This is a genomic window from Paraburkholderia sp. GAS32, from assembly GCF_050434225.1.
Classification (GTDB): Bacteria; Pseudomonadota; Gammaproteobacteria; order Burkholderiales; family Burkholderiaceae; genus Paraburkholderia; species Paraburkholderia madseniana.
The window spans coordinates 1-55711 of sequence record NZ_JBNPVS010000035.1 but is presented as its reverse complement, the minus strand read 5'-3'; the positions used below and the strand labels follow the sequence as shown (position 1 = coordinate 55711).

55 protein-coding genes (1 of these 55 cut by a window edge) are annotated in these 55711 nt (G+C 62.0%); 25 read left to right on the top strand and 30 right to left on the bottom strand.

Annotated elements, in window-relative coordinates; all coding sequences use genetic code 11:
* On the top strand, positions 1–360 hold the 3' portion of the coding sequence (locus P3T25_RS33115; RefSeq protein WP_429361193.1) for a LysR family transcriptional regulator. Its footprint begins 570 nt before the window's first position; 360 of the gene's 930 nt are visible here — the last part of the coding sequence; the start codon falls outside the window, past its left edge; it ends in the stop codon at positions 358–360.
* A 57-nt stretch (positions 361–417) separates the two neighbouring features.
* On the top strand, positions 418–1263 hold the full coding sequence (locus tag P3T25_RS33110) for an oxidoreductase (protein ID WP_154563053.1): 846 nt from the start codon (positions 418–420) through the stop codon (positions 1261–1263).
* On the opposite strand, the gene P3T25_RS33105 is transcribed toward P3T25_RS33110, so the two are convergent.
* The 6 genes from P3T25_RS33105 to P3T25_RS33080 all read right to left on the bottom strand — a co-directional run bounded on the left by P3T25_RS33105 (position 1260) and on the right by P3T25_RS33080 (position 7342).
* Entirely contained in the window at positions 1260–1679 is a 420-nt protein-coding gene (locus P3T25_RS33105; RefSeq protein ID WP_429361191.1) for a rubredoxin, read from the bottom strand. The genes P3T25_RS33110 and P3T25_RS33105 overlap by 4 nt on opposite strands.
* A 446-nt stretch (positions 1680–2125) precedes the next feature.
* Complete coding sequence (locus tag P3T25_RS33100) at positions 2126–3364, bottom strand: Rieske 2Fe-2S domain-containing protein (RefSeq protein ID WP_429361189.1); 1239 nt, start codon at positions 3362–3364, stop codon at positions 2126–2128.
* Between the two features lie 191 nt (positions 3365–3555).
* The gene (locus P3T25_RS33095) at positions 3556–5007 is read right to left on the bottom strand and encodes a glycosyltransferase family 2 protein (protein WP_429361187.1); all 1452 of its coding nucleotides are present in this window, start codon (positions 5005–5007) and stop codon (positions 3556–3558) included.
* Between the two features lie 56 nt (positions 5008–5063).
* A complete protein-coding gene (locus tag P3T25_RS33090) occupies positions 5064–5663 on the bottom strand; it encodes a cytochrome b (protein WP_154563045.1) in 600 nt (199 codons plus the stop codon).
* Between the two features lie 179 nt (positions 5664–5842).
* Positions 5843–6442, bottom strand: coding sequence for a uracil-DNA glycosylase family protein (locus P3T25_RS33085; RefSeq protein WP_171927737.1), 600 nt, complete (start codon positions 6440–6442; stop codon positions 5843–5845).
* A 123-nt stretch (positions 6443–6565) separates the two neighbouring features.
* Positions 6566–7342: a DUF1295 domain-containing protein gene (locus P3T25_RS33080; protein ID WP_429361184.1), complete on the bottom strand. Its 777-nt coding sequence runs from the start codon at positions 7340–7342 to the stop codon at positions 6566–6568.
* 163 nt (positions 7343–7505) lie between these two features.
* Here P3T25_RS33080 and P3T25_RS33075 point away from each other — a divergent pair, with 163 nt between their 5' ends.
* The 3 genes from P3T25_RS33075 to P3T25_RS33065 all read left to right on the top strand — a co-directional run bounded on the left by P3T25_RS33075 (position 7506) and on the right by P3T25_RS33065 (position 10241).
* Positions 7506–8570: an EamA family transporter gene (locus P3T25_RS33075; protein ID WP_429361182.1), complete on the top strand. Its 1065-nt coding sequence runs from the start codon at positions 7506–7508 to the stop codon at positions 8568–8570.
* A 184-nt stretch (positions 8571–8754) separates the two neighbouring features.
* Positions 8755–8958 carry a DUF3562 domain-containing protein gene (locus tag P3T25_RS33070; protein ID WP_028195916.1) on the top strand — a complete coding sequence of 68 codons (204 nt, stop codon included), beginning with the start codon at positions 8755–8757 and terminating at the stop codon, positions 8956–8958.
* A gap of 179 nt (positions 8959–9137) precedes the next feature.
* A complete protein-coding gene (locus tag P3T25_RS33065; protein ID WP_429361180.1) occupies positions 9138–10241 on the top strand; it encodes an NAD(P)/FAD-dependent oxidoreductase in 1104 nt (367 codons plus the stop codon).
* A gap of 38 nt (positions 10242–10279) precedes the next feature.
* On the opposite strand, the gene P3T25_RS33060 is transcribed toward P3T25_RS33065, so the two are convergent.
* Positions 10280–11752, bottom strand: coding sequence for a PLP-dependent aminotransferase family protein (locus tag P3T25_RS33060; RefSeq protein WP_429361178.1), 1473 nt, complete (start codon positions 11750–11752; stop codon positions 10280–10282).
* Between the two features lie 157 nt (positions 11753–11909).
* Between P3T25_RS33060 and P3T25_RS33055 the strand changes: the two genes are divergently transcribed.
* The 3 genes from P3T25_RS33055 (at position 11910) to P3T25_RS33045 (ending at position 16089) form a co-directional block, all read left to right on the top strand.
* Complete coding sequence (locus P3T25_RS33055) at positions 11910–12371, top strand: N-acetyltransferase family protein (protein ID WP_429361176.1); 462 nt, start codon at positions 11910–11912, stop codon at positions 12369–12371.
* A 286-nt stretch (positions 12372–12657) separates the two neighbouring features.
* Complete coding sequence (locus P3T25_RS33050) at positions 12658–14367, top strand: molecular chaperone HscC (protein ID WP_429361174.1); 1710 nt, start codon at positions 12658–12660, stop codon at positions 14365–14367.
* Positions 14368–14379: 12 nt separating this feature from the next.
* Positions 14380–16089 (top strand): J domain-containing protein, encoded by a 1710-nt coding sequence (locus tag P3T25_RS33045; RefSeq protein WP_429361172.1) that lies wholly within the window; start codon positions 14380–14382, stop codon positions 16087–16089.
* A gap of 126 nt (positions 16090–16215) precedes the next feature.
* On the opposite strand, the gene P3T25_RS33040 is transcribed toward P3T25_RS33045, so the two are convergent.
* Genes P3T25_RS33040 through P3T25_RS32975 form a run of 14 tightly spaced genes read right to left on the bottom strand, consistent with a single transcriptional unit; the run spans position 16216 to position 29636 of the window.
* A complete protein-coding gene (locus P3T25_RS33040) occupies positions 16216–17619 on the bottom strand; it encodes an MFS transporter (protein ID WP_429361170.1) in 1404 nt (467 codons plus the stop codon).
* Between the two features lie 25 nt (positions 17620–17644).
* A complete protein-coding gene (locus P3T25_RS33035) occupies positions 17645–18910 on the bottom strand; it encodes an NAD(P)/FAD-dependent oxidoreductase (RefSeq protein ID WP_429361168.1) in 1266 nt (421 codons plus the stop codon).
* On the bottom strand, positions 18903–19868 hold the full coding sequence (locus P3T25_RS33030; protein ID WP_171927728.1) for a VOC family protein: 966 nt from the start codon (positions 19866–19868) through the stop codon (positions 18903–18905). Before P3T25_RS33030 ends, P3T25_RS33035 begins: the two co-directional genes overlap by 8 nt.
* 26 nt (positions 19869–19894) lie before the next feature.
* Positions 19895–21385, bottom strand: a complete 1491-nt coding sequence (locus tag P3T25_RS33025) for an aldehyde dehydrogenase (protein WP_429361165.1) — start codon at positions 21383–21385, stop codon at positions 19895–19897.
* Between the two features lie 40 nt (positions 21386–21425).
* A complete protein-coding gene (locus P3T25_RS33020) occupies positions 21426–22256 on the bottom strand; it encodes an aspartate dehydrogenase (protein WP_429361163.1) in 831 nt (276 codons plus the stop codon).
* A complete protein-coding gene (locus P3T25_RS33015) occupies positions 22249–23907 on the bottom strand; it encodes a thiamine pyrophosphate-binding protein (protein WP_408516906.1) in 1659 nt (552 codons plus the stop codon). The genes P3T25_RS33020 and P3T25_RS33015 overlap by 8 nt, the downstream gene beginning before the upstream one ends.
* Entirely contained in the window at positions 23900–24709 is an 810-nt protein-coding gene (locus P3T25_RS33010) for an SDR family oxidoreductase (protein ID WP_429361161.1), read from the bottom strand. Before P3T25_RS33010 ends, P3T25_RS33015 begins: the two co-directional genes overlap by 8 nt.
* Positions 24706–25587 (bottom strand): IclR family transcriptional regulator, encoded by an 882-nt coding sequence (locus P3T25_RS33005; RefSeq protein ID WP_429361269.1) that lies wholly within the window; start codon positions 25585–25587, stop codon positions 24706–24708. The genes P3T25_RS33010 and P3T25_RS33005 overlap by 4 nt, the downstream gene beginning before the upstream one ends.
* Positions 25588–25608: 21 nt before the next feature.
* On the bottom strand, positions 25609–26499 hold the full coding sequence (locus tag P3T25_RS33000; protein WP_429361159.1) for an alpha/beta fold hydrolase: 891 nt from the start codon (positions 26497–26499) through the stop codon (positions 25609–25611).
* Positions 26500–26538: 39 nt separating this feature from the next.
* Positions 26539–27066, bottom strand: a complete 528-nt coding sequence (locus P3T25_RS32995) for a cupin domain-containing protein (RefSeq protein WP_429361157.1) — start codon at positions 27064–27066, stop codon at positions 26539–26541.
* Between the two features lie 26 nt (positions 27067–27092).
* Entirely contained in the window at positions 27093–27869 is a 777-nt protein-coding gene (locus tag P3T25_RS32990; RefSeq protein WP_429361155.1) for an SDR family oxidoreductase, read from the bottom strand.
* The gene (locus P3T25_RS32985; RefSeq protein ID WP_429361153.1) at positions 27862–28959 is read right to left on the bottom strand and encodes a Rieske 2Fe-2S domain-containing protein; all 1098 of its coding nucleotides are present in this window, start codon (positions 28957–28959) and stop codon (positions 27862–27864) included. Before P3T25_RS32985 ends, P3T25_RS32990 begins: the two co-directional genes overlap by 8 nt.
* Before the next feature lie 49 nt (positions 28960–29008).
* A complete protein-coding gene (locus tag P3T25_RS32980) occupies positions 29009–29320 on the bottom strand; it encodes a recombinase-like helix-turn-helix domain-containing protein (RefSeq protein ID WP_429361151.1) in 312 nt (103 codons plus the stop codon).
* A 1-nt stretch (position 29321) separates the two neighbouring features.
* On the bottom strand, positions 29322–29636 hold the full coding sequence (locus P3T25_RS32975) for a non-heme iron oxygenase ferredoxin subunit (protein ID WP_020068683.1): 315 nt from the start codon (positions 29634–29636) through the stop codon (positions 29322–29324).
* 440 nt (positions 29637–30076) lie between these two features.
* Here P3T25_RS32975 and P3T25_RS32970 point away from each other — a divergent pair, with 440 nt between their 5' ends.
* On the top strand, positions 30077–31153 hold the full coding sequence (locus P3T25_RS32970; protein ID WP_429361149.1) for a porin: 1077 nt from the start codon (positions 30077–30079) through the stop codon (positions 31151–31153).
* Between the two features lie 2 nt (positions 31154–31155).
* On the opposite strand, the gene P3T25_RS32965 is transcribed toward P3T25_RS32970, so the two are convergent.
* Positions 31156–32127, bottom strand: a complete 972-nt coding sequence (locus P3T25_RS32965) for an IclR family transcriptional regulator (RefSeq protein ID WP_429361147.1) — start codon at positions 32125–32127, stop codon at positions 31156–31158.
* Positions 32128–32302: 175 nt separating this feature from the next.
* On the opposite strand from P3T25_RS32965, the gene P3T25_RS32960 reads away from it, so the two are divergent.
* Positions 32303–32590 (top strand): hypothetical protein, encoded by a 288-nt coding sequence (locus P3T25_RS32960; protein WP_097395004.1) that lies wholly within the window; start codon positions 32303–32305, stop codon positions 32588–32590.
* 116 nt (positions 32591–32706) lie between these two features.
* Positions 32707–34392 carry an acid phosphatase gene (locus tag P3T25_RS32955; protein WP_429361144.1) on the top strand — a complete coding sequence of 562 codons (1686 nt, stop codon included), beginning with the start codon at positions 32707–32709 and terminating at the stop codon, positions 34390–34392.
* A 54-nt stretch (positions 34393–34446) separates the two neighbouring features.
* Here P3T25_RS32955 and P3T25_RS32950 read toward each other — a convergent pair whose 3' ends face one another.
* Complete coding sequence (locus P3T25_RS32950; protein WP_429361142.1) at positions 34447–35121, bottom strand: DUF4410 domain-containing protein; 675 nt, start codon at positions 35119–35121, stop codon at positions 34447–34449.
* A gap of 162 nt (positions 35122–35283) precedes the next feature.
* On the opposite strand from P3T25_RS32950, the gene P3T25_RS32945 reads away from it, so the two are divergent.
* From P3T25_RS32945 to P3T25_RS32920, 6 genes are all read left to right on the top strand, one after another.
* On the top strand, positions 35284–35643 hold the full coding sequence (locus P3T25_RS32945; protein ID WP_154562976.1) for a DUF3564 domain-containing protein: 360 nt from the start codon (positions 35284–35286) through the stop codon (positions 35641–35643).
* A gap of 376 nt (positions 35644–36019) precedes the next feature.
* Entirely contained in the window at positions 36020–36769 is a 750-nt protein-coding gene (locus tag P3T25_RS32940) for a DNA/RNA non-specific endonuclease (RefSeq protein ID WP_154562974.1), read from the top strand.
* Positions 36762–37022: a hypothetical protein gene (locus P3T25_RS32935; protein ID WP_154562972.1), complete on the top strand. Its 261-nt coding sequence runs from the start codon at positions 36762–36764 to the stop codon at positions 37020–37022. Before P3T25_RS32940 ends, P3T25_RS32935 begins: the two co-directional genes overlap by 8 nt.
* A gap of 235 nt (positions 37023–37257) precedes the next feature.
* Positions 37258–37629, top strand: coding sequence for a hypothetical protein (locus P3T25_RS32930; protein ID WP_154562970.1), 372 nt, complete (start codon positions 37258–37260; stop codon positions 37627–37629).
* 292 nt (positions 37630–37921) lie between these two features.
* Positions 37922–38263: a hypothetical protein gene (locus P3T25_RS32925; RefSeq protein ID WP_154562968.1), complete on the top strand. Its 342-nt coding sequence runs from the start codon at positions 37922–37924 to the stop codon at positions 38261–38263.
* 2 nt (positions 38264–38265) lie between these two features.
* On the top strand, positions 38266–39150 hold the full coding sequence (locus tag P3T25_RS32920; RefSeq protein WP_429361139.1) for a 4-hydroxy-tetrahydrodipicolinate synthase family protein: 885 nt from the start codon (positions 38266–38268) through the stop codon (positions 39148–39150).
* A gap of 63 nt (positions 39151–39213) precedes the next feature.
* Here P3T25_RS32920 and P3T25_RS32915 read toward each other — a convergent pair whose 3' ends face one another.
* Positions 39214–39825, bottom strand: a complete 612-nt coding sequence (locus P3T25_RS32915; protein ID WP_429361137.1) for a lytic transglycosylase domain-containing protein — start codon at positions 39823–39825, stop codon at positions 39214–39216.
* A 159-nt stretch (positions 39826–39984) separates the two neighbouring features.
* A complete protein-coding gene (locus tag P3T25_RS32910; protein ID WP_429361135.1) occupies positions 39985–40695 on the bottom strand; it encodes a Crp/Fnr family transcriptional regulator in 711 nt (236 codons plus the stop codon).
* A 91-nt stretch (positions 40696–40786) separates the two neighbouring features.
* On the opposite strand from P3T25_RS32910, the gene P3T25_RS32905 reads away from it, so the two are divergent.
* Complete coding sequence (locus tag P3T25_RS32905) at positions 40787–41326, top strand: DUF962 domain-containing protein (protein WP_171927715.1); 540 nt, start codon at positions 40787–40789, stop codon at positions 41324–41326.
* 29 nt (positions 41327–41355) lie between these two features.
* Here P3T25_RS32905 and rarD read toward each other — a convergent pair whose 3' ends face one another.
* Positions 41356–42252 (bottom strand): EamA family transporter RarD, encoded by an 897-nt coding sequence (rarD, locus tag P3T25_RS32900; protein ID WP_429361133.1) that lies wholly within the window; start codon positions 42250–42252, stop codon positions 41356–41358.
* Between the two features lie 607 nt (positions 42253–42859).
* On the opposite strand from rarD, the gene egtD reads away from it, so the two are divergent.
* Positions 42860–43843 (top strand): L-histidine N(alpha)-methyltransferase, encoded by a 984-nt coding sequence (gene egtD / locus P3T25_RS32895; RefSeq protein ID WP_154562956.1) that lies wholly within the window; start codon positions 42860–42862, stop codon positions 43841–43843.
* A 111-nt stretch (positions 43844–43954) separates the two neighbouring features.
* Here the strand turns inward: egtD and P3T25_RS32890 are convergent, their stop codons facing one another.
* A complete protein-coding gene (locus tag P3T25_RS32890) occupies positions 43955–44248 on the bottom strand; it encodes an acylphosphatase (protein WP_120293712.1) in 294 nt (97 codons plus the stop codon).
* Between the two features lie 162 nt (positions 44249–44410).
* On the opposite strand from P3T25_RS32890, the gene hpnA reads away from it, so the two are divergent.
* Positions 44411–45421 (top strand): hopanoid-associated sugar epimerase, encoded by a 1011-nt coding sequence (gene hpnA, locus P3T25_RS32885; RefSeq protein ID WP_063500557.1) that lies wholly within the window; start codon positions 44411–44413, stop codon positions 45419–45421.
* Positions 45422–45656: 235 nt separating this feature from the next.
* On the top strand, positions 45657–46238 hold the full coding sequence (locus P3T25_RS32880; RefSeq protein WP_154562954.1) for a hypothetical protein: 582 nt from the start codon (positions 45657–45659) through the stop codon (positions 46236–46238).
* A 78-nt stretch (positions 46239–46316) separates the two neighbouring features.
* On the opposite strand, the gene P3T25_RS32875 is transcribed toward P3T25_RS32880, so the two are convergent.
* Together P3T25_RS32875 and hpnC are read right to left on the bottom strand one after the other, a co-directional pair.
* Positions 46317–47489, bottom strand: a complete 1173-nt coding sequence (locus P3T25_RS32875) for a glycosyltransferase (RefSeq protein ID WP_200620620.1) — start codon at positions 47487–47489, stop codon at positions 46317–46319.
* Positions 47489–48355: a squalene synthase HpnC gene (gene hpnC, locus P3T25_RS32870; protein ID WP_154562950.1), complete on the bottom strand. Its 867-nt coding sequence runs from the start codon at positions 48353–48355 to the stop codon at positions 47489–47491. The genes P3T25_RS32875 and hpnC overlap by 1 nt, the downstream gene beginning before the upstream one ends.
* A 333-nt stretch (positions 48356–48688) precedes the next feature.
* Between hpnC and ispH the strand changes: the two genes are divergently transcribed.
* On the top strand, positions 48689–49633 hold the full coding sequence (gene ispH, locus P3T25_RS32865) for a 4-hydroxy-3-methylbut-2-enyl diphosphate reductase (protein WP_054034174.1): 945 nt from the start codon (positions 48689–48691) through the stop codon (positions 49631–49633).
* A 10-nt stretch (positions 49634–49643) separates the two neighbouring features.
* Positions 49644–50804 carry an adenosyl-hopene transferase HpnH gene (gene hpnH / locus P3T25_RS32860; RefSeq protein ID WP_063500562.1) on the top strand — a complete coding sequence of 387 codons (1161 nt, stop codon included), beginning with the start codon at positions 49644–49646 and terminating at the stop codon, positions 50802–50804.
* Between the two features lie 105 nt (positions 50805–50909).
* Here the strand turns inward: hpnH and P3T25_RS32855 are convergent, their stop codons facing one another.
* Entirely contained in the window at positions 50910–51515 is a 606-nt protein-coding gene (locus P3T25_RS32855) for an MlaC/ttg2D family ABC transporter substrate-binding protein (RefSeq protein ID WP_154562948.1), read from the bottom strand.
* Between the two features lie 212 nt (positions 51516–51727).
* Between P3T25_RS32855 and P3T25_RS32850 the strand changes: the two genes are divergently transcribed.
* Entirely contained in the window at positions 51728–54349 is a 2622-nt protein-coding gene (locus P3T25_RS32850; protein WP_429361128.1) for an MMPL family transporter, read from the top strand.
* Positions 54346–55350, top strand: a complete 1005-nt coding sequence (locus P3T25_RS32845) for an MlaA family lipoprotein (RefSeq protein ID WP_429361126.1) — start codon at positions 54346–54348, stop codon at positions 55348–55350. The genes P3T25_RS32850 and P3T25_RS32845 overlap by 4 nt, the downstream gene beginning before the upstream one ends.
* The last annotated feature ends 361 nt before the right edge of the window (positions 55351–55711 follow it).

Below are 55711 nucleotides of genomic sequence, written 5' to 3'. Positions count from 1 at the left end.
CAACCCTTCATCAGTCTGTCGTCGAACGATCCGTACCGGATTCAGATCGACGAAGCCTTCACGCAAGCGGGCATCGCGCGCCGCCAGATGATCGAGACACCCACTGCCGTCTCCGTTTGCAGCTTCGTGCGGCAAGGTCTCGGCGTGGCCATCGTCAATCCGCTTACGGCGTTGGATTTCGCGGGCCGCAATCTGCATATCCGGCCGCTTGCCGTGTCGCTGCCGTTTCGCGTGAGCGTGGTTCATCCGGAGCATCGCCCAAGCCATCCGCTGGCCGTTGCGTTCGTCGACGCGCTGCAAAGCGAGGCCGACGCGTTGCGAATACAATTAAAAACCCACTCAAAACGCAAGCAGCAATAAGGGCGCTATTCGACTAACAAACCGCGCCACGTTCGCCCATCAACAGGAGTTTCCCAAATGATGAATCGAGACAATCCCGTCTGGCTGATTACAGGCTGTTCCACCGGCTTCGGCCGCGAGTTAGCGAAGTTGGTGCTGGAGCGCGGCTGGCGCGCGGTGGTCACCGCACGAGACCCGTCGAAAGTGAAAGACATCGCCGAAGCGCATGGCGATCGCGCGCTGGTTCTCCCGCTCGACGTGACGAACCGCAAGCAGATCGACGACGTGGTCGCGCAAGCCAAACAACGTTTCGGCCGCATCGACGCGCTCGTCAATAACGCGGGTTACGGCTATCTGGCCGCGATCGAAGAAGGCGAGGACGACGAAGTCCGCGCCATGTTTGAGACCAACGTGTTCGGTCTGGTCGACATAACGAAGGCCGTGTTGCCGATCATGCGTGAGCAGCACAGTGGCTTGATCGTGAATGTGTCGTCGATTGGCGGCATCACGAGTTTCGCCGCGACCGGTTATTACCACGCCACCAAATACGCGGTGGAAGGTTTGTCCGAATCGCTCGCGACGGAAGTGAAGCCGCTCGGCATCGACGTATTGATCGTCGAACCCGGCCCGTTCCGCACGAACTGGGCAGGTCCGTCGATCAAGCAATCGGCGACCGAGATCGACGACTATGCAGCCACGGCTGGCGAGCGCCGCAAGCAAACCGAGGCGCGCAGCGGCAAGCAGGCGGGCGATCCGGTGCGCGCCGCCCAGGCGATCATCGACGCCGCGCTGTCAGACAAGCCGCCGCTGCGTTTGCTGCTCGGCAAGATGGCGCTCGAACTGGCGCGCAAGAAGCTGGACTTCATGCGCGGCGACTTCGATGCGTGGGAGGCCACGACGGTCGGCGCGGATTATCCGGCTTAAAACTCGACCAACGCAAAATCTTCCTTGCCCACGTCGCACAGTGGGCAGCGCCAGTCGGCCGGGACATCTGCCCAGCGGGTGCCCGGCGCGATACCTTCTTCCGGCAAGCCGGCGGCTTCGTCGTAGATCCAGCCGCAAATCACGCAGACCCATTGTCTGAAGTCGTCCGCAAGCGCGGCGCTTTCTTCCGCCGCATGCGGGGCATCGACCGCCGCTCGCGACGCCGCCATCTCATCAAGGCTCACGACCAAAGGCGCGACCGTACCTGCACTATTTTCAGCCAGGCGTGCCTGCAGGCTTTCCAACAGCCGTTGCGCTTCGACCTGCGTCAAATCGATCCAGTACGGATCGCCAGCGCCGTCGTTGAGCCGTTCGGGAGAAAACTGGATTTCTACGGCGACGCCCTTCTTGTACATGGCAAATCGGAATATCGATGAAGCCGGCGGCGAGCGCCGGTATAGAGTCGAATGCTTGAAGCGAGGGCTTCGCGGCGGGATCAGACGAACTGGTTCAGCACGATCGCCGCAATCAGTCCAGCGGCGCCGATGAGGCCCAGCAGTTGCAGCAGAGTGAGGGATTTACGGGATGCGGTGGGGATGTGTTGCGTAGTCACGAGGCGTTCTTAAAGATCGGAAAAAGCGAAATAGTACACGGGTCGGAGGCGGGCGCATCTCGATTGGCGCAAACCTCGGCGTGTCAGATGCCATTATCGCTAGTCGATCGGCTTGAATTCCCTACCGGGTGGAGATGGATTCATTCTCCACCGGGCGGAAAGCGGCCTACGAAACAGCCACCTCGCCAGCATGCTCCGACACCGCCGCCACGATCGCGGCAACGGCCGAAGCCCCAAAAAGCTCGAATATCAGGTATTCGACAATGGATTGCCGTGACGCGAATCCCAGAAGCGGATCACCGCGGCGCCACCGGTACCAGCGCCCACCACGTGATCCGGCGCGCCGCTCTCGCGCAGCAAGGCGCGTAGTTCGTTGATAACCGGAAACACTTCGTGATTCCAGTCCGCGCCCTGCGAGTCGTGCGCACGCTGTTCTGCTTCGACGATCTCGCGGTCTTCCTTGAAAATGCGTTCGGTGAACCACACGAGCAGCGGCCACGCGAGATTCAGCACGCCTGGAATGCCCGGTTTGCGAATCGACAGCAGGCCAAAGGTGCGGTTCGTGCGCTGCTCACGATCGAGCGGCACGTAGACGATCCACAAATCCATCACCAGCGTCTGATCGGACGTGCGGATCTGCAGCGTCTGATACGGATACTCGGTGCGGATCGTCATCACGTCCTTGTCGTTGTCGCCGCCTGTCTTGCGGCTCTGGCCGAACACGATCGCTTCGCCGATCGGCTGCTGGCCAGCCATGCGCGCAAACGTGTAATCGACTTCGACCCAGCCCTCGCCACGCCGGCGACCCACCGACCGCGCGCGCATCTGCCCCATTTGCCGGCGATGCAGGAACTGATGGTTCATGTCCATCAGGTTCTCGTGCATGAACGAATAGTGGCAATTGACCGGACGGCCGAAACGGCGCGTCTTGTACTTCTTGTCGGATACGGAGCCGAACGCCGGTAGCGGCCGTTCTTCGGCCAACTCGGCATTGCCGGGAAACACGAAAATCAGGCCTTCGACTTCGCGGCACGGATAAGAACGCACGCCATTGGGCAGACGTTCGCGGCCCAGATACGGCACGTCGATGCAGGTGCCCGAACAGTCGTAGGTCCAACCGTGATACCCGCAGCGGATCGATTCGCCGTCCACCACGCCCTGATGCAACGGTACCTGGCGATGCGCGCAGCGATCTTCGAGCGCGAACACCTTGCCGGACTCCGTACGCGCCAGCACGATCGGCTCACCCGCGAACGTCACACCATGCGTCTTGCCCCGCTTCACCTCATGCGACCACGCGAGCGGATACCAGTAATCAGGGTGAATACCGACGCGGCGCAGATCGCGCACTGGGGCGTCGTTGGCGGCCTGATCCGGCGCGTGTGCATTCGCGCCTGTTGGCGCGTTGGTTTGCGCGGCCGCATGAGCAGAAGACGTATGGACCGGCGCATCGACGGTGTCTTGTTCGAGCGGGGGAACAGCATGCATAGGTGGAGCCTCCGTGCACGAGCGGATGGAAGGTGGTCGCCCTGCAATTCGCGGGCCGACATCGCCGTACAGTCTACTCGAAGCCGAAGCGGCATGGTTCCGCTGGTGGCATGCCATACCCCATTGCGCAGCCCATGGGCGCAATCGCGCCTGCCTGCGACCCTACGGTCGTCAAATGAGGCGATTGGCGGTTAGCTTTCGTCGCGCGCCACGAGCCCGGAGCGGCGTTGCCCGCCCCACGAGCGTCCGCCACGCAGGAAATGCAGCCAGCCGAGCAGTGCGCCGACGTGCCGCACCAACTGGAACGTGAACGGCTCGGCGATCGCTGCGAGTACCGCCATCCACAAACTGGAGCCGGTGCGCTCGCCGGTCCAGCGGCGGTACAGATGGATACACCAGAGATAAAACGCGAGGTCGATCGCCGTTTTGAGGCCGATCACGCTGAAAATCGACACGACGATCGCGCCGTGCCCGCCGAACAGAAAGCCGAGCAGCAGCGCGAAGGCGGTCAGCCCGTAGATCGGCTGCATCGTATCGATGGCCTTGACCGGCAGCATCAGCATGCCCATCGTGCCGTAGCGCGGGTTGCCGGTCATGTCGCGGTTCCAGTATTGCGTTTGCAGGAAACCCGCAAACCAGCGGCGGCGCTGCCGCAGGAAACTGCCGAGGTTGTCCGGCGCGTCGGTATGCGCATGCGCATCGCCGACCACGCGCACGTCCCAGCCGAGACCATGATCGACCGAATAGCGGCGCAGCCGATGAATCAGTTCGTAGTCTTCGACCAGGCACTGCGGATCGAAACCGCCCACGTCGACCAGCGAGTCGCGCCTGAACGACGCGAAGGCGCCGGAAATCAGCAGCAGACTGTCGGCGCGCATCCATGCAAAACGGGCGATGAAATTGCGCATGTACTCGTAGGTCTGGAACCACTGGAACACGCGGCCCGACACCGATTTGCCGCACACCGGCACCAGAATGCCGGCCGCCGCGACCAGCTTCGGCTCGCTCGCGAAGGCGGCGCGCATCGCGTAGGTGGCGTCGTCGTCGAGCAGCGTGTCGGCGTCGACGGTCATCACGGTCTCGGTGGTCATGACCATGATGGCGGCGTTCAGCGCACGCGCCTTGCCGCCGTGCGGCACGCGCAGCCAGTACAGATTCGGGTAGAGCGAACTCGGCGCGCTCAGCACGCCATTAGCGGCGGCAGTGAGGCCAAAGCGTTCGGTGAGCAGCGCATGGGTGGCATCGGTGGAACCGTCGTCGGCGATCACAATTTGCGCCGGGCCATGCGTCTGGCGCAGCAGCGCGGCGAGCGTCACCGGCAATACCGTCGCCTCGTTATGCGACGCGACGATCACACCCAGGCCCGGCAAGTTGCGCGCATCGAAGTCCGGCTCGAGCGGCGGCGTGGGCCGCATCAACGGTAGCGTTTTCCACGTGACGAAGGCGAGCAGCAAGGTGTCGTACACGACGTACGCAATGCCGGTCGACCACGCCACCACGCCTTGCAGGAAGAATGCGCGGGCGAACAGCAACAACCACAGCATGACGACGCTGAAATGAATCAGCGTGCTCAGCAGCGTAGTGGGACGCGGCAGAATGCGCGGCGATGCAAGGGCGAGTGCCTGTTCCAGAGTTTTCTTCAAAATGACTGCTGAGTCCGTCGTTGGTGGTTATTAGATAGAAAGCAGCGTGGCGGTGCTTACCGCACCATGCGTTTCAGAACCGACTTGCGATCGATCCATTGATGCTTCAACGCGCCGCCGATATGCATCGCCAGCAACGCATACAGCGCGTAGCCAAGCCACGTATGCAAGGCGCCGAAGCGGTCGTGCAAGGACTCCTTGAGCACCGGATCGAGATTCATCACGTAACCGATGCGCGGCCAGGGGAACAGATTGAACAGGCGCATCGGATGCGTGGCGGCATCTTTCCACGCGGAATCGTGCAGCCAGCCGGATAGCGGCAATGCGATCATCAGCAGATACAGCAGGAAGTGGGCAACGTGCGCGGCGATCTTTTCCCACGACGGAAACTCACGCGGCAACGGCGGCGGCTTGTGCGTCACGCGCCACAAAATGCGCATCAACGCGAGACCAAGCACCGTGATGCCGATCGACTTATGAGTGTCGACTACCGGACGCACCCAGTCGTCGGGCCATGATTCCGCGGTCAGGCCGAGTACGACATTGCCGATCATCAGCAGCGCGATCAGCCAGTGCAGCGTTATCGCCGTGCGGGTATAGCGCGACGCCAGCGGCGTGCCGGTCGAATCGGTCAGGGAGTCGGCGTGAGTATTCATCGGTCGTTCCGTCTACAAATGGTTTTCTGGCGAAAGCTGTTTGAAAATTCGGCCGTGCCGCAGCAGGTCTGATCACGCCGGCGGTATGAAGCAAACGCATCAGTTTGCCGTTTTATTCCGCCAGTTGCTTAATTGTGTGTTTCCGATTATTTCGACGTATTTCGACGGCGCGAGGCAAATCACGCCTGGAGCGCCGCACCAACCCGCGCCCGCAAAGTCGGCAATACATCCGCTTCGAACCACGGGTTGCGCTTGAACCAGGCAATATTGCGCGGCGAGGGGTGCGGGAGCGGTATCACGTGGGGGCCGTAATCTCGCCAGCGCAGCAGCGTATCGGTTAGCGTCGGCCCGAAGGCGTCGCCGAGGCCAAAACGCTGTGCGTATTGGCCAATCAGTAACGTGAGCCGCACCTCGCGCAACTGCGCGAGCAAGGCCTGATGCCAAAGCGCGGCGCATTCGGGCCGCGGCGGCAAATCGCCACTCGCCCCTCTGCCCGGAAAGCAGAAACCCATCGGCACGATGGCAAATTTCGAGGCGTCGTAAAAGGTCTCGTCGGAGACCTCGAGCCAGTTGCGCAAACGTGCGCCACTGGCGTCGCTCCATGGAATGCCCGAAGCATGCACGCGCGCACCGGGCGCCTGGCCGATGATCAGAATGCGCGAATCAGCCGACGCCACGACGACCGGTCGCGGTGCATGCGGCAGCACCGGCGCGCACACCGTACAGGCGCGAATGTCGTGCAACAACGTGTTCAGTGAAATGGGTTTCCTGGCGGTCATACCGAGGCGCGGATCAGGATTCGGTTTAGCGTTTTACAAACCGGTAGTGTCCCACGCCCCACTCATTCCCGTTCGCGTAGCCGAACATGAACATGAACACGCGCTCGCCGTGGCCGGCTCATCTCAATGCCGCGGCGGCCACGGAATCAGCGCGCTGGTGGTGCGCATGTAATCGGCGTAACCCGCGCGCCTTTTCGCCATGCTTTCTTCGAGCAGCGGAATGCCGGAGAGCTTCAGCAGCAGAAACACCATCAGCACCGGCGGCAACAAGGTGGCCCAACCCCAGGGCGGGCCGATCGACAGCGCGATGTAAGCAACCCAATGCACGCATTCAAAGAAGTAGTTCGGATGCCGTGAATAGCGCCACAGGCCAACGCGGCACACGCTGTTGTGATTGGCCGGGTCCTGTGTGAAGCGCTTGAGTTGACGGTCCGCGATGCCTTCGCCGACTACCGATGCGATCCACACCACAACCGCCAGCCCGATCCAGCCGATGGCCGGTGTGCTGCTCCGGTATGACGGCACCAGAAATGCAATCGACAGCAGCATCGAAATCACGACTTGCACCTGGAAAAACCAGAACATCTTGCTGGCTGCCTTGTTGCCCCACTCTTCACGGAAGCGGCGATAGCGCGCGTCTTCAGGCTTGTCGAAATTGCGTCTCCACAGATGCGTGCCGAGCCGCACGCCCCAAACCAGGCCACCCAGCGCGGCCAGTGCACGCGATCCCTGATCGCCGTTGCCGAGCACGGCATAGAGCACCGCGACCAGGCCGAGCGAATAAGCCCAGACCGGGTCGACCATGCCGGCATTCCCGGTCTTCAACTGCCATGCCCAGACGGCGCTGAAGATCACGATGAGCGCAATCAGGGCGATCACGGCGGCGGCAAGTGGCGACATGGGGGCCTCATTCGATGGCGATGCGGGTTATACGCTGTAAGTGCGCGATCGGATGCACGCGGGCGGGATTTCCGGCCCGATCATCTGTTCAACGGAGCTAGGCGTCCGCGGCCCGATAGCGGTATGGTGTCGGCAACGCCTGCCTCCACCGAATCTTCCGCTCATGCCGACTCGCTTCAACGCCGCTTTCACCGCTCTGCTCGCCGCCGCCTTGTTCGGCGCGACCACGCCGCTCGCCAAGGCGCTGCTCGGCTCGCTGTCGCCGTTTCTGCTGGCCGGACTGTTCTACCTCGGCAGCGGCACGGGCCTTGCCGCCGTGATTCTGGCGCGCCGCCTGAAAGGTCAGGCGGACGGGCAGCCGGTCAGTCACCACCGCTTCCCGGTGCGCGAAGTGCCGTGGCTCGCCGGCGCGATCGTGGCCGGTGGTGTCGCGGGGCCGGCACTGTTGATGCTGGGTCTGAAAACGACGCCAGCCGCCACCGGCTCGCTGTTGCTGAATCTCGAAGGCGTATTCACCGCGTTGATCGCGTGGATCGTGTTTCGCGAGAACGTCGACATTCAGGTGTTCCTGGGCATGGCCGCGATCGTCGCGGGCGGCGTGGCATTGTCGTGGCAGCCCGGCGCGGCCGGCTTGCCGCCCGGCACACTGCTGCTAATTGGCGCCTGCGCCTGCTGGGCGGTCGACAACAATCTCACGCGCAAGGTGTCGACTCACGATGCCATGTTCATTGCCTGCGTAAAAGGGCTCGTGGCCGGGTCGGTCAACGTGACGCTCGCGCTCACTTTTGGTGCAGCATGGCCCAAGGCCGCGACCGTCGCACTCGCCATGCTGACGGGTTTCGCAGGCTACGGCGTGAGTCTCGTGCTGTTCGTCGTCGCACTGCGCAATCTCGGCACCGCGCGCACCGGCGCCTATTTCTCGGTCGCGCCACTATTTGGTGTGACCTTATCGTGGCTGCTGTGGCCGGAGATGCCGCCGCCGCTGTTCTGGGTGGCCGCTGCCCTGATGATGCTGGGTGTCTGGCTGCACATCCGCGAACGTCACGAGCATCCGCACACTCACGCCCCGCTGGACCACACGCATCGTCATCGGCACGATGCGCATCACCAGCACGAGCACGATTTCGCATGGGACGGCGACGAGCCGCACACGCATCCGCATTCCCATGCGCCGATCACGCACGCGCACGCGCATTTCCCAGATATTCATCACCGGCATACACATTGATTTCTCGCTTCACCGCGTGGTGCGGGCGCTTGCTGCAGCGCAAGACAAAAATCTCTGTGGAGCGAGTCATTCGATAGACCAATTCAATTGGCATCGCGGCCAATCGCATCCTCTAATGAAACTCCTGTCGTGCGCCCGTTCCCGGCAACCCCGCCGGTCCACCCCGTTTGCCCCGGAGAGTTCCATGTCCCAACCCGAGCCTAATGTCGACGAAGTGGTGAGAAGCATCGCAGAGGAAACCGATACCCCCACGGAAACGGTCTCGAAGATGTATGCAGACACACTGGCCGACTACCGGCACGAAGCGCGTGTATTCGATTACGTGCCGCTGTTCGCCGCGAAGAAAGTACGCGACAAGCTGCGCCATACCTCGAAACACAAACACTGATTTGGCGGCGCGCGGAGACCACCGCCTGCCTGGTAGCACGCTGGATCGACCCCGCTGGCTCGTGCGGCGATTCGCTAGAACACATACCGATTTATTTTTCGCGTTACCAGAACGCGTACCGGTTTATTTTTCCCACTGCTAGACTCTGACCCGGATACATCGACTCGGGGGAAGATGGCATGCGGGTGACAATCGTAGGCGCGGGCATTGCCGGTTTGAGCACAGCGTGGTCGCTTGCGAAGCTGGGACACGACATCACTCTGATTGAGCAGGGCTCGATTCCGAACCCACTCGCCGCCTCGGGCGACCGAAGTCGCATGATCCGCCGCGCCTATGGCGATGCTGACGGCTACGCACGCACCATCGCCGAGGCATTCGATAGTTGGGATCTGCTGTGGAATGACCTGGGCGTGTCCCACTATGCGAACTGCGGTGTGCTCGGCATTTCGCAACACACAGGCGATGGCGCCGAGCAATTTCGCGCCGGCCTCGACCGGATGAAATTCGAGTATGAACAGCTCGACCCGCGCGAAGCGGCCGAGCGTTATCCGTTTCTCGACCCTGCCACGTTTCGCTACGCCTACCTCGATCAGGATGGCGGTGCGCTGTTTAGCGAACGCATCGCCCGCGACATGAAAGCCTGGCTCAAGATGCGCGGCGCCGAGATTCGCACCCATACCAAGGTACTCGCAGTCGATGCGCAAGCGGCCTCCGTGCGGATCGAAGACGACACGATCATTCGCGCCGACCGGCTCGTGGTCACCGCCGGCGCGTGGACGCTACAACTGTTCCCCGCGCTCGCCGAAAACCTGATGACTTATCGCAACGTGGTCGCCTATATGGAGCCACCCGCGGATCTGGCGGATGCATGGTCGAATGCGCCCGCTATCGTCGATATTGGCGGCGCAAGCAGCGGTTACGTGCTGCCGCCAATCGACGATGTCGGTCTGAAGTTCGGCGCCAGTGTGCACAAATCACGTGCGCCTGATCCTGATGCCAATCGCATCGCGGCGCCCGGAGAAGGCGACAGTCTGCGCCGGTTGTTTTCACCGCCGTTCAGCCGCATCGACGAATATACGGTCACCGAAGTAAAAACCTGCGCTTACACGTTCACTGCAGATGAACGCTTTTTTTCGAAGCGCATCGGCAACACGCTGGTGGTGTCGGCATGCTCGGGCCACGGCTATAAATTCGGCGCGGCAGTCGGGCGCCGGGTCGCGCAAGCGCTGGATACCGATGACGACGCCGGGCTCGCGCGTTGGCTCAGGGCGGAAGCGGTCTAGCGCTCTTTCGTCATAACAATACGACGTTCGTTCGTGATCTAGCGTAGCCCACGCACCACGGTGGCGAGTCGCGCCACCAATGCGTCCGCTTCGTGTGGTTTGACACCCGCGTAGCCAAGCATGAACCCGTTATAGCGCGCGGCGTCTTTAGCAGGCGGCTGACAAAACGCACTGAGCGCAGCGATATGCAAACCGTGCTCGCGTGTCACTGCGCTCACGTCCTGGTCGCGCAGCGGCACATCGAGCCGCATCGTCAGATGCATGCCGCCGCCGTCGGACGAGACGGTCACCAGGTCGCCCATATGCCGCTCGATCGCATTCACCAATGCGGTGCGGCGCTGCTGATACAGTCGCCGCATGCGCCGCAGATGCCGCGCATATTTCCCACTATCGATGAAATCCGCCAACGCGATCTGTTCAGCCACGCGGCCTTGCCGTGCGATCTCGCTGAGCGCCTCGTCGATATCGGCGACGAGGTGCGCCGGCACGACCATGAAGCCCATCCGCAGCGCCGGAAACATCGTCTTGCTGAAGGTGCCGAGGTAAATCACTGGCGTGTCGGCCGCGAGGCCCTGGATCGACGGCAACGGCGGACCGCTGTGGCGCAGTTCGCTGTCGTAGTCGTCCTCGATGATCCAGGCGCCGCGCGCAACCGCGTTCTCGATGATCGACCAGCGCCGCTCGAGGCTCAACACGCTGCCGAGCGGATATTGGTGCGAGGGTGTGATGTACATCAGACGCGGTGGCGTCTGTTCCCAGTGATCGGGCGTCGGCGCCATGCCGGCGGCGTCGACGGGAATCGGCACCAGTTGCAAGCCAGCGGCCTGGAATGCAGCTTTTGCACCGTGGTAGCCGGGGTCCTCAACCCAGACGCTGTCACCGGGGTCCGCCAGCATGCATGCGCATAGATCGAGACTCGCCTGCGTGCCCGAGGTGATAAACACCTGCTCCGCGGAGCACCGCACACCACGCGACACGCGTACGTATTCCGCAATCGAGCGGCGCAATGCGGGGTGCCCAGCGTTGTTGCCGTAGCCAAGTTCCCGCGGTTCAACCGAGCGCCATGCGCGCTCCATCGAGGCACGCCATTGCGCAAGCGGAAATTCATCGAGCGCGGGCACACCAGGACGAAACGGCGTGGGGTCGTCGGGATTGGTGCGCTCGCGCGGCAGATCGGCGACACGGCGTGACAGGTGGTTTTCAGGCGTCTGCACACTGCCGCTTGCTGCGGAGATCGAAGCACCTGAACCGCTCACCATGCTGACAATGGAACCATGCCGGCTCGCCGTGATGAAGCCCTCGTCGGTGAGCCGCTCGTACGCGTAAAGCACCGAGTTGCGCGCAATGCCCAATTGTTCGGCAAGCGCTCGCGTCGCAAGAAGACGGCTGCCGTGGCGGATATCGCCATCGAGAATCGCACGACGCAGACTCTCGTAGAGCAAGTCCTGCTGCGTGAGCTTGCGCCCACCCATTGCGCGCTCGACGTTCGACATCAACAGGCCGTAGTCCAATTCCGTGGCTCCAAATTCCGGTCGCATTGTGGAGCTAACAATGGTGCCACAAATTTCTTATGCTGACGGTTGGTGCAGCCTTCTACACCTGTTCGACCCAGCCATAGCGGCCGCGAGCCACTCGCCCTCAACCATCACCACACAAGGAGCCACACCCATGTCCGACGCGATTCAAATCCGCCCCGTCACGCCCGCCGACTTCGACGCCTGGCTGCCGCTGTGGGACGCCTACAACGCGTTCTACGGCCGCTCGGGTGAAACGGCATTGCCGCTCGATGTCACGCAAGTCACATGGGGGCGTTTCTTTGACGCCTACGAGCCGATGCACGCGATGGTCGCCGAACGCAACGGCCAGTTGCTTGGCCTCGTGCACTTCCTGTATCACCGTCACACGACCATGGTGGCGCCGACCTGCTATCTGCAAGATCTCTACACGCTGGACGCGGAGCGCGGCAAAGGTGTCGGCCGTGCGTTGATCGAAGCGGTGTATGCGCGCGCCAAGGCCGACGGCTTGCAACGGGTCTACTGGCAGACGCATGAGACGAATCACACGGCAATGAAGCTGTACGACAAGGTCGCGGACCACTCCGGTTTCGTGATCTACCGCAAGGCGTTGTGATACACCGCAGCAGGCCCGCCTAGCGGGGTTTGCGTCCCCGCTTTGCATACCCTTCTCGCGTCGCCATTCTTGCGCGACCAGGCACCGCATTCGCATACCCGGCGGCCGATCCTGCCGGCATGCGTAGCGCATCGCCCTCATCGACTCTCACCGCATTCGTTCCCCTTCACCGCTCAAGTTTGCAGGCAGCCTGCCGTTATCGCCATTGGACGGAGCGCCATCTGGCTCCCACGCGACCTTGGGCGATCTCCTCACGGAGGGGCGCAAAACGAATCGGAAACTGTACATGCCTTCGATCATCGGCATCGATCTTGGAACCACGCATAGTCTTGCGGCCGTCTGGCGCAATAACGAGGCTGCCCTCATCCCGAACGCACTGGGCGACGTGCTGACGCCGTCGTGCGTCTCGATCGACGACGACGGCTCCATCCTCGTCGGCCGGCCCGCCCATGACCGGCTGCATACGCATCCCGAACGCACCGCCGCCAACTTCAAACGCTACATGGGCACGAATCGCAACGTGTCGCTTGGCGTGCAGACACTGCGTCCGGAGGAACTGTCTTCGCTGGTGCTCAAGTCGCTGAAAGCCGATGCCAAAGCGTTCCTCGGCGAAACGGTAAGCGACGCCGTGATCGCCGTGCCAGCCTATTTCAGCGACGCGCAACGCAAAGCCACGCGCATCGCCGGCGAACTGGCCGGGCTCAATGTGCTGCGCCTCGTCAACGAACCGACCGCGGCCTCGCTCGCGTACGGCGTGCATCAGCGCGACAGTGAGCGCAAGTTCCTGATCTTCGATCTGGGCGGCGGCACGTTCGATGTATCGGTGCTCGATTTCTTCGAAGGCGTGATGGAAGTGCGCGCCAGCACGGGCGACAATTTTCTGGGTGGTGAAGATTTCACGGAGGCGCTTGTCGAGTTGTTCTGCCAGCGCAATCGCCTTCAAGTCAAATCGCTTACGCCGATTGCTGCACAACGTCTGCATCAACAGGCCGAACGTGCGAAGCGTCTGTTCACGCAGAGCGGCGCCGATAGCGTCACGCTCAAACTCACGGTTGGCGATGAAGAGCACAGTCTTGAACTCGATGCGGCGGCCGCGGAACGGACTTGCGAGCATCTGCTGCAACGACTGCGCAAACCGGTCGAACGTGCGTTGCGCGATTCGAAGATCGCCGTGGATGCGCTCGACGAAATCATCCTCGTCGGCGGCGCCTCGCGTATGCCGATGGTGCGCAAGCTGGTCTCGAAGATGTTCGGCCGTTTGCCCGCCGCGAATCTGAACCCGGATGAAGTCGTCGCGCTCGGCGCTGCTGTGCAGGCAGGGCTGGTCACGCGAGACGCAGGTCTTGACGAAATGGTCCTGACCGATGTCGCGCCGTATAGCCTTGGCATCGATACTGCGATGCAGGTCAGTGCCAATCAGTATGTGCCGGGGCATTTTCTGCCGATCATCGAGCGCAATACGATCGTGCCGGTTAGCCGCATGCAGCGCATTTTTACGGTCAGCGACCATCAGCAGAAGTTGAGCATCAAGGTGTTCCAGGGCGAAGCGCGTTTGACGGTCGACAACGTGCCGCTTGGCGAATTCACGCTCGATGTGCCGGTCAAGCCGGCTGGCCAGGCGGGTGCGGATGTGCGCTTCACCTACGACGTCAACGGCGTGCTGGAAGTGGAAGCCACTGCGTTTCCCGGTGGCGTGAAGCGCGCGATGGTGATCGAAGAAAACCCCGGCGTGCTGACGCCTGAAGAAATTGGCAAACGACTCGCGGCATTGGCTGCGCTGAAGATCCATCCGCGAGATCAGTTAGAGAATCGCACGCTGCTCACGCGCGCGGATCGTGTCTACGAGGAAACGCTGGGGGAGCATCGGCAATATCTGGCCGCGCATATCGCGCGCTTCCAGTCGCTGCTCGAGCGGCAGAACGCCGAGGAAATCGCCCATGCGCGCAGCGAACTGAGCGCGTTGCTGGATCGCTTCGATGTGCATGTGACGTACTGATCGGCTATGGATATGACTTCTGCCCACCACTGGCCGTGGGACGTGCTCGGCATTGCGGCAAACGCCGACGAGCGGACCGTGCGCCGCGCTTATGCGCGTCTTTTGAAACAGCAACGCCCGGATGAAGATGCTGAGGCGTTTCAGCGGCTTCGGTATGCGTATGAGTCGGCTTTGCAGATGGCGGCTGGCGCCGCTACGCTCATACGCGTGGAGATGGCTGGTGGTGAGCCCGTGATAGCGTCCACCATGAGCGTAACGCCTGCGTCGACGCCGCCAGCGTCTCCTGCGCCAATGCCTGAAACGCCCGAGCCATCCGCCGCAATGCGCGCGGCGCAATCGCGCCAAGACGCAACCGAGCTCTGGCATGCATTTCTGGCAAACCCCGACAAGGTATCGCTGCGCCGCTCGCTAGCCGATCTGTTCGAATCCGTCATCAGTTTCTCGATACTCGATGAACTCGAATGGCTGGCGCTTTGCCACTGCCTGAACGACGACACGCCGGCAGAACTAAGAACCGCGCTTTGCACTGCCCTTGGCTGGCGTGAAAACACGGCGCATCTGCTGCGACGCGATCGGGCCATAGCCACCCGCGCATTGGCGTGCGTCTACACCGACGAAGACTACCTGGCGCTGAGGGTTCGTTTTCCGCGCGCAATCGCTTTGATGGACGCGCCCGCGCCGGGTCTCACCCGTGGCTTGTGGGCGCTCCGTACAGATACCGTCCGTGACGAAATGGCAGAGCTCGTACCGGCACTGCGTAACTATTACCCGAACATCACGCAGGCGCGCGGCGAAGCAGCCAAGGTCGACTTCTGGGCACAATGTCTCGAGCTGCGCGCAGGCCTTTCTGGACTAATCGGCACCGCGCTGCTAATCGGCGCGTCGTGCGGCATGCTGCTCGTCGGCACGCTCGTACCGGCGGAAAAGCATCGTTCGATCGTCGCATGGGGGCCACGCGAATGGTTCGCGGCGCTGGCTATCATCGCGATCCCTCTCGGCATCGCCGCCGCACGCCTGTATAACCTCGCACCCGCACTAACCCGAAAAGTGCAGGTGCTACGCCTGTCGCCCTTTGTGCGCTACGGATGGGTTGTGCTATGGCTCGTGGTCGTGACGAGCGATCTGGCCACTGGACCCGATCCGTCGACGACACCCACGGCGATGGTTCTGCTCGCGCTATGTGTCGGGTGGGCGATCGTTGCACACGGGCCGTTTCGAAGCGCGACGAGGGTCGTTCTCCTTGCGGCGCAAGTGGCCTATTGTTGCGGCTATTACGGCCATTGGACGTCCGTCGATCCGGGCTCGTGGACCTTGCCGATTGCGCACGGCGTGCTAATTGCCTCGTTCTGTGAGTTTTCGCTGCCTGCACTGCGCGGGTTACTGCAACACCGACCCGCGTTGATCCGGCTTCTAGCTGCAGCCTGGTTCATCGGCGCCACCGTGTTCGTCGCGCTATTCATGTCGCCGGCACCGAACGCATCGCAGTTCGCTTGGTGCCTGTTTGCGGTGTTGCCGGTCGCCGGCAGCATAATCGGCAAAACGCCATGGCGGAAAACGCTTGCCGCAGTCAACCCGCTTGCCAAGCTCTATCTGTTTCTCGTCAGTCTGCTGGTTGCGATCGCCATGCCCAAAGTGCTCGCCGTAGCGTCGGTTGGTTTGATGGCGCTGTGGATCCTGGGCGAGTTGTGGAACATCTATTCTGCGAAGCAAGTTTCGCAGTAGCTGTCCCGCGTAGCACCGGCCCCCCGCCTAAAATGCAAAGGGCGCACCACCCAGTGCGCCCTTCGCCTTCCTGCCATTGCGGTACAACATCAACCGCCCACCAAACCCATCACACGCTAAAAGGCATCAAGCCTCGAGCTGCTCCAGCACCTTCCCCTTGGTCTCAATCCCAAGAAAGTGCACCGCGATGGCCGCAATGAACGGCACAGCAGCGAGAATATAAAACGCCACTTGCAGATTACCGCCGATCATCGTCTTAGACACGATGGCCGGCGCGAAGATCGCCGCTACCTTCAGCCACGCGCCGCCCACACCGCAGCCCATCGCTCGGATGCTCGTCGGATACAGTTCGGGCGTGTACACATAGGCCGTGATGAAGCCGCAAGCAAGGAACCCGAGCGAGAACGCGCAACACGTCGCCACCACATACACAGACGAGTTGTGGAACACACCCGCCAGCAACAGCGACAGCGCGCACGCCACGAACGACAAATTGATAATCGGCTTACGCCCCACCTTATCGACCAGCAGCGCACAGGTCAGCGAACCCACCACGCCCAGCACCGAAGCCGCCACCGCCAGATTCAACGCCAGTTGCAGCGGCGCGTGATAAACCGTGCGATAGATCGTCGGCAGCCAGGTCGACAGACCGTACTGAATGAAGCCGCAGGTAATCCATAGCATCGCGACGGCCATCGTGCGCTTCAGATAGGCCGGCCCGAACAGATCGCTCATACGGCGCTTCGGATGGCGATTGGCCATCGCGTCAAACTCAGCCGCATTGGCAACTGGCGGAAGCGGACCTTTCACAGCGCGTTCGAAAGCATGCACTGCGGTATCGGCATCGGCCATCCGTTCGCGTTCGGCCAGCCAGCGCGGCGATTCCGGCACCAGTTTGCGCAGCACGAAGAACAGGATCAACGGCATGCCGCCGATAAAATACATCGCTTGCCAACCGAAACGCGGCACGATCCACGCACCCAACGCGTTCGACGCAAGCAAACCAACCGGAAAAACGATTTCATACAAGAGCACGAAACGGCCACGGCCATGTGCACGGCTGATCTCGTTGATATAGGTCGCGGCCACCGGCAATTCGCCACCAAGCCCGAGCCCCTGAATCACGCGCAGCACGACAAATGCCGCAAAGGTCGGCGCAAAGCCGCACGCAATACTCGTAATGCCGATGATCCCCGAGCTCAACGCAATCGCCTTCACGCGGCCTTTGCGCTCCGCATACCACGGGAACACAAACGCGCCGATCAACTGCCCGACCGATCCAGAGCCGATCAGAAAACCGATCTCCCAAGGCGTCAGATGCCACTTCGCAATCAGGATCGGCAGCGTGGCCGCGATTGCGATCACGTCGAAACCGTCGAAGAACGTCGCGAGACCGATCAGTATGCGCGCGCGCACCTGCATCGCATTCTTCGGCAAGCGCTCGAGACGCGCGATGATCGAGCCCCGGGTCACGGGGCCTGAGACACCGGCGCTGCTGCGGTCCCCCATGGTGTTGTCGATGGTTCTCATGCCGTGGTGCCGTCCGTAGGTGTGGTTAGGCAAGCGCCGTTGAGGCGTCGGTCAGGGTGGCAAGGTCGATAGTCCGGCCCTGGTTCATCCATTTGCGCGACAGTTTCAGTTCGCGCGGCGTGTTGATGGCGATGACACCGCGAATCGTGCCGTCTTCCAGATGAAAGAGCGTGGCGTGTTTGCCTGGCAGATCGCCGCGTACGGCGAGTTGCGCATCTCCCGGAATGTCGCCGAGGATTTGCAGATTGACGTCGTATTGATCGGACCAGAACCACGGAATGTCCGCATACGGTTCGAAATTGCCGAGCAACGCCTTCGCCGTCGAGATCGCCTGGTTCTGCGCGTTGGCCCACGATTCGAGCCGCACGCGGCGCTTCAACCACGCGCTCGGATGATTCGCAACGTCGCCGCACGCGAAGATGCGCGAGTCGTCGGTCGCACCGAAATGATCGACGACGATGCCGTCTTCCACCCTGATACCCGCGGCTTCCGCGAGTGCCGTGTGCGGCGTGAGGCCGATGCCGGCGACCGCGAAATCGGCGTCCAATGTGGAACCGTTAGCGAACGTTGCGCGAATGCGGTTGGCGTCGTTTGGATGATCCGCAACCGACACGAGCGATGCGTTCAAACGCACGTCCACACCATTTTCACGATGCAGTTGCAGCAGGAAATCCGACACCATCGGCGGCAACGAGCGAGCGCACAGACGCCGCGCGCCTTCCACTACCGTCGCTTCCACGCCCAGCTTGCGCGCGGTCGCGGCAACTTCGAGGCCGATCCAGCCACCGCCAACGACGAGCACGCGTTTGCTTGCACGCAGGCGTTCGCCCAAAGCGACGGCTTCGTCGAGCGTACGCAGATAGGTGACGTGCGAGGTCTTCACCAGCGCGTCCGGCAAACGCCGCGCCGCGCCGCCGGTTGCAATCACAAGCCGGTCGTATTGCACTTCGCGGCCCGACTGCGTGCGAACAATGCGCTGTTCACGATCGATCGACGTCGCGCACTCCGGTTGCCATGTTTCGACGTTTAGCGCGTCGAAATCTTCGGGCTTCACGAGGCGCACGGTTTCGATATCGGCTTCACCTGAGAGCACGGCCTTCGACAACGGCGGACGCTCGTATGGCAGATGGATCTCATCGGCGATCATCACAAGGCGGCCATCGAAGCCCTCCTTGCGCAACGTCTTCACGACCCAACCCGCCGCCTGGCCGCCGCCGATCACGACGATCGTGCGCGGCGCTTCGAGTCCGGCGTGTGCAGCTTGAGCCTTTGCAGCAGCAGCGTCAGTCATTTTTTCGCTCCGTCATGAACTTGCCTTCCGGCGCCTTCGCGTTTTTCTGGCGACGCGTATTGCCGTCGATGCCACCGTCGATCGCCCATTCGGCAAATACGGTCGGGCCCGGTTCGAAATCTCGCGGCTGCCATTCGGGTGTGAGCTGGTCTTCGTCGGCGTAGTACTCGATCAGGCCGCCGGCCGGATTCTGGAAGTACCAGAAGTAAGCCGACGACACCGGATGACGTCCCGGACCGAGTTGCGTATCCCAACCGCAGCGGCTGATATGCATGCCGCCGCCGAACACTTCGTGGATATCGCGCACAGTGAACGCGACGTGATTCAGGCCGCGCTTACCGCCTGGCAAGGCCAGCAGGAAAATGTCGTGGTGGCCGCCGTGCGGCGCGCAGCGCATGAACGCGCCGCGGCCCGGATAACGGTCCGACATTTCGAAGCCGAGCAGTTCCTGGTAGAACTTCTCCTGTGCCGCGAGTTGGTTCGTAAAGAACACCACGTGGCCGACTTCAACCGGTTCAGCACGTTCGTAAATCGGCGACGGTTGATCGACGCGCAACGTCTGACCCCACACGTTCGACGGCGAACCGTGAATGTCGAGCGCACGCTTGCGGGTCACTTCAACGCGAATCGCCATACCGTTCGGATCGATACAACCTACAGCGTCTTCCGTTTCGAAGTGGCCCGGTTGACCCGCAAAGCGGCCGCGTAGTTCGTCGAGTTCGGCTTTCGTTGCCACACCCCACGTCACTTCACGCAGCGTCGGACCTTCTTCGAATGCGGGCGGCAGCGACGGGTCGCTCGCATCGATCACAAGAATCGTGCAGCCGTTCAACGTTTCGAAACGTGCCTGGGTTTCGTCGTGCGCGACTTCCTTCAAGCCCCAGTCCGCGAAAAAGCGGCGACAGGTGGCGAGATCCGTCACGCCGTAAATAATCTGTTCAATGCCGAGAATCGTCATAACGTGCCTCTTGCGTATTTCGCGTATTAGTTCGCCCACGCCAGCGGCGCGTCGTTCAAGCCCCAGTAGAGGCTCTTCTGCTGCATGTATTCGCGGATGCCGAGACGGCCCTTTTCGCGTCCCATGCCGCTCTCTTTCCAGCCGCTGAACGGCGTCGAGATCGAGAACAGCTTGTAGGTGTTGATCCACACGGTGCCGGTTTCGAGCGCACGGGCGATCCGGTAGGCGCGTTTGTAATCGAGCGTCCAGATGCCTGCGGCGAGGCCGAACACACTGTTGTTGGCTTCTTTCAGCAGCGAGGCTTCGTCGTCGAACGGCATCGCGACCAGCACCGGGCCGAAGATTTCTTCCTGACAGATACGGGCGTCGTTCGTGAGACCTTCGAGGATCGTCGGCTGGAAATAGGTACCCTGTTCGCGTCCATCGCCAACCGGACGTTCGCCGCCGCACAGAAGACGGCCGCCCTCTTCCAGACCCAACGCGACGTAGCGTTCGACGGTTTCGCGATGTGCCGCGGTAATCAGCGGACCCATCTGCGTTTCAGTACGCGACGGATCGCCGACGCGAAGCTTGCGTGCGCCTTCCGCGAGACGCTTCATGAACGCGTCGTAAATCGAGCGCTGCACGAACAGGCGCGAGCCCGCGATACACGCTTCGCCCGACGAACTGAAAATGCCGTACAACACACCGTTCACTGCATGATCCAGGTCGGCGTCATCGAACACGATGGTCGGCGACTTGCCGCCGAGTTCGAGCGAGACCGGCATCAGCTTGTCCGCAGCGATGCGCGCGATGCCACGGCCGACTTCGGTGCCGCCCGTGAACGACACTTTCTTCACCAACGGATGGCGCACTAGTACGTCGCCGATCACCGAGCCTTTGCCCGGTACAACGCTGAGGACACCCTTTGGCACGCCGGCTTCTTCACAGATACGGGCCAACGCAAGCGAGACCAAAGGCGTGACTTCAGCCGGCTTCAGTACCACAGCGTTGCCGCCTGCCAAGGCGGGAGCCAGCTTCTGCGCATCCGAAGCAATCGGCGAATTCCACGGCGTAATCGCCGCGATCACACCGATCGGCTCGTAGATGCTCATCGTCAGATAGTCGCCACGCGAGGGGGTCACTTCTTCATCGAGCGTTTCGAGGCAGGCCGCGAAATAGCGGAAGGTGTTCGCAGCGCTCGCCACCAGCACGCGCGTTTCGTTGATCGGCTTACCGTTGTCACGACGCTGCAGTTGCGCAAGCGCTTCGTGACGCGCCATGATCAGATCCGCGATGCGATACAGAATCAGCGCACGCTGATGCGGCTTCAGACCTGACCAATCCGCCTTACGCCATGCAATATCCGCGGCTTCCACGGCTTCGCGGGCGTCGTCGGCATTCGCCGTCGAGATTTCCATGTTGACCGACTGATCCGCCGGATACAGGCTTTTGTACGGGTTGCCACGCCCTTGCCGCCATTCGCCGCCGATGAAAATATCGCCGGTGGGCACGAGGCTGGTATCGAAGTGAGTCATGTCGGTCGTTCCGGTTTGCTTCAGCTAATCAGCGAATGTCTTAAATCACGCAGCGGGCCGCGCGATTGCGTAGCGCACGGATCGCGCTGTACGCGGTCAATGCGGACGTCTTGGGGTTGTCCGGCAGCGGCTTGCCGCACATTTCCAGCGACATCTCGCCGAACGCGCCGCGCGCCACGATACGGTGCACGTTGCGCGATACGTTCGGGTCCGCGATCAGGCGGACCATGGTGTGGTCCAGACCCAGGCCAGCCAGTGCGATCGTCGCGGCGACGTTGGCGTTCTTCGGATACAGGCGCGCCGCTTCGCGCGCGCTGCCTTCGAAAATCACCGTCTCTTCGCTCAGCGTGTGCAGATTGCAGAGCTGTTCCGCGGGCGTGCCGAGCCAGCCCGAAGGCGGTTTGCGGCCCGTGTACAGCACTTCGTCGAGGCCGCCGAGCTTGGCGGCAGACAATGCGTCCACGCCACCGATTGCACCCGACAACAGCGTCAACGTTGCGTCGCCTTCATCGGCCGCAGCCGAGAGCGCGTCCAGCAACATCATGTCGGACAGCGCGCCGATCGACGCCACCGCGCAATCCGTACCGGCTTTCAGCAAGGGCACCACGTGATCGACCAGTGCGCTGTGCCCAGCGCATTCCAGCGCGAAATGCGGCTGGCTGCTCAACGCGGACACGGAGGCCACCACATCGACCGATGCGCCCACCACTTCACGCACCGACGTCATATGACGTTCCGGCACGATCACATGCGACACGCGCACCGTCGGATCCGACTCGACCGAGCGATACACCGCCTGGCCGATCGCGCCGAAGCCGATCATCGCGACGTCGACGGGCGCGTGATGCCCTGCGTAGCCGGTCTCACGCATGTTCCGGCTCCTTTGCTTTAACCGGCGGGCCCGCGAACGCGGTGGCGAACGAGCCGACCGACAGCATGTCCACTTCAACCAGCACCGGGCCCGTCTTCGCCATACCCTCGCGGATGATCTCCTCGGCCTGGTCGAGCGACTTGATGCGGTAGTGCGTAAGTTTCAGGCTCTCGCAGAACTGCGCGAAATCCGGCTGGTGCAGATCGACGTAGCAGCGGCGACCGCCGTATTGCACGTCCTGAATGTTGCGGATCACGCCGTAGCACTGATCGTTCATCAGCACGATCATCACGTTGGCGTTTTCCTGCACGGCCGTTGCGAGTTCGCCGACGTTGACCATCAGGCCGCCGTCGCCAACCAGGCACACGGTCTTCGCGGCATTGCCGGCGAGTGCTGCGCCGATACCCATCTGCATGCCCTGGCCGATACCGCCGCCGAGTGCATGAACGCCCGCGCGCGGCGAGAAGATCTTCAGCATGCGGTTACCCCACGTGCTGTTCGAGATCGTGACGTCGCGCACCCAGTTGTAGTCGCGGCCCACGGCCTGCTGCAGCGCGTCGACGAGGCGCTTGTACGGGCCGAGCCCCTTGCCCACATCGGCGACGGCGCTTTCACGCGCGGCAGCCAGGTCTTGTGCGAACGTCGGATCGACCTTCAGACGGCCTTCGAGCAGCGTCGCGAGTTCTTCGAGAACGGCCGACGCATCGCCGTGAATGAACATGTCGTTGCGATAGCCGCGGTTGTCGGCGAGCGCGTCGGCGTCGATGCGATACAGCGGTTGCGGCAGCGCCAGCTTGTACTTCAGCGTTTCATTGCCACGCAGACGCGAACCGACCACCACCAGCGCGTCACACGTCTTGTAGAAGCTTTCGACTGCCGAGTGCACGTTGAACGCGCCGAGCGTCGCCGGATGATCTTCCGGCAGCACGCCACGACCCTGCACGCTGGTCACCACACCGAAGCCCAAGGCCACGAGACGTTCAACCGCAGCACGTGCATGACGCGTGCCGCCGCCGAGCCACAACAGCGGACGCTTCGCATTCGCCAGTTGATCCGCGAGTTGCACGACACGCTGGCTGCAATGTGTGAGCGTAGTGACGTGCGGCGCGGCCAGATCGGCGGGCCATTCGATTTCGGCGGCTTGAATGTCGATCGGAATTTCGACGCTGACCGGGCCGCTCGGCGCGGTTTGCGCGACACGTACGGCTTCGCGGATCGTCGGCAATGCGGTTTCGACCGAGCGCACGCGGAACGCGGCCTTCGAGATCGACGACAGCATCGACAATTGGTCCGGCGCTTCGTGGATATAGGCGAGGTCCTTGTCGAGGTATTCGGTTTCGATCTGGCCGGTGACGTGCAGCAACGCGGTGCCCGCGGTCAGTGCTTCGACCATCGCGCCGGCAGCATTACCCGCGGCAGTACCCGTGCTGGTGAATGCAACACCAAGGCCGCCGGACACACGCGCCAGGCCATCAGCCATGTTCACCGCGCCCGCTTCGCCACGTGCGCCGACGTAGCGAATCTTGCCGCGGTTGTGGATCGCGTCGAGGATCGGCATGTTGTGGATCGAGATCACGCCGAATGCGGTTTGAACGCCGCACTGCTCGAGAAAAGCGGCGATCAGTTCGCCAACGGTGGTTTTGTTAGACATGTCGTGCAACGCCTCCAGAAACATCGATGTGACTGCCCGTCGTATAGGACGACAGCGTCGTAGCCAGATAAAAGAGCGCTTGAGCGGCCTCTTCGGGTTTGCCGAAGCGGCCTAGCGGAATGTTTTTCTTGCGCGCCAGTTCGGCGGTCCAGTCTTCCCAGCTCTGGCCCGACTGCGCTTCTTTCGCGTAACGGCGGCGCCATTGACCCGATTCGACGATGCCGATCAGAATCGAATTCACGCGAATGCGTTGCGGCGCGAGTTCGACCGCAAGCGATTTGATGAGGCTCAGCACGCCGGCCCGCGCCGACGAAGTCGCTACCATGTGCGGCTCGGGTTGCAGGGCGAGCAGCGAGTTCACGCAGACCACGGCGGGGTTGTTGCCAGACCCGGCGGCGTCGCGCAGCATCGGCAGGAAGGCGCGGGTCGGGCGGATCACGCTGAAGTACTTCAGGTCGAGCTCTTCGCGCCAGGCGTCGTCGGTGGTGTTGGCGAACGTCGACACGCGGCCCTGGCCGGCGTTGTTCACCAGCATGTCGGTGCGGCCGAAACGCGCTTGCACAGCTTGCGCGAACGCTGCGACCTCGTCCGCGTCTAGCACGTCGCAGGTTTGCGCCAGCAATTGCGCTTGCGGAAACTGCGCCTTCAGCGATGCTTCCGCTTGCGCGAGACGTTCGCTGTCGCGCCCGCAGATCGCAACCGAAGCGCCTGCTCGCAGAAACAGTTCGGCAGTCGCAAGGCCGATGCCGGACGAACCGCCCGTCACCACCGCTACCTGTCCGGTCAAGTCGATTTGAATCATTTGAGCCCCAGTGCCTTAAAGTATTTCGCACCCGCGTTCGGGCTGCCCGTCGGCCGATAGTTGAGCCGCTGCGAGAGTTCGTCAGCCGCGCGGCGAACCTTGTCGATCAGGCCGCTGTCGAGCAGCGACGCATCGATCTCGTGGCGCGGAATCGTCGTCGTGATAACCGCGACGATCCGGCCCGTGTCGTTGCGCACCGGCGCGCTGACCACCGAAATGCCGCGTTCGAACGACGACTCGCTGATGGCATAGCCGCGCGTGGCGTCATCACGAATGCGTTCGTACAGATCGTCGATCGTGGCCGGCGTCTGTTTCGTGAAGCGTTCGAGTTCCGGCTCGGGATAGAGCTTTTTCAAGTCTTCGAGTGTCATGTCGCCCATCAGCACCTGCCCGTGCGTCGTCGCGTGAGCCGGCAGTCGTGTGCCGACATTCACCTTCACCGAGCTGAAAATCGGCGCATGGCTTTGCGCTTTGGCAACGAACACGACGTCACGTCCGTCGCGAATCACGATGTGGCTGGTGAGGCCGGTGTCGTTACGCAGCGCTTCGATGATCGGCAAACCGAGGTCGGTCAATTCGAGCGAGCTCAGGTATTCGAAACCGAGCCGCAGCACCGCGACGCCGAGGCGATAGTTGCGGTCCTTATCGGCGCGTTCGAGAAAGCGGAGCGATTCGAGCGTTTGCAGCAGACGGAACACCGTCGTGCGGGGAATCTTCAGGCGCTTCGATAATTCCGGTGCGCCGAGAACCGGTTCGCGTGGCGAGAACTCCGTCAGAATCTTCAGACCGCGTTCCAGACCCGGCACGCGATAGCTGATATCGCTGCTGGTGTCTGCGTCGTTGCGGTCGTCGTCCGCGTCGCGCTCGGCGCTAACCATGTCATGCGTGTCGGACGTCATTCATTGGCTCCGTTGTCCGTCGCTTGCGCGGCAGAACGTATCGATGATCGCGGTGTACGCGGCGGGTGCTTCGATGTAGCCGGCGTGCCCGGCGCGCGGCACGACTTGCAGTTTGGTGCCGGCGGCGAGAGCAAGTCGCTCGCAGGCTTCGGGGGGCGTAATGGTGTCTTCTGCGCCGACTGCGACGTTGATGCGGCCTCTGTAGCGTGAGAGGTCGCCGGCAAGATCGGCGTTGGCGAGCAGATGCGTCGCTTGTACATAGCCGTTCGGGATCACGCGCGACATGTTCCAGCGCACCCATGCGCGGGCTTCGTCGCTCGCGTGGGTGGACAACATATTGGTGCTGCGTTTTTTGGCGAGACCTTGCGGGCCGAGTTCTTTCAGCATGGCCAGACGCTGATCGCGTTTTGTTTCGCGCACTTCCGCCGCGGAAGCGCCATAACCGCCAGCAGGCGACAACAAGAGCAAACCGGCCACGCGCTGCGGATTCGCCACAGCAAATGCACCGGCGATGATCGCGCCAAGCGAATGACCCACTAGCACGCAGCGTTCAATGCCAAGCGCGTCCAGCCATTCCTTCAGTACAGTCGCGTAATCGCTTGCTACGGGCGAATCGGCTTCTACGGGTGTCGATGCGCCATACCCCGGCGCATCCCACGCCAGCACACGGCGCGTCTCACCCAGCACTTCAAACTGCTGCACCCACGAAGCCGCGCCCGACCCGATACCGTGAAGCAGCACCAAAGGCAGTGCTTCGCTCTCGGCGCCATCCACGTCGCGATAGCTCACCGCGCGTTGCGATGCCAGCCAGATCTGCTGCGCGGGAAAGCGTGCAAGGCGCGCTTCGAGCGTAGCGTTCTGATCGACGGTAGCGGACGGGACTGCGGACATGATTTCCTTCGTGGGTGTTTTTAAAGCGAACTTGAGGGCTTAGCGCTTGAGCGACGCCAAAGGAGAATCCGGTGGATAGGTCGGCGTAATCGGCTTGGCTGCGCCCAGCATCACGCACATCAACGCATCTTCTTCGCCGATATTCACTTCTGTGCGATACACGCCCGGCGGCACCGAAATCAGATCACGTTCACCGAGCACGGCTTCCCACGTTTCTCCGTCTTTCTCGCAGATCACTTTCATCTTGCCGCGCAGCACGAAGAAAATTTCTTCGACATCCATATGGATATGGCTCGGACCGATGTTGCCGGCCGGGATCACCATCGTCGAAAACGTGAAGCCGCCTGCGGGCACCGTGTTCATGTCCTTCGCGACGCCCGTGCCGCCCGTGCCCACATAGCGCATTTGCGCGCGGCGATATTTCGGGTCGTAGTCGGCCTGGAACTTCAGCGCGTCCCAGTCATAACGACGCGTTTCCAGACGCGCGACGCGGCTGTCCAACCATTGTGCAAAGCTCGCGTCCGCGGGTTGTTCCCACGATTTGCTTTCGAGTTCGGCGTCCGCCATCTCTTTCTCCTTTCGATTCGACAAGATCAATTCATCACGAAGCCGCCGTTGACCGGCAGCAACTGGCCAGTCACGAAGCGCGCGGCATCGGACAACAGGAACAGCACGGGCCCAGTGACGTCGTCGGGCACTTGTGCGCGCGTGAGCGCGCGGCCTTGCAGGTAATACTGATGACGTTCGGCGGGCACGTAGGCGGTGGCCTCGACTTCGGTGAGACCCGGTGCGATGGCGTTGACCGTCACTTGATGTGCGCCGAATTCGCGAGCCAGCGAGCGGGTCATCGAAATCACCGCGCCCTTGCTCGCGACATACGCGAGCAACTTCGGCGCACCCCACATCGCTGTATCCGAGGCGATGTTGACGATGCTGCCGCGACCCGAATCACGCAGATACGGCAGCGCGGCGGTGCTCATCAGCCACGTGCCGCGCACGTTGACGTTCATCACGGCGTCCCACGTATCGATCGACAACTCATCGGCGAACTTGCCGCCCGAGTTGGTGATCGCTGCGTTGTTGATCAGTGCGTCCAGCCCGCCGAGTTGAGCCGCGGCTCGATCGGCAAACTGCTTGATGCTGGCGGGGTCGGCGAGATCGAGCGGCAAATACGTCACTGCATGGCCTTGCTCGACAAGCGACGCCGCGAGCGCCCGGCCTTCGTCATGCAACACATCGCCGAACACGACTTGCGCACCGGCTTGCACCAGCGAGCGAACGAACGCCGCACCGAGGCCGCGCGCGCCGCCCGTCACGAGGACGCGCCTGCCGTGGAGTGCAGCCAATGCCGGGGACGCTTCGTTATGCATGGCTGTGGCCTGCTGCTTCGGTTTGCGCGGCGCCGGCCTGAACGGCTTGAGCGTGATAGGCATCCAGTTCAGCGAAATGCTGCTGCGCGCGCTGACGGAACATGCGGCGCACACGCGTCATGCCGACGTCATGCTGATAGAGGAATTCGTGCTCGCGTGCATTCGGCGCCATGCTTTCGAGAACATAGCGGTCCTGTTCCAGCACGGCCCAGTGCAGACCTTCCAGCCGATTGCGATACATGAAGCGCCATGCGTCGCGCTGCCAGCCCGACACCTTCCGCGTGCGCCAGAAGTAAACCTGGCAGTTGTTTTCGTCGACCGGCGTAGCAAAGCCGATGATCCCGAAGTTGCCGCCCGGGCCGAATTTCTTCTTGTACGGAATCGCGAGGCGCATCCACAACGCGCCGGTTTCGCCGAGCTCGACCCAGTCGAAATTCACGTCGCGCTGGCCGACCTTTTCGAACATCAGACCGGTTTCGGTCTTGCGCACGCGCATGTCGGCCTGCTTGTCGCCTTCGGCCATCGAGTGCGAGGTCGCGTGCAGATACGCGCCGTGCATCGGGTCCATCACGTTGTCGATCGCGTATTGGTAATTGCACTTCCAGTTCGACATGCACAGGAAGTTCGCGTACTCGTCGCCCACCAGTTCTTCCGGCAGCACGAGCGGCGTGGGTTCTTTATGGGCGTCGTCGCCGAACCACAGGAAGATCGCGCCGGCATGCTCTTCGACCGGATACGACTTCACGCACTTCTGGCCTTCCAGCGGGCAGTTCGAGACAGCCGGCACCTTCGTGACCGTGCCGCCGCCGTCGATTTCAATGCCGTGATACCAGCACGCGACGCTGCCGCCGAGGTTCCAGCCGAGCGACAGACGCGCGCCGCGGTGTGGGCAGCGGTCTTCGAGCGCGCGGACTTTGCCTTCCTTGTCGCGCCACAGCACGATCTGATCGCCGAGGCGCGTGACGCCGACCGGCGCGTCGCCGACTTGCCAGCTCGGTGCAACGGGATACCAGTAGTTGCGCAGGCCACGGTTCAGATAGGACTGAATCGGGTCGGCCGCGCCTTGAGTCGTTGTATTGGGGGACGTCATAAAGAGACTCCGGATGCGAAAGCGAAGAGACGTGTGCAGGAGAGCGCGCTTATTCAGCGAGCAGGCGGAATTCGGCGGCAAGGCGATCGGCGTCCCACGCATTGCCTTCCGGCGTGCGAAAGCCCACGCGGTTCAAACCGTCGACAATTTCCTGCAACTCGTTCGCGCCGGCTTCGAAAACTTTTTCCAACGCATCGCCGAAGTCGTTTTCATACTGGGTCGGCTCAGCCTTGCGCGTTTGCCAGATGAAGTTTTCGGTCTCGCCCGGCTTTTCGATCACGCCCTTGCCGGCAACGTTGTTCGGCTGCGGCGCGAGCCACGGCTTCAGGAAGGGATTGAAGTTCACGGTTTGTTCTCGCATGTCATTCCACCTTGATCTGGATTTCTTCGCCGGCGAGGCGTACCGAGTACATCTTCAGGTCGCGGCCACCCGGCTCTTTCAGGCATTTGCCGGTCGGGATATGGAACACGGCCTCGTGCAGCGGGCATTCGACGGTGTCACCGTCGACAAAGCCCTGCGTCAGCAGCGCGTACGCATGGGGGCAGACGTTTTCCAGCGCGTACAGCGCATCGCCCACCTTGTAGATGCCGATTTCGGTGCCGTCGAGTTTGAACTCGAGCGGCGCGTCTTCGGACAGGTCGCCGGCATGGCCGGCGCAGCGCCATTGTTCAGTCATTTCTCGCCTTCTCCTGAAGCCCTATGTTCCATATAAGGAACAGCAGTTCGTGTATGGATAATTATAGGAGTGGCTTTGGCTCGAGAAAATAAAAATCTGGGCTGGTAGGGGAAAACACCGACTGTCGCGTTCACAACACAGCTTTGCGTGAACTGCCGTGAGCGGCGGTTTCCGCTTGAGAACCTTTCTGGGCTTGGGTTTGCCCATAATTTTCAGACAAATGTCGCAGCCCTCATGCGGGTTTGTACGGGGTCCGAAAATTTATTTTGGCCACTTCTAGACTCATTATAATTTTCCATAGGCGATACAAAAGCCCATAGGTGGAACATAAAGCGGAGCAGTTTGGGCGCATAAACCCGAAGCTGCATTCAACCCAAAGCAAGGATCAGGGACGACGAAATCGGCGCGAGCTATCCGTCGTGTGATCAGGAGAACCAACGGTGAAGCACATCATTGCGGCGGCCGGCTTGACGGCAATCTGCGCAACGACTGGCGCCTGGGCGCAAAGCAGCGTGACGCTCTACGGCAGCCTGGATGCTGGCATTGCGTACATCAGCAATGCGGGTGGCCATTCGAAGTGGATCGAGGAGCAGGGCAACATGCAGCCGGACCGCTGGGGCCTGAAGGGCGTCGAGGATCTGGGCGGTGGCCTTAAGACGGTTTTCCAACTGGAAAACGGCTTCTATACCAACACGGGTGCATTCGCCAAAGCGGGCACGCTGTTCAATCGCCAGGCTTTTGTCGGATTGAGTTCGGACCAGTTCGGCACGGTGACACTCGGCCATCAGACGCCCTTCAGCTTCGACGTGCTGGGTCCGCTGAGCACGGCCTATCAGGCTGCGAGCTGGTACGCGTTCCACCCGGGCAACATCGACGAACTCGCCGACACCGGCGTGGTGCCGTTCGACAACTCGGTGAAGTTCCGCTCGGCGAGTTTCGCCGGTTTCTCCTTCGGCGCGATGATGGGTCTCGGCAACACGACCAACTTCTCGACCGGCAAGACACTGAGCTTTGCGCTTAGCTATGCGAACGGTCCGTTCAAGGCCGGCGCGACCTATGCGAATGAGCACGACCGTACGCCGTCGATCGTGACGACGGGCATCACCAGCTTCCAGGGTGTCGCGGCGGCTAACTACACGGCGGGCAAGGTCCAGAACATGGGCGCGGGCGCGTCATACCAGTTCGGCAAGCTGCTCGTGCATGGTTTGTACACGCGTGTGAAGCTGGAATCGTCCGGCCATTCGGACACGTATCAGAGCTACGACGTGGGCGCGAATTATCAGTTCACGCCGTTCAACAGCGTTGCCGGCGGTGCCGCGACCACGACGATGGCCGGCCATCGCTGGACGCAGTTCGAGATCGGCGATATCTACGCGCTGTCGAAATCGACGCAGTTGTATGTGAATGCGCTGTATGAGCGCGCGGGCTCGAATACGGACGCCGCGTTCTTTACGGCGGGTGTATCGAGCGGCCGGAACCAGACTATTTTCCTGACGGGCATCCACCACTCGTTCTGATATCAGTTCGCCGCAACCGATCTGCGGCGCGCTTGAGCCGCGGTCGGATCATCCGGCCGCGGACGATAACTGAGCCGCTCGGACAATTCGAGCGCCGCCTGGCAAACCGCGATGATGAGCGGTTCGCGTTCTTCCGCTTCGCCGATATCCGAACGGGGAATGGTGACCGTCAACGCGGCCGTAATCTTGCCGCTTTGGTCGCGCACCGGTGCGCTCACTACCGAAATCCCTCGTTCAAAAGACGCTTCGCTCAACGCGTAGCCGAGCGCCGCGCTTTCGCGCACTCTTCCGTACAGTTCTTCGACAGTCGCCGGCGTGCGTTCGGTGAACCGTTCGAGCTGCGGCTCGGGATACAACTGGCGCAATTCTTCGAAACTCAAATCGCCCATCAGCACCTGGCCGTGCACCGTGGCATGCGCGGGCAAGCGCGTGCCGACATGCACCTTCACCGAACTGAACATCGGCTCATGGGTTTGCGCTTTGGCGACGAACACCACATCACGCTGGTCGCGGATCAGCAGATGCGTGCTGAGGCCGGTTGCGTCGCGCAAGCGTTCGAGAATCGGCGTGCCGACGTCGGTCAGTTCGAGCGAGCTCAGATATTCGAAACCGAGCCGCAGCACCGCGACGCTCAAACGGAAATAGCGGTCGCCGTTCACCCGCTCGAGAAAGCCTAAAGCTTCGAGCGTTTGCAGCAGACGAAATGTAGTGGTGCGCGGAATGCCGATGCGCTTCGACAATTCGGGCGCGCCCAGAATCGGCTCGCGCGCGCTGAATTCGGCGAGGATGCGCAGGCCGCGCTCCAGCCCTGGCACGAGATAAGTCGATCCGCCGCTGCTCTCTTCATCGGTGGAATCGGGGGAATCGGCGCCGTCCGCCAAGGACCGCGCCGCGTCGTCTCGTGGAGTCGAAACTGTCGCGCCGCGTGGCCTCGCTTGCTTGCGTCCCGCTCCTGTCTGCTCTTCTTTTGCCATCTTGGCTGCCGTCTTTGCCGTTGTCTCTGCTGTTCATCGGATACAGATCAACATGATAGCGCGAAGCACACGGCGGTCATTTTCGTTTCGCGCGGTGCTATGCTTTGATGCGGTCCATCGCGCGAGGTCTCACTGCCGCGCTTTGGCTCGCGCCAGGCGTCCGGAGGCCACGTCCATGTCCGATTCCGTACAGATCCAGGTTGCCGACTCACATCTCTATCCGGGCTGCGCAGTGCAGATCGCGCACCTGCCCGAGCCGGCCCGCGCGGCGGCAGCGATAGTCGAATTCGCGGACGGCTCCGGCGCGCATGCCACTTGCCATCGGCGGACTTTCGATGAACTCGAATTGACCGTTGACGGTTACGCTACACAGCGGCGTCATCCAGTGGACGCCCGACATTGGCTTCTGCTCGCTGTCGACTCGACGCACATCAGTTGGCGCGTGAAGCGACGATTACCCTAGCCGTACCGGAACCTTCCGGCCACCTCGATTCTGAACCCGGTGCCGCGCGCACGCCGCCCCGAGCGGTAGCTTTCTGGCTGTGAAGCGCCCGTCACGCAAAACTCCGAGAGATACCGATGACAGACAACGACTCCACCCTGCCGCCGAACCCCGACGACACCCCCGACGATCCTGAACGCCGCCGTGTCCTGACCGGACTCGCGGCGGTCGGCATCGGGCTGGCACTAACCGGGTGCAAGACTGACCAAGGTATCGCGAGCGGCACGGTGCCGCACAGTGCCGCTGACATGCGGCTCGACGCCGCGTTACGCGACCAGGTCAAGCAGATCGTGGTGATCTACGCCGAGAACCGCAGCTTCGCGAATCTGTACGGCAACTTTCCCGGCGTCCAGTATCCGCTCGATGCGGTGAGCGCCGAGCGTTATCTGCAACTCGACCGCGACGGCAAGACGCCGCTGCCGCGCCTGCCGGCAATCTGGGGCGGCCTCGTGCCGCAAGCGCAGGAGGTGGACGGCAAACGCTACATGATCGGTCAGAAGGATATTGCCAACCTGCGCAACGGCCCGTTCCATATTACCGACGCGCAAGGCGCACCGTTGCCGAATGGTGTGATCACGCGCGATCTTGTGCATCGCTTCTATCAGAACCAGATGCAGATCAACGCCGGGCGCAACAATCAGTTCGCTGCATGGGGCGACGCCGGTGGCCTGGTGATGGGGCACTACCGCAATTCCGCCGACACGCTGTGTCTGTGGAACCTCGCGCAGCAATACACGCTGTGCGACAACTTCTTCATGGCGGCTTTCGGCGGCTCGTGGCTGAACCACATCTTCCTGATCTCCGCGCAGGCACCGTTCTATCCCGACATCCACAACAGTCCGGCGAAGAAGATGGTCTCGGTCGTCGAAGGCGATGATCCGACCGGCACACGGCTCAAGGTGGCGGCCGACTCGCCAGCGTCCGCGCTCGACGGTCCGCCGAAATTCGTCAACGACGGCGCGTTTACCGCCGACGGCTACGCGGTCAACACGATGGCGCCGCCCTACCAGCCGAGCAGCGTGCGGCCGGCCGAAGGCGGCAATCCCGCGCTCGCCGACCCGTCGAATCCGCGCGTGATGCCGCCGCAAAACTACGCGACGATCGGCGACCGTCTGACGGACAAGGGCGTCGACTGGGCGTGGTACAGCGGTGCGTGGCAGTACGCGTTGGAGCATCAGGACACGGGCGCGGTGCCCGACTTCCAGTACCACCATCAGCCGTTCAACTACTTCACCAATTACGCGCCGGGCACCGCCGCGCGGCGCAAGTATCTGCGCGATGCGGGCCTCGGCGACGACGCGTCCACCAATCGTCTGATTGACGATATCGATGCGGGGCGTTTGCCGGCGGTCACGTTCTACAAACCGCAGGGCGATCTGAACATGCACGCAGGGTACGCGGATGTCGCATCGGGGGATCGTCACGTCGCGAATGTGATCGAACATATTCAGCGCGGCCCGCAGTGGGCCAATACTGTCGTAGTCGTCACGGTCGATGAGAACGGCGGCTGGTGGGACCCGGTCTCGCCGCCGAAGGGCGATCGCTGGGGGCCGGGATCGCGGGTTCCGGCGTTAGTGATTTCGCCATTGGCGAAGAAGGGGTACGTCGATCATACGGTGTACGACACCAATTCGATTCTTCGCCTGATTAGCCGCGTGCATGGACTGGCGCCGCTCGATGGGGTCGTTCTGCGAGATCGGGCTTTTGCGGAGAATGGCCTGGCGCCGCTTGGCGATTTGACCGGCACGCTGGATTTGGCCTGAGCCGCTTGCATATCGCATTTGCCTATTACGTCGGGGTGGGCAGCAGTGCATCAATCACTGCGCCACCCCGTGCAGCTTGGCAATCACTGCATCTGAGATCTGCTGCGCGGTCTTCTTGATCGTCTTCTTCTCGTCACCGCTCGCCATCACGAACTTCGCCGCGATCACGTACGGATTGAGTTTGATCGCCGCGCCCGGCTTTCCCTTGCTGTCGGCTTCTTCGACGGCTTCGTAGAGCGGCGGCAAACTGGCCGTCGCCAGGCTGTCGCACGACACCGCCACTTGAATATTGTTCTGACCCGCACCAAAACCGACCATCGCACGTCTTAGACGATTGCCGTCGTCGACGCTCAGAAACACGCCTCGCACTTGCCAACCCGTTGCGGGTAATGGTTGGCCGGGCGCCATACGGCGCGCGTCGACACCGCCTTTTTTCAGGTCCGCAGTCAGCGCGTCCCCCATCTCGTTCACGATGTCCTTAGCGTGGTCCTGCGGATTCTTGTCCTTGCCCATCGGTCCTGGACCACTCGGCAACAGACCGCGCAGGCGGCGCACACGTTGCCCCGGTCCGCTGTCAGGTGTCACGTTGGCCACGTCGAGGTCGAAGTCGGACACATAGACGATCGGCGCGGGCGCGGCGAAGGGGGGACTGTCCGCGGCTGCACTGAGCGTCGATATCGCACCGAGGCATCCCGCCACCATCGTGAGTTGCAGCAATCGACGCAGCATGGCCCGCCTCCACGAAATGTCTTTCAGACGCGGCTATCGTACAGCCATGCCCGCTGGGCGTAAGTTTTTTTCGTGCCCGATCGCCGCGCCTTTTCGCCTTGCATAACACGCGTCGCGACATAGACTGATAAGGCATTACTTCGCAATTTGTACGGAACTGCCATGCGCCTGACCATCCTCATCAACGGTTCCGATCCCACCGTCAGCCACGACTACGCTGTGTTATGGCTCGACACCGACGAACATCGGTGGTCGAGGGAAGCGCATCAAGGGATCGATCTGCCCCCGTGGGGCGAGTTACACGACGACAATGGCGTGACGACCCTCTGTGCGCCGAGCACGGATGCGCCGCTGTGCACGCTGCGCGGATTGCACGTCGATCGCAAACAACGCGTGAGCGCGGCGCAAGGTGCCGCAGCGTGGACAGCCTTGCCGACACACGCGCCGACCAGCGGTTTCTGGCGTTTGCAAGCTGTCGATCGCCAGAATGTGCACGCCGAACACAGTGTTTTCGGCAATTAGGTTTCGGCGCCTTTTTCGTCGGTCGAAATTTCCACTCATCCAAACCGCGCCGCCTGCGCGCGGGTGAGTGGGGTTGTGTGCACGTTCGACCGTCGGCCCACATTTCCACGTTCCGCATTCCGCGCGCTTAAGTCCGTCTTAAGTTTGCGTACGTAGAGTTTGAATTCCACGCATTAGGGTCGCTGCAAAGCGGCCCGTTTTTTTGGTGCAGCGGTTTTCACCGTGTGTCGTGCGCTTCTTTCGCTCGCAGCATTTTCATCGCTGCGGGAACTGCGAAAAAGCCGCATCCTTCCCCCATGTTCTTCTGCGTTCCACGTCGCTCGACACCGGCTCGCGACGCTATACTTGCGCCCCCGATCAATCAACTGACTGACATATGAAGAAGTGGTTTGCCTGTCTGTTGTTCGCCGTTGCCGCTCACGCGAGCGCGGCACCCTCCTGCACCCAGTTCACCCCGAATGCGCAATGGCCGGTTCTGACCAATCAGAAGATGGCGCCGAAAACGCGCATGCTTTGCTATAGCGATTTCGCGGTGCTGCATTCGGGTATCACGCATGGTCCCTTGTGGTCCGCGGAGCATCTGACGCGCGACCATATCGAAGCCGCCAAGGACATGGTGCGCACCAACAAGTTCTTCGAAGACGCGCGCTTGCCCGACGGTGAAGGCGCGACGCTCGCGGACTATAAACGCAGCGGCTTCGATCGCGGTCATATGAGTCCGGCAGGCAATCGCTGGAATCAGGAAGCGATGGCACAATCGTTTTCGCTGGCGAACGTCGTGCCGCAAAATCGCGAGAACAATCAGCGCTTGTGGGCGCGTATCGAAACGTCGGTGCGCAAGATCGCAATGTCGTACAACGATACCTATGTCATCACCGGGCCGATTTTCAGCGGCCAGCAATTGCAGACCATTGGACCGACACGCGTCTTCGTGCCGACGCAATTGTTCAAGGTGGTCTACGTGCCGTCCCGGCAGATGGCGTTTGCGGTGGTGGTGGACAACGTCTCGACCAACCGCTATGACATCAGGACGATTCACGAACTCGAGACAGCATCAGGTATCCGTTTTCCGGGCATTCCGGAGAATCTCAAAGATCAGCGACCGGGAGGACTGAAAGGTGTTTAAACCCTATTCGAACGATGACGACGTGCTCAACATCCAGGGCGATGCACTCACCGTCAGCAACGGCACCACGCGCGTGGTGCTGAACGGCACGCTGGAGTTGACGCAGGACCAACGCGGGTTGAAGGCGGCACTGGCGCTGAAGGAAGCGATCGATGCGATAGTGGCCGCGCTGCAGGCACAGGCCAATCTGCCGGCGAAGGTGAAGGACGAGCCGGATGCGAAACCGGGCGTCGTGCAGAATCCGTTTCAATAGCGCATTCACGCATTCACGCAATTGCCCAGGCGCGAAGGTACGGGATTTCCGCGTCGCCTTCGCGGCTGGGAGGTGAAACCGCTTCAGGCTGATTCAGAACCCCGATATGTATCCGCCGTTACGTTTTGTCACCAGAGCGCCGTCAACTGCTGTCTTCCGGCCAACGTTAAACCGGCAGCGCTGAAACATTTCAGCCGCGACATAAAGAACAACCGGTTTAACCAGGAGTTACATCATGAAGACGCTTTTCGCTGCTCTCGCTTCCGCTCTCGTCGTGTCGACCGCATTCGCACAAACCGCAGCACCGGCGGCCGCGCAACCTGCGCAAACGCAACCCGCCGGTCAAGCGAATCTGAAGGCGAGCACCGCCGCGCAAACCAGCGCCACGGACGAAAGCACCGCCACGACCAAAGCGCCGACCAAGGCCGCAACGAAGTCGCAAGTGAAAAAGGCTTCCGCCAGCCACACGGCAAAGACCCATAAGGCCACCAAGAAGACTGCTGTAGATACAAGCGCAAGCAAGACAAAGACGGAGAGCGCGAAAGAGGCCAGCAATGCCCCGGCAAAAACCGACGGCGCAAAGACCGACACGACGAAAACGCAATAACACGTGATCGGCTTTCGGCACGCACCGGCCAGGCATCTGTAGTTAATCGAAGCCGAACTCTGCCGTTCAGGGAGGGCGAGTCTCACGACTCGCCTTTTTTTTATGGGCGCGTCGCATGGGCCCAGTTGAAGCTCACGCAACTTGCCGGCACGGCCCCCGGTTGAATTCGAGCAACTCGTCTAGTCCGCGCGATTTTTTCAGCGGACACACCAATTTTTGCACTGCGTTTACTCGTACACGTCTAATCTCGAACTGTCTTGATCAACCATGGCGTCAACGAACGCCGCATCAAATGGCACTCACGCAATCAATCGACAAATTCGAAACGCAGCCGCTTAGCGCGCCGCCGGTCCAGCGCAACAATGTCATCCCCTTCCCCGCGGCTCGCGCCCGCTTGCAGATCACCCTGCCTCATCCCCCGCACGATCTTCCCGGCAGCCAGCTCCGCACACTGCTTCATTCGCCGCTCGGCGTGTATGTGGTCAGCACGGAGGCCGTGCGCGAAGAAGTGCGCGTGCAACTCGACATTGCGCTCGACGACCTCGACTTCACCTTGCATACGCTGATCTCGACACTCCCAGCAGCACTCATCGGACCATTGAAGCGCCGCCATGCCGTCGCAAAGGCGCGCTAATCATGTTCTCAGGAATCTGGCTGCCCATCGTCACCCCGTTTCGCAACGGTGAAGTCGACGTCGACGCGTTGCAGCGCCTCGCGGACTATTACCTGCGCACGGAGATCAGCGGATTTGTCGCCTTGAGCACGACGGGCGAAGCCGCTTTATTACAGGAATCCGAACGCCTCACCGTCTTGCAGGCGCTGACCGATGTGATCGGCTCGCGTCTGCCGATGCTGATCGGCGTAGGCGGCGCCAATACGCGCGACGTTCTGCACGATATTCAGCGCTATGAGCGCTGGGACTGCGCGGGCTATCTGGTGTCTCCACCATCGTACGTATGTCCGGATCAGGCCGGCGTGCAATGGCATTTCGAACAGGCTGCACTCGCCACCGAACGCCCTATCGTTCTGTACGACGTGCCACATCGAACAGGTGTGGCGATCGCGCCTGAAACGGTTGCGCATTTGGTCGAGTACAGCAACATCGTCGCAATCAAGGAATGCGAAAAGGAACACTTCAGCAAGCTGCGTGGCCTGCCGATCAACGTGCTGTGCGGCACCGATGAAGCATTGGACGACTGTCTGCACAACGGCGGCACAGGTGGCATTCTGGCGAGCGCGCATGTTTGCGCGGACCTGCTGGTTGCCGTACAGGAATTGATCCGCGCCGATCGTGACCCGGACGAGCGCAATCTGTTCGCCAGTTTGCTGCCGGTATTGCGTCTGCTGTTCGCCGCACCCAATCCGTCCGCGATCAAGGCGATGCTGGCATTCGATCATTCAATGACCGACGAAACGCGTATGCCGATCACGCGCGCGTCGGCACAACTCGTCGAGCGCCTGGGCACCGCGCGCGACAGGTTGCAGGATCTGCGCGCCGAGTTTGCTGGAGCGATGAGCTAAAGCGCTAAAGAGCTGGAGCAACAACAAGAGGTCCCGAGGAGGAATGCGCCACGAATGAGTTCATCATTCGTGGCGCAAACTTGCGTCCAGGCGCTGCATCCGCAGCACGACGCGCTGCGCGTAACCGCGACCACCGCCGCTGTAGCGAACGAGCGCGGCGTCGAGATCGCCGCCGCTTTCATCGAGGTAGCCGCGCAAAATGGTCGAGCCGATCCGCACGTTGATTGCCGGATCGGATAAGTCGGTTGTGCCCGCAATCAATTGCGGATGCGCAGCGGGCAAGACCTGCATCAGCCCTCGCGCGCCTGCGATGCTGACCGCGTGGCGATCGAAACTCGACTCGACCGACATCACGGCAAGCAGCAATACCGGCGAGATGGCTTGACGTTCGGCTTCGATCAACACCGCGCGAGCGATCTTCATGGATTCCAATGGTGCAACGCGAAACTGCGCGCGCAGCATGGCGGTGATATCGCTGAGCGCCGGCAAGCCGGCGTCTAGTATTGCGTCGCTCGCGACAGTTGGAGCGGCCATCGGCAACGCCGACTGCGCGTCGGCGGCGTGCGATGCCGCGGCGAACGAGAAGACGATTGCCGCGAACATCACCTTCAGGCCGGCTTTGCGGTGAAGGTTTCGTTGTACCTGGACACCATCCAGAGCGCTATTTCCATGCATAGGTTCGCTTCCTGACCGGGGTACATCGACCTTACCGGGCTTGGTGTAGCGAATCGCCAAAGAAATAGGGGTGCGCCGTAAAATGCTTATAAAGATGCAGCGGCGTGTGAGTGGACGTATATGGGGGCAGCGGCGCGCTTTGCGTGTAGATCGAGGCGATCACGCGGCCGGATTCAGATCGGCCAGCGCCTTGAGCTTTTGCACGTCGGTGATTTCGATTTCCGCATAGCCCAGCTTCAACGCACCTTGCGTTTCGAACTGCTTGAGCACCTGATTGATCGTCTGCCGCGACAGAGCCAGCATCATCGCGAGGTCCTCCTGCGGTACTTTGAGTACGCGCCGCAATGCGCCGGGCTCGCCGTAGCCGCCTGCCATCAACAACAGGCGACGCGCCACGCGCGGTGCGGCGGGCAGCAAGGCGGCTTCTTCAATGGCGTCGAAAGCGAGGCGCAGCTTCTGCGTCAACAGCAAACCGAAGACATGCCAATACTCGGGCGTGCGTTCGAGCAGCGTTGCAAGCGCGGCGCGCGGCACATGAAACAGCTCGGAATCGCGTTCGGCATACGCGTCGTGGGTTCGCGGGCGATTATCGAACAGCGCGATCTCGCCGAACCAGTTGACCGGCTCGATGACCGCGAGCAACGCTTCCTTGCCTGCCGAGCTGGCCGCGCCGATTCTCACGAGACCATCGAGCACGCAATAGAGGCCGTCGTCGGAATCGCCGCGCGTGAAGAGCCGCTCACCGGCCGCGAGGCGCTCGACACGCCCCGCTTCGACAAGCTGCGCCCGCATGGCAGCGGGCGCCGAGCGAAACCACGCGCTGCGTTCAAGCCGCGCGGCAAGCTCATTGGATGAAAAACTCGCAGTCATAGAACGGTATCCGTGCCCGATTGTCGGCTACCCGATGGTTTCAAATTCCGCTGCCCGCGATTATGCTGGCTTTGATTGAGGAGCGGCATCCATGAGAACGCTGACGCAACAGCTTACGCAATACGCGGCCTACCATCGTGATCGACGCAATATCGCCACGCATTTCATCGGCATTCCGATGATCGTGCTGGCGCTGGCGGTATTGCTGAGCCGGCCTGCTTTCAGCTTCGGCGCGCTGCCATTTGCCTTATCGCCCGCCTGGGTGTTGTTCGCCGCAGCGACTGTCTATTACCTCGTGCTCGATGTGCCGCTCGGCGTGATGATGGCAGTCGTATCGGTACTGTGCGTCGCGTGCGGGGAGTGGCTCGCCGCGCAAACTACCCTCACCTGGCTCGCCGCCGGCATCGGACTCTTCGTGGTCGGCTGGGTGTTTCAGTTCATCGGCCACGTCGCCTACGAACATCGCAAGCCGGCATTCGTCGACGATGTGATCGGTCTGCTGATCGGCCCGCTATTCGTTCTCGCTGAAGCGTTGTTCGGCTTTGGCTGGCGGCCGGCGCTGCGCGAGGCGATCGAGGCACAGGTCGGCGCAACGCGTATCAATGCGGATCGTGCGGCAGCGCATCGCTGAACCGCGGCGTGTGATTCAGCGGCCGAGGCTCAGCACGGCGTAAACCGAATGAGCCGCACGCTATGCAAGGCCGTCAGCGCAACCGCCATCCAGATCGGAACATACGTGGCTAACTGTGCGGCGCTGAGCGTCTCGCCAAGCAGCGTGATCGAGACAAACACGAGCAACACCGGTTCGACATAGCCAAGAATGCCGAACAAGGCGACCGGCAATAAACGGCTCGCCTTTAGATACGAAGCCAGCGCAATAGTGCTGAGCGCGCCGAGTCCAGGCAACAACAAGCACCACATGTCGATACGGCCGCCGATCGTCGTCAACGAACCACCGATGATGATGAACACAGCCGCCGCGGGCAACAGCAGCGCCATTTCGACCGTGAACATGGCGAGCGAATCCTGGTTGATTTTGCGGCGCAGCACGAAATACGGCGGATAGCCGAGCGCGACGAGCAAGGTGGGCCACGAAAAGGCCCCCGTCATCCACAGTTCATGCACGACGCCCAACGCCGCGCAGATAACAGCAAGCCACTGCAGACGGTCGAGGCTCTCGCGATAGTAGAAGCGCCCCACCAGCACCATCACCAGCGGCAGCAGAAAATAGCCAAGCGAGACTTCGAGCATGCGCCCATGCAGCGGCGCCCATAGAAACACCCACAACTGCGCGCCCAGCAACGCCGCGCTGACGACCATCGCTGCGCCGAGCGTCGGCTCCGTCACCATGCGGTAAAGAAGTTGCCGGAGAATCGGCAGGCGTTTGCGCAACATGATCAGCAATAGCGCCCCGGGGACGGTCCACACAATACGCCACGCGAAAATGTCGAGACCGCTCAACGGCGCAAGCAGCCTAGCGTAAGCGGACAGTAAAGCAAACATCGCCGACGCGCCGACCGACAACGCGATACCGCGCTTTGGGTCATACTGGTTCATTGCGCGGCCCGTAGCGCAATCGCTTTGACATGCAGTGCAAGTGCGCGAATGGATGCAGATACAAGTGTGTGCGGCGCAGCATACGGCCGTGCGCCTCGAGTTGTTGTCATTAGGAGTGAAGTCTCACAAGCAGGCAGTGCGGCTGATGGTGCGTATCAAGCGCTGCATTTTTATCTTCGATATGCGATGCAAGCCGGCATTCTAGACGGGTTCCTGAACAACGTGCCCGTTCGTTCCTTGCAGTCAATAGCAATTTTTCCCGTGCGCATCGCGCGCCGATGCACTAGAACATAACTTCACGCGCGACAGGCGAATCCGCAGTTGCAACGCCGGCAACTTTCAGCACAGTTGCGCAAGCGCGAATCTTGCTACGAAGTCTAGCGGCACCGTTTGCAACGTCATCTGAGACATCTTGGATATCCGTCGCAACCGTCATTTTCAACTGTCATCACAGCATCAATGAGCCGGGCCGGCATAGGCAGTCCATACGGACCGAGCCCGCCCTTCTTTCCCGCGGCATACAGCAACTGCGAGCAACTGCGCTCCGTTGCACCTGCCGCCGCCCGGCCAGCAATCCCGCTCATCGAATGTGACTACTGGAGCCAGCATGACCCAGCCAGCCCTATCGCACGACGCATCGCCCGACCTGCTCCGCGCCACCTTCGCCGCCGAGGTGCGCGCCGGACTCACGCACACGCCGCAAAAAGAGTTGCCGTCGAAGTATCTGTATGACGAAGTGGGTTCTGCGTTGTTTGAAGTGATAACAGTATTGCCCGAATACGGCGTGACACGCGCCGAGGAGCGCCTGCTCGCGAAGCACGCAGCGGACATCGTCGCGCATCTGCCGCACGACGTGACCGTCGCTGAACTGGGCAGCGGCAGCGGCCGCAAAACGCGGCGCATTCTGGAAGCGCTGTGTAAAAAGCGCCCCACTTCTTACTTCCCGATTGAAATTTCGCGCAGCGCATTGCAGTTGTGCAGGCGCGAACTTGGCGACATCGAGCGGATTTCGATCGTCGGTTACGAACGCGATTACCTGGCCGGGCTCGCCGAGGTGAGCCAGGACCGCGCGGCGGACGAGCGCTTACTCGTCCTGTTTCTTGGCAGCACGATCGGCAATTTCGGCCGGCTCGCGGCCACGCGTTTTCTGCGCGATATCCGCAACATGCTTGCGCCTGGCGACGCGTTGCTCCTCGGCACAGATCTGATCAAGCCGATACCGGTGCTGGTGGCAGCCTACGACGATTCGGTCGGCGTGACCGCATCGTTCAATCTCAATCTGCTGGCGCGCGTCAATCGCGAACTCGACGGCGACTTTCCGCTCGATGCGTTCGAACACGTCGCGCGCTTCAATCCGGACGCGCGCAGCATCGAGATGCATTTGCGTGCGAAGCGCGATGTCACCGCGCATGTGGGCGCAGCGCAATTGACCGTCTCGCTCAAGGCAGGCGAAACGATCTGGACCGAGAGCAGCCACAAATATCGCGCGGACGAGGTGCCCGCGATCGCCGACGATGCGGGCTTCGTGTGCAGCCATCAATGGATCGAAGATGGATGGGGATTCGCTGAAAGTTTGCTGGTGGCGCGTTAGGCGCAAAGCGTTATCGGCTGACTAATCGGACAAACAGGACGCGCAAACTGCAAGGCGGCGCGCTATCTAGGTGATGGCGCGCCGCCTTTGTTTTGGGTGAAGCTCGCGTACTCAGTGCTGCTCGAACCGCTCGAAACGCTTTTCGGTTGCGCGTTCCTCGCCGGTCACTTCGGTGACGCGCGCCGCCGGCGGCCCGTGACGCAGCCACGACAGCATCCGGTCGACCTGGTTGGCCGAGCCCTGCAACATGGCTTCGACGGAACCGTCGTCGAGATTCGCCACCCATCCCTTGATACCGAGCGCGTGGGCCTGCCGCACAGTGGCGTGGCGAAAGCCCACGCCCTGCACGGTGCCGCGCACCCGTACGTAATATGTTTCGATCCGCTGGTCCAGATCCGGGGCCATGCCGTCCTCTCGTCACATTCTTTCAAGCCGGCATTCTAGACGTGTCGCGACGAGAATGCTCGGCCGCGTCTCAGTTCGCCTGCGCGCCTCGGTCCCCCGGCGCGACACGCGGCCCGCGCGACACGTACAATCCGTCGACTGTCACGCAGGGAATCAAACAGAATGACCGAACAGAATCGCGATCTCGTGCTCGTCACCGGCGCATCCGGCTTCGTCGGCTCGTCGGTGGCGCGCATCGCGCAACAGAAGGGTTTCAAGGTGCGCGTGCTGGTGCGCGCCACCAGTCCGCGCAAAAACGTCGAGGCGCTGGATGCGGAAATCGTCGTGGGCGATATGCGCGACGAAGCGTCAATGCGCAACGCGCTGCGCGGTGTGCGCTATCTGCTGCACGTCGCCGCCGACTATCGCCTGTGGGCGCCGGACCCGAGCGAAATCGAGCGCTCGAATCTCGAAGGCACCGAGGCGACCATGCGCGCGGCGTTGAAGGAAGGCGTCGAACGCATTGTCTACACGAGCAGTGTGGCCACGCTGAAAGTCACCAGTTCCGGCCAGTCCGCTGATGAAACCTCGCCGCTCAAAGCCGACCAGGCGATCGGCGTGTACAAGCGCAGCAAGGTGCTGGCCGAACGCGCGGTGGAGCGCATGATCGCCGAAGATGGCCTACCGGCCGTGATCGTCAATCCGTCCACGCCGATCGGTCCGCGCGACGTCAAGCCGACGCCGACCGGGCGCATCATCGTCGAAGCGGCGCTCGGCAAGATTCCCGCGTTCGTCGACACGGGGCTGAACCTCGTGCACGTGGACGACGTGGCCGCCGGCCATTTTCTCGCGCTCGAACGCGGCAAGATCGGCGAGCGCTACATTCTCGGCGGCGAAAATCTGCCGCTGCAACAGATGCTCGCGGATATCGCGGCGCTAACCGGCCGCAAGGCGCCGACGCTGAGCTTGCCGCGCTGGCCGCTTTATCCGCTCGCCGCGGGCGCAGAAGCCGTCGCCAAGATCACGAAACGTGAACCGTTCCTCACCGTCGACGGTCTGAAGATGTCGAAGAACAAGATGTACTTCACCTCGGCAAAGGCGGAACGCGAACTCGGCTATCGCGCGCGACCCTATCGCGAGGGTTTGAGCGATGCGATCGAATGGTTCAGGCAAGCCGGATATTTGAAGCCTTGATAAAAGCGCTGACGCGGGCGGCATAAGCGGCAGCGCCTGGCCCGCGCAGGGTGGCATGAGCCCAATCGCGCAGGCTACGACGCACCGACTCTCGAAAGCAGCATCACGCAGGTCACGCCGCCCCAAACAATCCGGCGTGGCCCGCACGCACTTTGTTACAACGTCACTGTGTTTGCGACAGGTAAAAGCCTACGCGCAGCAGTTAAAATCGTGGGTCTTACCAGAGAAAGCTCGCATGAATCTTCACGAACAGCTCGGCGCGCTGGAAATGGGCGTCGATCAGCTCATCCAGGCTGTCGTGGCCCCGCAGGCCGAAAACATCCCCGAGACAACCGCACACGCTGCAAACGCCGCAGAGGTGGCAGCGCAGGAAACGCCGGCGGCGAATCACGCCTCATCGGAATCAAAAGCGCAAAACGTTGCGTCTGAGGCAACGACGGCGGCAATAGCGGCAGAAGCAGCGGCGTCCGGCGAAGAGCCAGCCGCCCAGGTGCAGCCCACGCTCGAAATCAACCGCCCCGCGCAAAACGAAATCACGATGACGATCGGCGGCCAGACGGTCGCGCTGCGTGCCGAGCAGATCGGGCAGTTGATCGAGGAATTGTCGAACGCGCGCGCCTCGATGACGCCGGAACCGCCGCCGGGCATCCCGCCGGGCTGGCGTTTCGTGTCGACGAAGAATCCCGTCATGGCCGTGCAGAAACAGTCGAATGGCGACCGTCTGCTGGTCATGCGCCACACCGGTCACGGCTGGGTGCCATTCACGTTCTCGCCCGACATGGTGATCCAGATGTACATGATGCTCACCAAGGGCTGAAGCAAAGGTCGATGCAAAAATAACGGCGCCCGAGAGCGCCGTTATTTTCGTCTGATCAATCCCTGGGACAGCCGCGCCTCAGCGCTCCTGCACCGGCGCCTGCACCCGTGCCTTCCATTGCCCGCCCTTGCCGCGCCAGTAGCGCACCGCCGACGCAAACGTCGCGCCGACATAGAACAGCGCCACCAGCGGCAGAAACGGGGCCCACAGCGGCGAGCGACGATAGTAGCTGAGCATCGGCGCATACGCGCAGCACATGGCCGCCCAGGCGAGCCACGCGGGCGCGCCCTGAGGCCCGAGCACCAGCGCGGCCGCCGGCGGCACCAGGTAGATGATCGTCATGCCCAACAGCGTACCGGCCAGCAACAGCGGCGAGTAATGCAGCTGCGTAAAGGCCGTGCGCGCGATCATGTTCCAGATCTCACGCCAGCTATCGTAAGGACGCAGCGACACGCTGCGCGCCGCCACATCGAGACGGATCGGATGACGCCCTGTGCCGCGATGCTTGATCCGCGCAGCAAGGCTGCAATCGTCGATCAGCTCGGCGCGAATCGACTCGATGCCGCCCGCCTCTTCGAGCGCGCTGCGCCGCACCAGCATGCAGCCGCCCGCCGCCGCGGCCGTGCGGTTGCGCGGGTTGTTGACCCACGAAAACGGATACAGCTTGGCGAAGAAGAACACGAAGGCAGGAATCAGCGCCTTCTCCCAGAACGAATCGCAGCGCAGACGGACCATCAGCGAGACGAGGTCGCGCTTTTCCGCATCCGCACGGGCGACGAGTTGCGCGACGGCGTCGGCGGGATGGCCGATGTCGGCATCGGTAAGCAGCAGGAAATCGGCCGGCAGGCCGAGCGTGCGCACCGCCTCGATACCTTGCGACTGCGCCCACACCTTGCCGGACCAGCCCGGCGGCAGCGGCTTCGCGCTCAGCACCGTCAGACGATCGGGGCATTGCAGTTGCAACGCGGCCGCGCGAGCTGCGTCGGCGGTGCCGTCGGTGCTGTGGTCGTCGACCACGATCACGTGAAATTCGCCCGGATAGTCCTGCTCGAGCAGGGTGGTGACCGCCTGCGCGATCACGTCGACTTCATTGCGTGCCGGCACCACGGCGGCAACCGCCGGCCATGTTTCGCGCGGCTCAAGCGTGAGCGGCGCGGCGGGCCGCGCCCGCCAGAAACCGCCGCGCGCAAACAGCAACACACACCAGATCAGCAGGGAAAGACACGAAAGAAGAAACAGAACCACCGCCATTAAGCATTACCCTCGAGTGAACCCGCTTCTACGCCGACGCGCCGAGACAGGCGCATCACCACAGTGCGTACCGCGACGACGCACCAGTCAAATGTGTTGAGTACCGGCCGCTCGCGAAACACGTCGTAGCCGGTTTTTTCGATCCGCTCGAGGATCCGCAAACCGCCGTGGATAGCGCCGCACAGCTCGATCCCGAGGCGCCCGGGAATCCGCAACGCGAGCGGTGCGCCACGTACCAGCGTGGTCCGCACGAACGAAATTTCATAGGCCATCAGCTTCGTCCAGGCATCGTCGACGACACCTCTCGCGATCTGCGCCTCGGTCACGTTGAAGCGCCGCATATCCGCGAGTGGCAGATACACGCGGTCTTTTTCCCAGTCGGCCGCGACGTCCTGCCAGAAGCTGATCAGTTGCGAAGCCGTGCAGATCGCATCGGCGTCGGCGAGATTCTCCGGCGTGGCGGCGCCCACCAGATGCAGCATCAACTGCCCGATCGGGCTAGCCGAGTGGCGGCAATAGTCGAGCAAGGCGGACCGGTCCGCGTAACGGCGGGTGTCGATGTCCTGACCGCAGGCGTGGAGCAGATCGTAGAACGGCGCCAGCGGCAGTTTATACTGCGCGATCACGCCGGCGAGCTTGCCGAACAGGAGTGGGTGCACCGGCGCCGCGCGCCGCGCCGCTACCGCGTCGAGGCCGGCGCGGAAGTCGGCGAGGCGGGCATGCCGCTCGGCCGGGCTCCAGTCGCCCTCATCGGCGATGTCGGCGGCGGTGCGGACAACCTGATAGATAATGCCGATAGGCGCGCGCAGCGCCTTTGGCAGCAACACGCTCGCGACCGGAAAATTTTCGTATTGATCGACGTCCATCCAGCGAGCCTCGAAACCTTTCTGTAATGCGGCAGCCGATACGTGCCGCAGGACCACGTAGTTTAAGGGTTCCGCCAAACCAGTGCAGCGTGTAATCATTGCCACCTGCGCCACGCGGGCGGCGCCGGGCAGTGGCCCGCAGTGCGGCGCGGCCCCAACACCCTGGCGGGCAGGCCAAAGCAAAGCCGGCCTGATAGCGTTAGAATGCGCGTTTGGTTTTGCTGTACCGGCTGGTCGCCGGGGCTCAAGACGTCAACTAAATAGATGATCGCGGCGATAAAGTCATAATTACCGACTTCTTCGAAACCCGCGTCAGTCGGAGTTCGCCAATTTATGCGAGTCATCCTTGCTCAGCCCCGCGGCTTTTGTGCGGGTGTTGTACGTGCAATCGAGATCGTCGATCGCGCGTTACAGCAACACGGCGCGCCCGTGTATGTCCGCCACGAGATTGTTCACAATCGCCACGTGGTGGATAACCTGCGCCAGAAAGGCGCGCGCTTTGTCGAAGAACTCGATGAGGTACCGCACGGCGCCGTGGCGATTTTCAGCGCACACGGTGTCGCGCAGACCGTCGAGCGCGACGCGGAACAGCGCGGTCTTGACGTGCTCGACGCGACCTGCCCGCTCGTGACCAAGGTTCACGTGCAAGGGCGCCAATATGTGGCCGCGGGTCGTACCCTGATCCTGATCGGCCACGCGGGTCATCCGGAAGTGGAAGGCACGATCGGCCAGATTCCCGGCAAGGTGCTGCTGGTGCAGAGCGAGGCTGAAGTCGCGCATCTGGACCTGCCGCTCGATACGCCGCTGGCGTACGTCACGCAGACCACGCTATCGGTCGACGACACACGTGGCATCATCGATGCCCTGCTGCGCCGTTTCACCGACATCGTCGGTCCCGACACGCGCGACATCTGCTACGCCACGCAAAACCGTCAGGCGGCGGTGCGCGAACTAAGCAAAGAGGTCGAGGTGCTGCTGGTGGTGGGCGCAACCAACAGTTCGAACTCGAACCGGCTGCGCGAGATCGGCAGCGAAACCGGCGTGGCGAGCTATCTCGTCGCCGACGGTTCGGAAGTGAAGCCGGAGTGGTTTGCGAACGTGCAGACTGTCGGCATCACGGCTGGTGCTTCAGCACCGGAAGAGATGGTAATGAACGTAATCGATGCGCTGCGCGCATTGGGGCCCGTCGATGTCACGACGATGGCGGGCCGTGAAGAGAAAGTCGAATTCAAGTTGCCATCGAAACTGATGCAACCACTCGCTGCACGCGAAGTTTAAGGAGGACACCTTGTCTATTCCGCTGCTACAGAAAGTCCGGGTTGGCGCATACATCATGCGTCAGCATCTCTCTGGCAACAAACGCTACCCGCTCGCCTTGATGCTGGAGCCGCTGTTCCGCTGTAATCTTGCCTGCAATGGCTGCGGCAAGATCGACTATCCGGATCCCATCCTGAATCAGCGTCTGTCGCTCGAAGAATGCCTTGGCGCAGTCGACGAATGCGGCGCACCGGTCGTTTCGATTGCAGGCGGCGAGCCGCTCCTGCACAAGGAAATGCCACAGATCGTGAAGGGCATCATCGCGCGCAAGAAGTTCGTGTATCTCTGCACGAATGCGTTGCTGATGGAAAAGAAGATGGACGACTACGAGCCGAATCCGTACTTCGTCTGGTCGGTTCACCTGGACGGCGATCAGCAGGCGCACGATCACTCGGTGTCGCAGGAAGGCGTATACGACAAGGCTGTCGCCGCCATCAAGGAAGCGAAGCGCCGCGGTTTCCGCGTGAACATCAACTGCACGTTGTTCAACGACGCCGTGCCGGAACGCGTCGCTGCATTCTTCGACACGCTCGGCCCGATGGGCGTGGACGGCATCACCGTCTCGCCGGGTTATGCGTATGAACGCGCGCCGGATCAGCAACACTTCCTGAACCGCGACAAGACCAAGCAACTGTTCCGCGAGATTTTCAAGCGCGGCAACAATGGCAAGAACTGGTCGTTCAGCCAGTCGGGCATGTTCCTCGACTTCCTGGCCGGCAATCAGACGTACGAGTGCACGCCCTGGGGCAACCCGGCGCGTACGGTGTTCGGCTGGCAGAAGCCGTGCTACCTGGTCGGCGAAGGCTACGTGAAGACCTTCAAGGAATTGATGGAAACCACGGAGTGGGAAAAGTACGGCACGGGCAACTACGAGAAGTGCGCGGATTGCATGGTGCACTGCGGCTTTGAAGCGACTGCCGTGATGGATACGGTGGCGCACCCGTTGAAGGCGTTGAAGGTCAGCCTGCGCGGCCCGAAGACTTCGGGTGCCTTCACCAAGGATATTGCTTTGGATAAGCAGCGTCCGGCTGAGTACGTGTTCTCGCGACACGTCGAGATCAAGCTCGAGGAAATCGGGCGCGCTGGAAAGGGTAAGAAGGTGCAGACGGCGGCGTCTGCTTCCGCACACTAAGCGCTGCCTGGGGCGGTTTTGTCCGCCCCATGAAGTACATGTTCGGTAGAAAAAAAGCGCGGTGGCCTGATAGCCACCGCGCTTTTTCTTTTTTGCGTTGTTACGTCAGCCCGCGCTTCGTGCGTTATGCGCAGTCAGGAACTTGATCAGCCCATCCACGCCGCCCTTGGAAATCTGATCGGCGAACTGCGTCTGATACACCTGGATCAACCAGGCGCCCATCATGTTGATGTCGTAGATCTTCCAGCCGTTAGCGCCCTTGGTCAGCCGGTAATCGATGGCATCATCGCCGCCATTGCTGATCACGTGCGACTGCACCACCAGGTCCTTGGAGCCGGCCGCCACATTGACGGGCGAGAACTTGAACTTCACATCCTGATCCCGCAACTGCGACAGCGAGGCGGCGTAGGTGCGCACCAGCAGCAGCGTAAACTGGTCATAGAGCTGCTTCTGCTGCTCGGGGGTCGCCGTACTCCATGCCTTCCCTACCGCGATCCGCGTGGTTCGCTGAAAATCGGTAGCCGGTACGAAGCGCGTTTGAACCAACTCGGTGATTTTCGCCATATCGCCACCGCGCGCCTGCGGGTCGGCCTTCATCGCGGCCACCGTGCCTTCGACGGCACTCTTCACCACCGCATCGGGCGCGCTTTGCGCATAGGCCGCCGTGGACACCATGGCCGCGGCCAGAAAAGCAGACAGATAACGTTTCATACGCTCGCCAAAACCCCAAGAAGTAAGCGCCGGCAGGCTCGCAAGCCCTCAGCGAAAGCAGGATAGACCAGTATACCGATATTGCGTTCCCACCCCAGCCGCGCCGCCCGGGCGTCGTCCTTGCTAGCGAAGTGGAGCCGAGTCGCTCCGGCTCTGTATACTTGTGCACTTTCGTCAAAAACACCACTCGTGATAAGGCCACCTCCGCCTACATGCTGAAGTCATCTATCGTCCGTCTCGTCGCCTATTCGGTGCGCCATCCGTTTCGGATCATCGCTCTGTCGCTCGTGCTCGCCGTTTTGAGCGGCTTCTACGTTGCCCATAACTTCAAGATCAACACCGATATCAGCAAGCTGGTCGAGGCCGACAAGCAATGGTCGTCACTCGAAAATGCGATGGATGCGGCCTTCCCGGATCGCGGTCAAACCGTGTTGGTGGTGGTCGAAGCACGCGCCCCGGAGTTTGCCGACGCCGCCGCCAATGCCCTGAGCGCCGCGCTCAAAGCCGATCCGAAGGAATTCGTCGCCGTCTCGCAGCCCGCCGGCGGTCCGTTCTTCGAACACAATGGTCTGTTGTTCCCGTCGACCGATGAGGTGCTGTCCACCACCTCGCAGCTCGTCCAGTCCCGCCCGCTCGTCAATGCCCTCGCGCACGATCCGAGTCTGACCGGCCTCGCCGGCACGCTCACCACGAGCCTGTTGCTGCCGCTGCAACTGGGTCAGGTGAAGCTGGCCGACATGAGCCATTTGCTGTCGCAAAGCGCAACCACGCTCGATCGCGTGCTGGCCGGCCAGGCGGCGGCGTTCTCGTGGCGCGCGCTGGTCGATAAGGACGCCGCCACGGATCCGGCGCGCGCCTTCGTCACGGTGCAGCCGGTTGTGAACTACGACGCGCTGGAGCCGGGCGCGACCGCGTCGAAAGCGATCCGCGACACCGCCGCTTCGTTGCACCTCGATACGCGCTATGGCGCCACGGTCCGTCTGACCGGCGAACAGCCTCTCGCGGACGAAGAATTCGCGTCGGTCCAGGACGGCGCCGTGCTCAACGGCATCGGCACCTTCATCGTCGTGCTGGTCATTCTGTGGCTGGCGCTGCGTTCGGGCCGCATGATCCTCGCCGTGTTCATCACGCTGTTCGTCGGGCTAGCGATTACCGCGGCGCTCGGCCTGCTGATGGTCGGCGCGCTCAACATGATTTCGGTCGCCTTCATGGTGCTGTTCGTCGGGCTCGGCGTCGATTTCGGCGTGCAGTTCGGTGTCAAATATCGTGAGGAGCGCAATCGCGACAACCGTCTTTCCGCCGCCCTCATGCATACCGCACATAGCATCGGCGTGCCGCTGACGCTCGCGGCCGTGGCAGTCGCGCTGAGCTTCTTCTCGTTCCTGCCGACGGCTTATCGCGGCGTGTCAGAATTGGGCGAAATCGCCGGCGTCGGCATGTTCGTCGCGTACTTCACCAACATGACGCTGCTGCCGGCGCTGCTGAAAGTCTTCAGACCGCCGGGTGAGCCCGCTTCGCCTGGCTTCAAGCAACTCGCACCCGTTGACGATTTCCTGGATCGTCACCGCAAACCGGTGCTGATCGGAACGCTCATTGTCGTGATCGGCGGTATACCTTTGCTCACGCATTTGCGCTTCGACTTCAACCCGCTGCATCTGAAGGACCCGCATACGGAATCCATGGCAACGCTGCTGTCGCTAAAGGATTCGCCGGAAGCCGCGGTCAACAACGTGCATGTGCTGGCGCCCACGCTTGCCGATGCGGACCAGAAGGCCGCGCATTTGCGCACGCTGCCGGAAGTGGGTCGCGTGACCACGCTGAGCACCTTCATCCCGACCGAGCAACAGCAAAAGCTGATGCTGGTGGCAAGCGCCGCGCAGCAACTGCTGCCCGCCCTGCAGCAGCAGCCCGCGCCTCAAGCCACGGACACGGTGCGCGTTGCCGCGTTGAAGCGCGCGTCGAACCAGCTCTCGCTCGCCGCCGACGACCATCCGGGCCCGGGCGCCGCCGACGCCAAACACCTCTCCGCGACGCTGCAAAAGCTGGCTGCCGCCGACGCCGCCACGCGCGACCGCGCCGAAACCGCGATGTCCGAGCCGCTGCGCATCGCGCTGAAGCAACTGGCGGATCTGCTGCAGCCGACCGAGATTACGCGGGACAACCTGCCCAAGGAGATTTCCACGAGCTGGGTTTCGAAGGATGGCCGCGCGCTGGTCGACATCGCGCCGAACGTCAAACCCGGCACCGATCCGAACGACGACGCGATGCTCGCCCGCTTTGTCCACTCAGTGAAGAAGGCGGAGCCGAACGCGATCGGTGGCCCGATTTCGATCCTGAATTCCGCGGACACGATCATCAAGGCGTTCCTGCAGGCCGCCGGCTGGGCTTTGCTGTCGATTGCAATCCTGCTGTGGATTGCGCTGCGGCGGCTCAGCGATATGCTGCGGACCCTGGTTCCGCTGCTGGTGTCGGCGCTGGTAACGTTGGAGTTGTGCGTGGTGTTCGGCATGCCGCTGAACTTCGCGAACATCATTGCGTTACCCCTGATGCTGGGCGTCGGCGTAGCATTCAAGATTTACTTCGTCATGGCGTGGCGCCATGGCCAGACCAGCCTTTTACAGTCAAGCCTCACGCATGCCGTGCTGTTCAGCGCGGCGACTACGGCGACTGCGTTCGGCAGCCTCTGGCTGTCGCACCATCCGGGGACGTCGAGTATGGGACGCTTGCTGGCACTCTCGTTGTTTTGCACGCTGATTGGCGCGGTGGTGTTCCAACCCGTATTGATGGGCAAGCCGCGCCAACGTCGCGCGAAGCACAAAGGAATAAAAGTATGAAGCTGCAAACCACCGTGCTGGCGCTGGCCGCCACCGGTCTGATCTCAGGCTGCGCGACCGGCCCCGACCGCAAGCCTGGCGACCCGTTCGAGCCGGCGAACCGCGTGATTTTCAATTTCAACGACGGCGTGGACCGCTTTGTCGCTGTCCCGGTTGCCAAGGGTTACCAGAAGGTGACACCGCAGCCGTTGCGTACGGCGGTGAGCAACTTCTTCTCGAATCTGGGCGACCTGACCAACGCCGCCAACAACCTGTTGCAACTGAAGATCACCGACGCGACCGAAGACCTCGTGCGTTTCGCGTTCAACTCGACCTTTGGACTTGGCGGCCTGCTCGACTGGGCGACGCCGGCTGGTCTGCCGAAGCACCACCAGGACTTCGGTTTGACGCTGGGCCACTGGGGCGTTCCGTCGGGCCCGTACCTTGTCTTGCCGCTATTCGGCCCGAGCACGGTGCGTGACAGCATGGGCCTCGTGGTGGACGTGAAGTTCAACCCGTTGAACTACATTGAGCCGGCGGTTCGCAATCCGCTGTACGTACTGCAGTTCGTGAGCGTGCGTTCCGATCTGCTGGGCGCATCCAGCCTGCTGCAACAGGCCGCGCTCGACAAGTATTCGTTCGTTCGCGACGCCTACACGCAGCAACGTAAGGCGCGCCTGCGCGGCACCGGCGACAACGCCGCGCCGCTCCCGAACTACGACGACCAGGACGACTCCGGCGCCGCCGCACCCGCCAAGGGTGCTTCGGGGGCCGCTGCTGGGGCCCCGGCGGGTCTACCGAACTACGCGGACCCAGGCGACGCAGCGGAAGCCCCGAACGCGGCCTCGGGAAGCGCCACAGGCGCCCCGGCAGGCGTACCGAACTACACCGAGCCAGGCGACACGTCGAACGCCCCAGCGGCGGCGCCTGCTGCCGCGTCGGGCGCAATGACGCCGATGCCGGCACCACAAACGGCGCCGACGGACAAGAATCCGCAGGAAGCAGCGCCAGCAGTCCAATAAGGGATGTGAGTCAGGCGCCCGGCGCGCGCAAAGTGCGCCGGGGGCAGCCCTGAAGAGCGGGCGGATGGTGTGCCCAATCGAAGCAGGCGGTTTTATGAATTACGCTTCGGCGCGCGGAGCGCCGCCGGAGGTATGACGCCCTTGTCACTGGCGTACGCAGGTGCACGAACACAGATTCCAGATGCACCACTACCCTGTGCAAACTACGGGACCCGCTTAGCAGGAGTGGTTTGAGCCGCTTTCTTTGCTTATCTTTCTTTGCGGCGGCGTAACTATTCAGCGCTTGTAAACTGCCACCAGGCTGTGCATAGTGAAGGACATGACGAAGATGCCCGATTTCAAGGACCTGACGCACGAACAG

What these genes read in the sequence shown, in the direction of transcription:
- P3T25_RS33110 (WP_154563053.1), top strand. Translation starts at nt 418, where the DNA reads ATGATGAATCGAGACAATCCCGTCTGGCTGATTACAGGCTGTTCCACC.
- P3T25_RS33105 (WP_429361191.1), bottom strand. Translation starts at nt 1,679, where the DNA reads ATGTACAAGAAGGGCGTCGCCGTAGAAATCCAGTTTTCTCCCGAACGG.
- P3T25_RS33100 (WP_429361189.1), bottom strand. Translation starts at nt 3,364, where the DNA reads ATGCATGCTGTTCCCCCGCTCGAACAAGACACCGTCGATGCGCCGGTC.
- P3T25_RS33090 (WP_154563045.1), bottom strand. Translation starts at nt 5,663, where the DNA reads ATGAATACTCACGCCGACTCCCTGACCGATTCGACCGGCACGCCGCTG.
- P3T25_RS33085 (WP_171927737.1), bottom strand. Translation starts at nt 6,442, where the DNA reads ATGACCGCCAGGAAACCCATTTCACTGAACACGTTGTTGCACGACATT.
- P3T25_RS33080 (WP_429361184.1), bottom strand. Translation starts at nt 7,342, where the DNA reads ATGTCGCCACTTGCCGCCGCCGTGATCGCCCTGATTGCGCTCATCGTG.
- P3T25_RS33075 (WP_429361182.1), top strand. Translation starts at nt 7,506, where the DNA reads ATGCCGACTCGCTTCAACGCCGCTTTCACCGCTCTGCTCGCCGCCGCC.
- P3T25_RS33070 (WP_028195916.1), top strand. Translation starts at nt 8,755, where the DNA reads ATGTCCCAACCCGAGCCTAATGTCGACGAAGTGGTGAGAAGCATCGCA.
- P3T25_RS33065 (WP_429361180.1), top strand. Translation starts at nt 9,138, where the DNA reads ATGCGGGTGACAATCGTAGGCGCGGGCATTGCCGGTTTGAGCACAGCG.
- P3T25_RS33055 (WP_429361176.1), top strand. Translation starts at nt 11,910, where the DNA reads ATGTCCGACGCGATTCAAATCCGCCCCGTCACGCCCGCCGACTTCGAC.
- P3T25_RS33050 (WP_429361174.1), top strand. Translation starts at nt 12,658, where the DNA reads ATGCCTTCGATCATCGGCATCGATCTTGGAACCACGCATAGTCTTGCG.
- P3T25_RS33045 (WP_429361172.1), top strand. Translation starts at nt 14,380, where the DNA reads ATGACTTCTGCCCACCACTGGCCGTGGGACGTGCTCGGCATTGCGGCA.
- P3T25_RS33040 (WP_429361170.1), bottom strand. Translation starts at nt 17,619, where the DNA reads ATGAGAACCATCGACAACACCATGGGGGACCGCAGCAGCGCCGGTGTC.
- P3T25_RS33035 (WP_429361168.1), bottom strand. Translation starts at nt 18,910, where the DNA reads ATGACTGACGCTGCTGCTGCAAAGGCTCAAGCTGCACACGCCGGACTC.
- P3T25_RS33030 (WP_171927728.1), bottom strand. Translation starts at nt 19,868, where the DNA reads ATGACGATTCTCGGCATTGAACAGATTATTTACGGCGTGACGGATCTC.
- P3T25_RS33025 (WP_429361165.1), bottom strand. Translation starts at nt 21,385, where the DNA reads ATGACTCACTTCGATACCAGCCTCGTGCCCACCGGCGATATTTTCATC.
- P3T25_RS33020 (WP_429361163.1), bottom strand. Translation starts at nt 22,256, where the DNA reads ATGCGTGAGACCGGCTACGCAGGGCATCACGCGCCCGTCGACGTCGCG.
- P3T25_RS33015 (WP_408516906.1), bottom strand. Translation starts at nt 23,907, where the DNA reads ATGTCTAACAAAACCACCGTTGGCGAACTGATCGCCGCTTTTCTCGAG.
- P3T25_RS33010 (WP_429361161.1), bottom strand. Translation starts at nt 24,709, where the DNA reads ATGATTCAAATCGACTTGACCGGACAGGTAGCGGTGGTGACGGGCGGT.
- P3T25_RS33005 (WP_429361269.1), bottom strand. Translation starts at nt 25,587, where the DNA reads ATGGTTAGCGCCGAGCGCGACGCGGACGACGACCGCAACGACGCAGAC.
- P3T25_RS33000 (WP_429361159.1), bottom strand. Translation starts at nt 26,499, where the DNA reads ATGTCCGCAGTCCCGTCCGCTACCGTCGATCAGAACGCTACGCTCGAA.
- P3T25_RS32995 (WP_429361157.1), bottom strand. Translation starts at nt 27,066, where the DNA reads ATGGCGGACGCCGAACTCGAAAGCAAATCGTGGGAACAACCCGCGGAC.
- P3T25_RS32990 (WP_429361155.1), bottom strand. Translation starts at nt 27,869, where the DNA reads ATGCATAACGAAGCGTCCCCGGCATTGGCTGCACTCCACGGCAGGCGC.
- P3T25_RS32985 (WP_429361153.1), bottom strand. Translation starts at nt 28,959, where the DNA reads ATGACGTCCCCCAATACAACGACTCAAGGCGCGGCCGACCCGATTCAG.
- P3T25_RS32980 (WP_429361151.1), bottom strand. Translation starts at nt 29,320, where the DNA reads ATGCGAGAACAAACCGTGAACTTCAATCCCTTCCTGAAGCCGTGGCTC.
- P3T25_RS32975 (WP_020068683.1), bottom strand. Translation starts at nt 29,636, where the DNA reads ATGACTGAACAATGGCGCTGCGCCGGCCATGCCGGCGACCTGTCCGAA.
- P3T25_RS32965 (WP_429361147.1), bottom strand. Translation starts at nt 32,127, where the DNA reads ATGGCAAAAGAAGAGCAGACAGGAGCGGGACGCAAGCAAGCGAGGCCA.
- P3T25_RS32960 (WP_097395004.1), top strand. Translation starts at nt 32,303, where the DNA reads ATGTCCGATTCCGTACAGATCCAGGTTGCCGACTCACATCTCTATCCG.
- P3T25_RS32955 (WP_429361144.1), top strand. Translation starts at nt 32,707, where the DNA reads ATGACAGACAACGACTCCACCCTGCCGCCGAACCCCGACGACACCCCC.
- P3T25_RS32950 (WP_429361142.1), bottom strand. Translation starts at nt 35,121, where the DNA reads ATGCTGCGTCGATTGCTGCAACTCACGATGGTGGCGGGATGCCTCGGT.
- P3T25_RS32945 (WP_154562976.1), top strand. Translation starts at nt 35,284, where the DNA reads ATGCGCCTGACCATCCTCATCAACGGTTCCGATCCCACCGTCAGCCAC.
- P3T25_RS32940 (WP_154562974.1), top strand. Translation starts at nt 36,020, where the DNA reads ATGAAGAAGTGGTTTGCCTGTCTGTTGTTCGCCGTTGCCGCTCACGCG.
- P3T25_RS32930 (WP_154562970.1), top strand. Translation starts at nt 37,258, where the DNA reads ATGAAGACGCTTTTCGCTGCTCTCGCTTCCGCTCTCGTCGTGTCGACC.
- P3T25_RS32925 (WP_154562968.1), top strand. Translation starts at nt 37,922, where the DNA reads ATGGCACTCACGCAATCAATCGACAAATTCGAAACGCAGCCGCTTAGC.
- P3T25_RS32920 (WP_429361139.1), top strand. Translation starts at nt 38,266, where the DNA reads ATGTTCTCAGGAATCTGGCTGCCCATCGTCACCCCGTTTCGCAACGGT.
- P3T25_RS32915 (WP_429361137.1), bottom strand. Translation starts at nt 39,825, where the DNA reads ATGCATGGAAATAGCGCTCTGGATGGTGTCCAGGTACAACGAAACCTT.
- P3T25_RS32910 (WP_429361135.1), bottom strand. Translation starts at nt 40,695, where the DNA reads ATGACTGCGAGTTTTTCATCCAATGAGCTTGCCGCGCGGCTTGAACGC.
- P3T25_RS32905 (WP_171927715.1), top strand. Translation starts at nt 40,787, where the DNA reads ATGAGAACGCTGACGCAACAGCTTACGCAATACGCGGCCTACCATCGT.
- rarD (WP_429361133.1), bottom strand. Translation starts at nt 42,252, where the DNA reads ATGAACCAGTATGACCCAAAGCGCGGTATCGCGTTGTCGGTCGGCGCG.
- egtD (WP_154562956.1), top strand. Translation starts at nt 42,860, where the DNA reads ATGACCCAGCCAGCCCTATCGCACGACGCATCGCCCGACCTGCTCCGC.
- P3T25_RS32890 (WP_120293712.1), bottom strand. Translation starts at nt 44,248, where the DNA reads ATGGCCCCGGATCTGGACCAGCGGATCGAAACATATTACGTACGGGTG.
- hpnA (WP_063500557.1), top strand. Translation starts at nt 44,411, where the DNA reads ATGACCGAACAGAATCGCGATCTCGTGCTCGTCACCGGCGCATCCGGC.
- P3T25_RS32880 (WP_154562954.1), top strand. Translation starts at nt 45,657, where the DNA reads ATGAATCTTCACGAACAGCTCGGCGCGCTGGAAATGGGCGTCGATCAG.
- P3T25_RS32875 (WP_200620620.1), bottom strand. Translation starts at nt 47,489, where the DNA reads ATGGCGGTGGTTCTGTTTCTTCTTTCGTGTCTTTCCCTGCTGATCTGG.
- hpnC (WP_154562950.1), bottom strand. Translation starts at nt 48,355, where the DNA reads ATGGACGTCGATCAATACGAAAATTTTCCGGTCGCGAGCGTGTTGCTG.
- ispH (WP_054034174.1), top strand. Translation starts at nt 48,689, where the DNA reads ATGCGAGTCATCCTTGCTCAGCCCCGCGGCTTTTGTGCGGGTGTTGTA.
- P3T25_RS32855 (WP_154562948.1), bottom strand. Translation starts at nt 51,515, where the DNA reads ATGAAACGTTATCTGTCTGCTTTTCTGGCCGCGGCCATGGTGTCCACG.
- P3T25_RS32850 (WP_429361128.1), top strand. Translation starts at nt 51,728, where the DNA reads ATGCTGAAGTCATCTATCGTCCGTCTCGTCGCCTATTCGGTGCGCCAT.
- P3T25_RS32845 (WP_429361126.1), top strand. Translation starts at nt 54,346, where the DNA reads ATGAAGCTGCAAACCACCGTGCTGGCGCTGGCCGCCACCGGTCTGATC.